Genomic DNA, 44782 nt, shown 5'->3' with positions numbered 1-44782 from the left:
GCGCCTCGGTGAAGCGGCTTTTCCTCATGTCGTCTGCTCCTTCGGGATGAAGCAAACTCTACATTGAACCGAGGGACGTTCCGGGGGGCAGGTCATGACCAAGGATGCAGAGGCGATGGACCGCGTGACCGAGCTCGGCTACCGCCAGGCTCCCGTCGTCGTTGCCGGCGATCGGCACTGGTGCGGCTTTCGCCCGGAACTCATTAACGAAATCACCGAAAAGGAGATCTGAAATGAAAGATCGTGTTGAAATCGTCTCCATTCTTACCGGTATCGATGCGAACGAGATCCGGGCGGGCATCAGCGAATACAGCGCTCGCCGCGAAGCGGTGGACGAGAAGCAGGCGAAGTCTTTTCGCAAGGGCATGCGCAATCGCATGGGGTTTTACAGCATCGACAAGGAGGTGCCGATCATCATCGCCGACGAGATCTGCAATTTCGAAGACAGAAGGCAGATCAAGCTCGACAATGAAGTCAACGCTATTGCCGCAGTGCTTCACGCCGCAAGGCGCCTGGCGGCGCTGCGCCGGGCCGCGGGTTCGGTTGTCACGGCCTGATACTGAAATCTTCAGCCGCCGGGCAGGCGGGCTTACATGAAGAGGAGATCGGCATGGACGGCAGCATCACGACGGCGGCGGCGGCGATGGTCTACGAGGACCGGAGCCTCATCGTCCCGCCCGGCCGGCGGATCGTCACCGGCTACGCGCCGATCGACCGCGTCCGGATCGCGAACCGGTCTAGGATGGCTATCGGAGATGTTGACGCCGCCATGCGGCAGCAGCTTGCGCTCGGCGCTGCGCAGAAGTGGCCCTGCCCGAACGGGCGGTGGGAGGGCGAAGACTTCGTGGTCCACGACGGCCGGCACGCATTCGTTGCCGCACTGATGCTCGGGCTCGAGCACCTCCTCGTTGCCTGGCTCGAGTAGCGCCGCAGGCCGCGCGCCGCGGCCTGCTACAGAATTCTCATACCCACGCCGAGGGGTCCGGCCGAGGCCGGTGGATTCGGCGAGCGGATAAGCAGTGAGTGCCGCTTCACATGAAAACCGCTGCAGCGTCGGGGCCGGCCAATTCTCCACTGGCATGACGACGCATAAAGCCCGCCCGGCTTTGCCGAGGCGGGCTTTTTCGTGCCCTAGGTAGCGCCGCAGGATCAGCCGGTAAGTGCCGTATTTTAATGGAGTAGCAGCACCGACAAGTAAGGGCGGGTGGAGAATGAAAACGGTTATTGAAGCGGGGGCGGTGATGGGTAGGTCGGGCGGGGATCCGTGCCGGCACTTCGTCGATCGGGTGAGCGAGCGTATTCCGGGCTTTGATCCCTCTGCATTGCGGGATGGGATCAGGTGGGCGCTAAAGCAGGACCGATGGGACCTCGTACACTTCGTCGGCCGCGTCGGAAAAGGGGGGCGCCGCTTCTTCGAGTTCGACGTGCCGGGGCGCGGCACATTCCTCGCGCTAGTCGACACGGACAATCTCGAGCCGATCACTGTCTACGCGCCTGGGATGCATGCGAACAGGATCGACGGGCCGATCCTATACTGCCCCGCCGACCACCGCTGGAAGCCTCAGCGGCGCCTCTGAATCGGCCTTGGCCGGCTGGCGATCGTTCATTTGAACGCTGGAGCACTCCCCAGATCGAGCCTGCCGATAAAGAAAATTTAGCGATTTCAGGAGGTTAACTGGTGCTGCTGGAGAGAATCGAACTCTCGACCTCTCCCTTACCAAGGGAGTGCTCTACCTCTGAGCTACAGCAGCGCCGTGGCCGGGCTTTTACCTTGGCGAGCGCCGAGTGCAAGCCATTTTCGGCGCCCGCCGTTACGGCACCCGGCCCGGGCCCTCCCCCGGCCCCGGGCCTTGTGGCGGCAAGCCATGCATGAGACAGACTCCTACCCCGCCCGAGATTGACGAGCTCCCCGTGCACATCGAGTTCCGCCACCTGCGCACGATCAAGGCGATCCACGACACCGGCGGGCTCGCGCGCGCGGCGGACCGGCTGAACATCACCCAAAGCGCGCTGAGCCACCAGATCAAGGGGATCGAGGAACAGGCCGGGGTCGAGCTCTTCGTGCGCCGCTCCAAGCCGCTGAAGCTCTCCGCCGCCGGGCACAAGCTGCTCGCCGCCGCGGAAGAGATCCTGCCCCGCGTCGCCGCGCTCGAGGCGGAATTCGCCGGCCTCGTCTCTGGCAAGGCCGGGCGGCTGCATATCGCGATCGAATGCCACGCCTGCTTCGAATGGCTCTTCCCGGTGCTCGAGCAGTTCCGCAAGGCCTGGCCCGAGGTCGATGTCGACATCCGCCCCGGCCTCGCCTTCGACGCCATGTCCGCCCTGCGCCGCGAGGAGGTCGACGTGGTGATCTCCTCCGACCCCGAGGATCTGCCCGAGACCGACTTCACCCCCCTCTTCGATTACGAGCCGGTCTTCGTCGCCGCCGCCGCCCATCCGCTGGCCGCCAAACCCTTCATCGAGGCCGAGGATTTCCGCGGCGAGACGCTGATCACCTATCCCGTCGACCGCGCCCGCCTCGATGTCTTCAGCCAGCTGCTGACGCCGGCGCGGGTCGAGCCGGGGACGATCCGCCAGGTAGAGCTGACGGCCGTGATCCTGCTGCTCGTCGCTTCCAACCGGGGCGTCGCGGTGCTGCCGGACTGGGTGGTGCGGCAGGTGCGCTACAATGCCGATTACGTCACGCGCCCGCTGACCGAGGCCGGCCTCAGCCGCCGCCTCTACGCCGCCACCCGCGCCGAGGACACCGCCCGCCCCTTCGTCGCCCACCTCATGCGCCTCGCCCGTCAGGAGGCGGTGAAACTGCAAAGGGGCTGACCCGCCCCTTCATGTTTCTCCAAATACTCCGGGGGGTGCGGGGGGCTGGCCCCCCGCCGAGGTTTCGGCCCGCGCGCCCGATTGCCCTTGCCGCGCCGCGCGCCTAGATAGCGCCCATGTCCAATCGCCCCGCGCTCCCCCCCGAAATCGCCCGCCGCCGGACCTTCGCGATCATCTCGCACCCCGACGCCGGCAAGACCACGCTGACCGAGAAGTTCCTGCTCTTCGGCGGGGCGATCCAGATGGCCGGCCAGGTCCGCGCCAAGGGCGAAGCGCGGCGCACCCGTTCCGACTTCATGCAGATGGAAAAGGACCGGGGCATCTCGGTCTCCGCCAGCGCCATGTCCTTCGATTTCGACCGCTTCCGCTTCAACCTCGTCGACACCCCCGGCCACTCGGACTTCTCCGAGGATACCTACCGCACGCTGACGGCGGTGGATGCCGCCGTCATGGTGATCGACGGCGCCAAGGGCGTCGAGAGCCAGACCCGCAAGCTCTTCGAGGTCTGCCGCCTGCGCGACCTGCCGATCCTGACCTTCTGCAACAAGATGGACCGCGAAAGCCGCGACACCTTCGAGATCATCGACGAGATCCAGGACAACCTCGCCATCGACGTCACCCCCGCCTCCTGGCCGATCGGCGTCGGGCGAGAGTTTCTTGGCTGCTACGACCTGATCTACGACCGGCTCGAGCTGATGGACCGCGCCGACCGCAACCGCGTCGCCGAGACGGTGAAGATCGACGGCCTCGACGATCCGAAGATGGCCGAGCATATCCCCGCCCATCAGCTCGCGCAGCTGCGCGAGGAGGTCGAGATGGCGCGCGCGCTTCTGCCCGCGCTCGACCCGCAGGCGGTGCAGGACGGGACGATGACGCCGATCTGGTTCGGCAGCGCGATCAACTCCTTCGGCGTGAAAGAGCTGATGGAAGGCATCGGCGCCTATGCCCCCGAGCCGCAGCCGCAAAAGGCCGAGCCGCGGCAGATCGCGCCGGAAGAGACCAAGGTCTCGGGCTTCGTCTTCAAGGTGCAGGCCAACATGGACCCCAAGCACCGCGACCGCGTCGCCTTCGTGCGCCTTGCCTCGGGGCATTTCCAGCGCGGCATGAAGCTGACGCATGTCCGCACGAAGAAACCGATGGCGATCTCGAACCCGGTGCTCTTCCTCGCCTCGGACCGCGAGCTGGCCGAGGAAGGCTGGGCCGGCGACATCATCGGCATCCCTAACCACGGCCAGCTGCGCATCGGCGACACGCTGACGGAAGGCGAGGCGATCCGCGTCAGCGGCATCCCCTCCTTCGCGCCCGAGCTCTTGCAGAACTGCCGTGCGGGCGATCCGATGAAGGCCAAGCACCTCGACAAGGCGCTCAGCCAGTTCGCCGAGGAAGGCGCGGCCAAGGTCTTCAAGCCCGCCATTGGCTCGGGCTTCGTCGTGGGCGTGGTCGGCCAGCTTCAGTTCGAGGTGCTCGCCAGCCGGATCGAGATGGAATACGGCCTGCCCGTCCGCTTCGAGCCCTCGCAGTTCACCTCCGCCCGCTGGGTGGCCGGCGCCAAGCCGGCTGTCGAGGCCTTCGCCGCGAAGAACAAGCAGCACATGGCCACCGACAACGACGGCGACATGGTCTATCTCACGCGGATGCAGTGGGACATCGACCGGGTCGAGCGCGATCACCCCGAGGTTCGGCTGACCGCCACCAAGGAGATGATGGTCGGCGGCTGACGGATCGGCCTCGCCGCGTGGCCCCGGCGCACCAGATCCGATGGACGTCTCCCCCAGGGTCTCTTCGCTATTGGGGCACGCACGTAAAGCGTGCATAGGGCATCGAATACGGCTCAAGCCGTTCGTACCCAGGGAGAGGCCAGCATGACCGCCAAATATTTCAGTCCCATTGCCACCTCGATGCTGCTGGCCCTCTCGGCCTGCAACTCCGGCGGGGGCAGCGACACGGATGGCCCCCTCGCCCCCCGCGTCTTCGACACCAGGCTCGAGTCCTTTCTGGAGGATGAGGCATTGGTCGATACGGCGGAGGGGATCAGCGGCGCCGATCTGCCGGTTTCGGGTTCTGCGCGCTACGACGGCTCCATCCTTCTTACGCAGGACGAGCTTTCGCCGGAGTTCCGGCCCGGCGCCCTGATCGGCAGGGCCAGCATGACCGCCGACTTCGCCGCCTCGCGCATCGGTGGCCGCGCCGACAGTTTCGTGGACGAGGCCGACCGCGCTTACGACGGGTCGCTGACGATCGCGCCCACGGACATTGACCGCCAGCGCCATCCGGAGGACGATTTCTCCTTCGAGGGGCCGATCGCGGGCACGCTGACGCATGGCACGACCCGCCTCGAGATCGAGGGAACCCATCGCGGCGGCTTCGCGACGGCTGAGGACGGCACCGAGACAGCGATTTCTATCGTGGACGGTACGATGACCTCTGGCGGCAACACCGCGTCGATGGGCGGCGTCATCCTCACGAAAGACTAGAGCAGCGTTCTGCCATGCCGTGGGGCTTCCACGGCAGGTTCCGGGCGACCCTCGCCGCGCTCTTGGCACGCGCGAGACCACGAACGGCAAAGGCCGGGCGCTTTGGCCCGGCCTCATCGTCCTCGTCGCAGGCTTCGGCTGTCAGCCCAGCAGCTGCGCGTCCATCGTGACTTCGCAGCTCAGCAGCTTGCTGATCGGGCAGCCGGTCTTGGTGCTCTCAGCGGCCTTCGCGAAATCGTCCTGGCTGGCGCCCGGCACCCGCGCCTTGACGTCGAGATGCGCGCGCTTGACGGCGAAGCCGCCGCCCTCTTGGTCGAGATAGATGGTCGAGCGCGCCTCGATCTCCTCGGGCGGGAAGCCGGCATCGCCGAGTTCCTTGGACAGCGCCATGGCGAAGCATGCCGCATGGGCGCTGCCGATCAGCTCCTCAGGGTTGGTGCCATCCTTGCCACCTTCAAAGCGCGTCGCGAAGCCGTAGGGCGCGCTTTGCAGCGTATCCGTCTGGGTCGAGATCTTGCCAGACCCGTCCTTGATGCCACCGTTCCAGATCGCGGTTCCAAATTTCTCGATCATTCCAACCGTTCCCAAAGTTATTGCGTGCCAATCAACGCAGAAGGACCTTAGCCGTTCCCGAGCGGAAATATTGACCATTCTCGACATTTCCCCTATGGGAACTCGAAACGAACGCTCCGGCAATCCGGCCGGGCCGGGCCGCGCCGATGCCAGCGGCCATCAGCCGCACCATCGAAAGGGCGCGCATGACCCAATTTTCCGACCTCAATCTAGATCCCAAGGTCCTCAAGGCCATCCTCGAAGCGGGCTACGAGACGCCGACGCCGATCCAGGCCGGCGCGATTCCCCCCGCGCTCGAAGGGCGCGACGTGCTGGGCATCGCCCAGACCGGCACCGGCAAGACCGCCAGCTTCACCCTGCCGATGATCCACATGCTGGGCCGCGGCAGGGCCCGGGCGCGGATGCCGCGCAGTCTGGTGCTGGCGCCGACGCGCGAGCTGGCCGCACAGGTCGCCGCGAACTTCGACACCTATGCCAAGCACACCAAGCTGACCAAGGCGCTGCTGATCGGCGGCGTCTCCTTCAAGGAGCAGGACGCCCTGATCGACAAGGGCGTCGACGTGCTGATCGCCACCCCCGGCCGCCTGCTGGATCATTTCGAGCGTGGCAAGCTGCTGCTGACCGGCGTGCAGGTCATGGTCGTGGACGAGGCCGACCGCATGCTCGACATGGGCTTCATCCCGGATATCGAGCGCATCTTCTCGCTGACGCCCTTCACCCGGCAGACGCTGTTCTTCAGCGCCACCATGGCCCCGGAGATCGAGCGGATCACCAATACCTTCCTGTCGAATCCCGCCCGGATCGAGGTGGCCCGCGCCGCCACCACCGGCGAGAACATCAAGCAGGGCGTGATCATGTTCAAGCCCAGCCGCAAGGACCGCGAAGGCTCCGAGAAGCGCGCCCTTCTGCGCCGCGTGATCGAGGGCGAGACCGAGCTGACGAACGCGATCATCTTCTGCAACCGCAAGATGGACGTCGATGTCGTCGCGAAAAGCCTGAAGAAGGCCGGCCTGAACGCCGAGCCGATCCACGGCGATCTCGACCAGGCGCAGCGCACGCGCACCCTCGACGGCTTCCGCGAGGGACGAGTGACCTTCCTCGTCGCCTCCGACGTCGCCGCCCGCGGCCTCGACATCCCGGCGGTCAGCCATGTCATCAACTACGACGTGCCCAGCCATGCCGAGGATTACGTGCACCGCATCGGCCGCACGGGCCGCGCCGGGCGCAAGGGCACGACGGTGATGATCTGCGCTGCCAAAGACGAGAAGAACCTCGCCGCCATCGAATCGCTGGTGCAGTCCGAGATCCCGCGCCTCGAAGGCAGCGCGCAGCCGGCCGAGACGGCCCCCGCCGCCGAGCCCGCGCATGCCGATGCCGCCCCCGCCCCCGCCGCAGAGCAGGCCGAGGACAAGCCCAAGCGCAGCCGCACCCGCCGCCGCACTCGCAGCACCGAGGCGGAGACGGCAGAGGCCGCCCCGCAAACCGCGCCCGAGGCCCAGGCGCAGCCGGAGCCGGCCAAGCAGGCGGAGCCCGAGCCCGCCGCCGAGGCGACCGCCAAGGCGGAGCCGGCCCCTGCGCAGGCCGAAGAGCCTGCCGCCGAGCCGCGCAAGCCCGCCTCGCGCGGGCGCGGCCGCGGCTCTCGCGGTCAGAAGGCGCAGGAAACGGCAGCCCCGGCCGCCGAAGAAGCCCCGGCGCCCGAGGCCCCGGCTGCTGCCCCTGCCCCTGCTGCCACGCAGGACCCCGAGGACAAGCCGCGCCAGCGCGGGCGCGGCAAGGGGGGGCGCGAGCCCTCTGTCGTCGGCCTCGGCGAGGACGTGCCCAGCTTCATCGCCCTAAGCTTCGCCGAGCGCCGCGCGAGCTGAGCCTCGACCACAGCACCCAAGCGGCCTTGATGCGCCGCGATACCGGGCGGGGGATTTCCCCCGCCCGTTTGCGTTCACGGCCCGACAAAGCGTGAATTGACGGCAGCGCGAAAGCCGCTGTAGCTCGTGCCATGCGCATCCTTATCCTTGCCCTATCCATGTTCTTCACCCTCGTCTCGGCCGCCGCGGCCGATACCGCGCGCTGCCGGGCCAGCGTGAACGGGCAGGAGCGGCTGATCGAATACGACACCGACATCGACTTCGGCACCCAGCGCTCGCTGAGAGAGCGTCTGACCGCCCTGCCCGGCCGCAGCTGGAGCCGCGCCTGGGGCGAGCCGGTGGCCTGCGACAGCCGCGTCCTCTTCGCCTTCCTCGCGGTCGAGCTGCCGCCAGAGGAGGTCGAGGGCTGGTGCCTTGCCACCGATCCCGACGACGCGGGCTGGCTGCTGGTCCCGGGCGAGCGTGGCGCCTCCTCGCGCTGCTCCGTCGCGGTCTGCGACCGCATCACCGCCGCGGCCTCGGAGGCCGCGGGCGCGGCGGCGCATATCGGCGCCATGGCCCTTGGCGCGCAGCCGCAGGAGGACCCCGAGGAAGGCCGCTCTCTGATGCACAGCACGGGCGCGGCGGTCATGCGCGGCTCGGCGCGCTACCTCGCCGCGAATATCGTTCAGGGCAGCGGCACGCTGGCCAGCGGCCTCGGCACCGCCATGGCCGCCCCCGCCGCGATCGGCGCGGCCGCGGCCTCTGTCGTCGTCGTGGGCGGCGCGGTCTACTACTGCTCGGGCTGAACGCACGAAGGGCGCCCCGAGGGGCGCCCTTCGCATCATCGGCAAGGTCCGCCGCGGTCAGTTGAGCCGGCTGACGATCACCTCGACCTCGGGCTTGCGCCCGACCTCGGACTGGGCGGTGCGGCGCGCGGCGTTGCGCAGTTCCTTGTCGAGGCCCTCCTCGTCGCGCAGCAGCGACTTCTTGGCCCGCGCCATGACCTTGGCGAGGTCGGCCTCGACCACCTCGACCAGCGGCTTTTTCGAGCGGCCTGTCTCGGGCAGGCCCATGACCTCGACCCAGGGATCGCCAAGCGCCTCGTCGTTCTCGTCGATGATCAGCGTGATCGTCAGGTGCCCGTTCAGCGCCATGCGGATACGGTCGCGCACCACGCCGTCCATCGCGCCGATCATCACCGACCCGTCAAGGTAGCTGCGCCCGGTCTCGATGTACTCGGCCACGGTGGGGCGGTTGCCGCTGAGGTCGATCATCATGCCGTTGACCGCGACCATGGAGGTGAGGCCCCCGGCCTCGCCCAGCTTGGCATGCTCGCGCAGGTGCCGGTGCTCGCCGTGCATCGGGACCAGCATCTGCGGACGCGTGATAAAATGCATCATCTGCAGGTCAGGCCGGTTGGCGTGGCCCGAGACGTGGTAGCGCCCGCCCTCGTCGTCGAGGATGTCGACACCCTTCTCCGAGAGCTGGTTCATGATCTTGATCACGCCGCGCTCGTTGCCCGGGATCGTGCGCGAGGAGAAGAGGAAGGTATCCCCTTCCTGCAGCTTCAGCCCGAGGTAGCCGTTCTGCGCCAGCTGCGCGCTGGCGGCCCGCCGCTCGCCCTGGCTGCCGGTGACCAGCAGCATCAGGTTGTCGCGCGGGATGCCGGTCGCCTCCTCGGGGCCGACGGTCTTGGGAAAGCCGGTCAGCAGGCCGGTCTCCGTTGCCGTCTCGACCATGCGGCGCATGGCGCGGCCCAGAAGGCAGATCGTCCGCCCCGACCGCTGCGCCGCGATGGCCAGCGTCTTGAGGCGCGCGACGTTCGAGGCGAAGGTCGTCGCCACGACGAGGCCCGTCGACTTGGACATCATCTCCTCGAGCGCCGGCTGAAGCGTGGCCTCCGAACGGCCCGGCTCGGGCGAGAAGACGTTCGTCGAATCGCAGATCAGCGCCTTCACACCGGGCTTCGAGACCTCTTCCCAGAGGCCGCGATCGAAGGCCTCGCCCACGACCGGCGAGGCGTCGATCTTGAAATCGCCGGTGTGCAGGACGCGGCCCGCGGGCGTGTCGATGCACAGGCCCGAGCTTTCGGGGATCGAGTGGCTGATCGGCAGGAAGCCGATCTTGAAGGGGCCGAACTCCAGCTGCTGGGGCCAGGCCTGCACCTCGACCAGCGCGCTCTCCGGCGCGCCATGCTCGTCCAGCTTGTGGCGGGCGATGGCGGCGGTGAACTTGCGCGCGTAGATCGGCGTGCGCAGGCGGTCGTAGAGGTGGCCGACGGCGCCGACATGGTCCTCGTGAGCGTGGGTCACGAAGATCGCCTCGAGGCGATCCTTGCGCTCTTCGAGCCAGCTGATGTCCGGCATGATGAGGTCGACGCCGGGCGTCGTGTCCATGTCCGGGAAGGTCACGCCCAGGTCCACCAGGATCAGGCGTTCCTGCCCCGGCTTGCCGTAGCCGTAGACATAGGCGTTCATGCCGATTTCGCCGGCGCCCCCGAGGGGGAGGTAGATCAATCTTTCGCCGCTCATGCGGTCTCCTTGTTCGCTTGGTGTATCACGGTCAGCCCGTGGATTGTCAGATCGTCTTCGATTGTGTCGAACAGCACGTCGCCCTGTGCGAAGAGGGGGGCGAGTCCTCCGGTCCCGATGATGCGCATGGGCTGGCCGTATTCGCCCTTGATGCGGTCGCAGATGCCGCGGACGAGGCCGATGTAGCCCCAGAAGATGCCGGACTGCATGCAAGCGAGGGTATTGGTCCCCACCACCTGCTGCGGCTTGGTCACGTCGACATGCGGCAGCGCCGCCGCCGCCTGGTGCAGGGCCTCGAGGCTGAGGTTCACGCCCGGTGCGATCACCCCGCCGACATAGGCGCCGTCCTGCGCCACCACGTCGAAGGTGGTGGCCGTGCCGAAGTCCACGACGATCAGGTCGCCGCCGTGCCGGTCATGCGCGCCGGCGCTGTTGACCAGCCGGTCGGGGCCGACCTGCGTACCGGGATCGACCCGCGGCGGCACCGGCAGCTGCACCTCCGGCTTGCCGACCACCATGGGCCGCGTGCCGTAGTAGCGATCCGCAAGGACGCGCAGGTTGAACACGACCCGCGGCACGGTCGAGGAGATGATGACCTCCTCGATCCGCCCCTCGACCCCCTGCGCCGCCATCAGCGTCGACAGCCAGACGTAGTACTGGTCCGCCGTCCGGCGCCAGTCGGTCGAGGTGCGCCATGTGCCCCTGATCCGGGCACCGTCCCAGAGGGCAAAGACCGTGTTGGTATTGCCGCAATCGATGCAGAGAAGCACGGCGTCAGCCCCAGAACACGTCGGCGGCGGCGATCAGGCGCGGACCCTCGGCCGTTTCCAGCATCAGGTTGCCGTCCATGTCCACCGTGTCGAAGCGGCCCGTGACCTCTTCGTCAGGCAGGCGCGCGGTGATGACCTCGCCGATGCGGGCGGCATGGCGCAGCCATTCCTCGCGCAGGTACGGAAAGCCGAAGGCGCCGAGCTTGCCCTCTTCGGTGGCGAACATCTCGGCGATTAGGGTCAGGACCTCTTCCGCCGTGACCTCGGCGCCCGCCTCGGCCAGCGAGATCGGGGGAAAGGCCTCTGCCTCGAGCCCCTCCGGAACACCGGCGACATTGACGCCGATCCCGATGGAGAGCCAGTCGACATAGGCCCCTGCCCCGGCGCTTTCCAGCAGGATGCCGGCGACCTTGCGGTCGTCCAGAAGCACGTCGTTCGGCCATTTCAGCGACAGCCGGGTCCGGTCGACATGGATCGCCAGCGCCTCGAACAGCGCAAGACCAGCGAGAAAGCTGCGCTTCGCGGCCTCGTGCGGCGTGGCCTCGGGGCGGTAGATCAGCGTTGCCGCCAGATTGCCCTCGGGCATCTGCCAGCTACGCCCGCGCCGACCGCGCCCACCGCTCTGGCGGTGCGCCATGACCCATGTCGGACGCTCGAGATCGGGAAGAAGGCGGCGTGCCTCGTCCATCGTGCTGACGGCCTCGTCCAGCTGGACGAGGCCGAAGCCCTCGGGCCAGAGCCCGCCGCGCGGGCCGAGATCGGGACCCTCAGGGGACAAGGGTTGCCGCCGCGGCTGCGGCGACCCCCTCGATGCCGAAAAGGTTCACGACCCCCAGCACCATGATCGCGGCAGAGGCCATCATGAAGCCCCAGAGCATCGGCTGCGAGGTCTTGTCGAGGCCCTCGCGCTCCTGCCCGAAGTACATCAGGTAGACGATGCGGATGTAGTAGAAGGCGCCGATGACACTCGCGACGGCACCCGCCACGGCCAGCCAGATCAGCCCGCCGTCGATGGCGGCGCGGAAGACGTAGAGCTTGCCGAAGAAGCCGACGAAGGGCGGCACCCCGCCAAGGCTGAACATCAGCACCAGAAGCGCCAGCGCCTTGAGCGGCTCGGACCGGGCCAGAAGGTTCAGCGATCCGATGTCGGTCACCGGGCGGCCGTCCCGCTCCATCGACAGGATGAAGGCGAAGGCGCCGATGTTCATGGTGACGTAGATCGCCATGTAGATCAGCATCGCCTGCACGCCGAAGGCGGTCGCCGAGGCGAGGCCCATCAGCGCAAAGCCCATGTGGTTGATGGAGCTGTAGGCCATCAGGCGCTTGATGTTGGTCTGGCCGATGGCCGCCACGGCGCCCCAGAACATCGAGACCACCGAAAGGAAGGCCAGGATCTGCTGCCAGTCCTCGGCAACGCCGCCGAAGCCCTGGTAGACGACCCGCGCAAACAGCGCCATGGCCGCGACCTTGGGCGCGGTGGCCATGAAGGCAGTGATCGGCGTCGGCGCCCCTTCGTAGACATCGGGCGTCCACATGTGGAAGGGCGCGGCAGAGACCTTGAAGGCGAAGCCGGCGATCAGGAACACCAGACCGAAGAGCAGGCCAAGGCTGACCTCGCCGCCCGCGGCGACGATGATGCCGGCGAAATGCGTGGTGCCTGCAAAGCCGTAGACCAGCGATGCGCCATACAGCAGCAGGCCCGAGCTGAGCGCGCCGAGGACGAAGTACTTCAGGCCCGCCTCGGTCGATTTCACGCTGTCGCGGCGGATCGCGGCGAGGACGTAGATCGCCAGCGACTGAAGCTCGAGCCCCATGTAGAGCGTCATCAGGTCAGCAGCCGAGACCATGACCATCATGCCGACGGTGCAGAGCGAGATCAGGATCGGGATCTCGAACTTCATCAGGTCGCGGCGGCGCAGGTACTCGCGGCTCATCAGCAGGACGACCGCGCCGCAAAGCAGGATCGTGACCTTGGCGAAGCGGGCGAAGCCGTCGTCGATGAAGGTCGCGCCGAAGGCGGGGTGAACCCCCTCCCCCGTGCCGATGAAGAAGGCGATCACCACGAAGACCGCGGCGGTGATCCATGTCAGCGCCGGGGCGATCTTGTCCTTGCCGCCGTAGGCCCCGGCAAGCAGCGCCAGCATCGCGTAAACCGCGATCAGGATCTCGGGCAGGAGGGTCTGGATGTCGTTCGAGATCATGTCAGTTCTCTGCCATCTGTGTCGTCGCGGTGTAATCGGCGTTCGCCGTCTCGACCCGCTCCACCAGCTGCGCGGCGGCGGGGCCGGTCACGTCGGTGACGAGGCTGGGATAGAAGCCCAGCAGCAGCGTCATCACCGCCAGCGGGGCGAAGATCCATTTCTCGCGCGGGGTCAGGTCGGTGATCGTCTTCAGGCTTTCCTTGATCAGGTCGCCTAGCACGATCCGGCGGTAGAGCCACAGCGCGTAGCCCGCCGAGAGGATCATGCCGATGGCGGCGACGAAGGCGATCCAGGTGTTCGCCTGGAACATCCCCATCAGCGTCAGGAATTCACCGACGAAGCCCGAGGTGCCGGGCAGGCCGATGTTGCCCAGCGTGAAGAGCATGAAGACCGTCGCATAGGCCGGCATCCGGTTCGCGAGCCCGCCGTAGGCGGCGATGTCGCGGGTATGGATGCGGTCGTAGACCACGCCGACGCAAAGGAACAACGCGCCCGAGATGAAGCCGTGGCTGATCATCTGGAAGATGCCGCCATCGAGGCCCTGCTGGTTCAGCGAGAAGATGCCCGCCGTCACGAAGCCCATGTGCGCGACAGAGCTATAGGCGATCAGCTTCTTCATGTCCTCCTGCACCAGCGCCACGAGCGAGGTGTAGACGACCGCGATCGCCGAGAGCCAGAGGATCAGCTCGCCCCAAAGCTCTGAGGCGACGGGGAACATCGGCAGCGAGAACCGCAGGAAGCCGTAGCCGCCCATCTTCAGAAGGATCGCAGCCAGCACGACAGACCCGGCCGTCGGCGCCTGCACGTGGGCATCGGGCAGCCAGGTGTGCACCGGCCACATCGGCATCTTGACCGCGAAGCTGGCGAGGAAGGCGAACCACATCAGCGTCTGCGCGCCGCCGACGATCGACAGGCCCCAGACCGACATGGTCTGGCTGGGGAAGTCGAAGGCCATCAGCGTCGGGATGTCGGTGGTGCCCGCCTGCGCGAACATCGCCATCATCGCCACCAGCATCAGCACCGAGCCGAGGAAGGTGTAGAGGAAGAACTTGAAGGCCGCGTAGATCCGGTTCGCGCCGCCCCAGATCCCGATGATCAGGAACATCGGGATCAGCGAGGCTTCGAAGAACAGGTAGAACAGCACTAGGTCCAGGCTGACAAAAACGCCGATCATCAGCGTCTCGAGCACCAGGAAGGCGATCATGTATTCCTTGACCCGCGTGGTCACGTCCCAGGTCGAGGCGATGACGAGCGGCATCAGGAAGGTCGTGAGCAGCACGAAGAGCACCGAGATGCCGTCGACGCCCATCTTGTAGGTCAGGCCCAGCAGCCACTGCCGCTCTTCCACAAACTGGAAGCCCGGGTTCGAGCTGTCGAAGCCGAAGAGGATGAAAAGCGACACCACGAAGGTGAAGGCGGTGGTCGCCAGCGCGACCCACTTGGCATTGCGCTGCGCCGCGACGTCATCGCCGCGCAGGAACAGCGCAAGGATCACCGCGCCCAGAAGCGGGATGAAGGTGGTGAGTGACAGCAGGTTACCCATCATTCCGCTCCCGTACCGATCGAGACCCAGGTCAGGATCAGCGCGAGGCCGATCACCATCGTCAGCGCATAGCTGAACACGTAGCCGCTTTGCGCTCGCCCCGCGAGGCGCGTGAACCAGGGCACGATGCCCATCGCGATGCCGTTGATCGACCCGTCGATGGCATTGCCGTCACCGCGCTTCCAGAGGAAGCCGCCTATGCCCTGCGCCGGCCGGACGAAGACCGTGTTGTAGAGCTCGTCGAAGTACCAGCGGTTCATCAGGAAGGTATGCAGCGGGCGCTGGTTGCGCGCGATGGCATCGGCCGTGCCGGGGCGGAAGATATAGACCGCCCAGGCCAGGATCAGGCCCAGCAGCATGGCGACGAAGGGGCTGACCTTGACCCAGGTGGGGGCATGGTGCGCCTCGTCCAGCACGTGGTTCGACGGGGCCATGTAGATCGCCCCCTCGCCCGGAACGGCCAGACGCGTTGCGGCATGGCTTTCCTCGCCGCCCTCGACCAGCGCCTCGCCGGCATGATCGAGGTCGCCCTCGGCCAGCTCATGCGTGGCGGCCACGACACCCTCGCCGTGCTCTTCGCTCGCCTCGGCATGGGCCGAGGGGATGCCGAAGAACTGCTCGACGCGGGCATGGTCACCGAAGAAGGGCGCGTACCACAGCATCCCGGCGAAGATCGCGCCAAGGCTCAGGACGTAAAGCGGGATACGCATCACCAGCGGGCTCTCGTGCGCGTGGTCATGGGCATGATGATCGCCCCGCGCCTCGCCGAAGAAGGTCAGGAAGATCAGCCGCCAGCTGTAGAAGCTGGTGAAGGCCGCCGCGATGACCAGCATCCAGAAGGCATAGGCCCCGGCACCGGCATAGGCGCTTTCGACGATCGCGTCCTTCGACAGGAAGCCGGCAAAGCCGATGTGGGTCAGCGGGATGCCGACGCCGGTGATGGCGAGCGTGCCGATCACCATGGCCCAGAAGGTATGCGGGATCTTCTTCCGCAGCCCGCCGTAGTTCCGCATGTCCTGCTCGTGATGCATCGCGTGGATGACCGAACCGGCGCAGAGGAACAGCAGCGCCTTGAAGAAGGCATGCGTCAGCAGGTGGAACATCGCGGCCGAATAGACGCCCGCGCCGGCGGCGACGAACATGTAGCCCAGCTGCGAGCAGGTCGAATAGGCGATCACGCGCTTGATGTCGGTCTGCACGAGGCCGATCGTCGCGGCGAAGAAGGCCGAGGTGGCGCCGATCACGACGATGATCATCTGCGCATCGGGCGCGAATTCGTAAAGCGGCGACATGCGGCAGACGAGGAAGACACCCGCCGTGACCATGGTAGCGGCGTGGATCAGGGCCGAGACCGGGGTCGGGCCCTCCATCGCGTCGGGCAGCCAGGTGTGCAGAAGGAACTGCGCCGACTTGCCCATCGCGCCGATGAACAGCAGCACGCCGATCACCTCGAGCGCCTGGAAGTTCAGGCCCAGGAATTCCATCCGCTGGCCGGCGAGGCCGGGGATCGCGGCGAAGACGGTGTCGAAGTCGATGCTGTCGGTCAGAAGGAACAGGCCGAAGATGCCGAGGACGAAGCCGAAGTCGCCGACCCGGTTGACGATCATCGCCTTCATCGCCGCCGCGCCCGCGCTGGGTTTGCGGAAGTAGAAGCCGATCAGCAGGTAGGAGGCGACGCCCACGCCTTCCCAGCCGAAGAACATCTGCACGAGGTTGTCTGCGGTGACGAGCGTCAGCATCGCGAAGGTGAAGAACGACAGGTAGGCGAAGAAGCGCGCCTTGTAGTGCTCGCCTTCGCGGAAGTTCTCGTCATGGGCCATGTAGCCGATGGAGTAGAGGTGCACGAGCGCCGAGACGGTGTTGATCACGATCAGCATGATCGAGGTCAGCCGGTCGAGGCGGATCGACCAGTAGGTGTCGAGCGTGCCCGAGCTGATCCAGCGGAAGATCTCGACGTGGCGCGCCTCGTCGGGGGTGTTGAGGAACACGATCCAGGACAGCAGGCAGACGAGCGCCATCAGGCCGGTGGTGATCCACTGCGCGCCCTGCTCGGTCACGATGCGCCAGCCGAAGCCCGCGATGAGGGCGCCGACGAGCGGGGCGAAAAGAATGATCGTCAGCATCGTCTCAGCCCTTCATCACGTTGACGTCTTCGACGTCGATGGTGCCGCGGTTCCGGAAGAAGCAGACGAGGATCGCAAGGCCGATCGCCGCCTCGGCCGCGGCGACCGTCAGCACGAAGAGCGTGAAGACCTGCCCGACGAGATCGCCGAGAAAGCTCGAGAAGGCGACGAAGTTGATGTTCACCGCGAGCAGGATCAGCTCGATCGACATCAGGATGATGATGACGTTCTTGCGGTTCAGGAACAGCCCGAAGATGCCGATGACGAACAGCGTCGCCGCGACGATCAGGTAGCTCTCCAGGCCCACGGGCGCCTGCGCGACCACTGCCACTGGTTCCATCGTTTCGTCCCTCCGGGGCGCGCGCCCCTTTTTCTTGCCTCGAGCGAGGGCCTTACAGGCCCTGCCCCGGTTTCACGTCGCGCATTTCCAGCGCCTTCTTGGGGTCGCGGTACATCTGCTGCAGCACGTTCTGCCGCTTGACGTCCACGCGGTGGCGCAGGGTCAGGACGATCGCGCCGATCATCGCGACCAGCAGGATCAGGCCGGCCAGCTGGAACAGCAGGATGTAGTTGTCGTAGATCAGCAGGCCGAGCGCGGCGGTGTTCTGCACCTCGACCACGGCCGGGGCGGCGAGCCGCTCCTGGTAGCCCTCGGAATAGCCCCAGACGCCGAAGGCGAGGCCCAGCTGCATCAGGATGACCACGCCGATCAGCAGCGCCAGCGGCATGTACTTCGCCATCTCGGCCCGAAGCTCGGCGAAGTCGACGTCCAGCATCATCACGACGAAGAGGAACAGCACCGCAACCGCGCCGACATAGACGATGACCAGCAGCAGGGCGACGAATTCCGCGCCCAGCAGCACGAAGAGGCCCGCAGAGCTGAGGAACGACAGGATCAGCCACAGCACCGAATGCACGGGGTTGCGCGCGATCACCGTGAACAGCCCGCCGGCGACGGTCGCCAGCGCGAAGAGGTAGAAGGTGAAGGTGATGACGCTCATGGGCTCTCGTCCGCTTCCTAGGTTCCGCAGGCGGCGTGCCGCCCGCTCATCGCCGCCTTACCGGTACGGCGCGTCGAGTTCGAGGTTCTTCGCGATCTCGGCCTCCCAGCGGTCGCCGTTGGCGAGCAGCTTGGCCTTGTCGTAGTACAGCTCTTCGCGCGTCTCGGTCGCGAACTCGAAGTTCGGGCCCTCGACGATGGCATCGACCGGGCAGGCTTCCTGGCAGAAGCCGCAGTAGATGCACTTGGTCATGTCGATGTCGTAGCGCGTGGTGCGGCGGCTGCCGTCCTCGCGCGGTTCGGCGTCGATGGTGATCGCCTGCGCGGGGCAGATCGCCTCGCACAGCTTGCAGGCGATGCAGCGTTCCTCGCCCGAGGGGTAGCGGCGCAGCGCATGCTCGCCGCGGAACCGCGGGCTCAGGTGGCCCTTCTCGTGCGGGTAGTTCACCGTGTGCTTCGGCTTGGCCCAGTAGCGGAAGCCAAGGCCGAACCCCTTGATGAAGTCCCACAGCAGGAAATACTTCGCTGCGCGGGTCCAGTCCATTTGCGTGGCGGCCATCACGAGCCCTCCGTCATCGGTTTCGCGGCGCCGCTCACGGCTGCACCACGGGCTCTGCAACCGCATCGATCGGGGCGGCAGAGGCAATCGTCGTCTCCTGCTCGGGCGTCAGCTGCGCCTCGATGACAGGGGCGGTCCGGTCCCAGCGGGCCCAGAAGTGGTCGAGCACCTCGTAGCGGGCGAGGAAGCTGATCAGCACGACCCAGCCGAGCGACAGCGGCAGGAAGACCTTCCAGCCGATCCGCATCAGCTGGTCGTAGCGGTAGCGCGGCACGACCGACTTAGTCATCGCGAAGACGATGAAGACGAGGATGATCTTGAGGATCATCCACAGCGCGCCGTCGGGCAGGCCGGGGATCGGCGACAGCCAGCCGCCCAGGAAGAGCAGCGCGACGAGGGCGCACATCAGCGTCATCGCGACGTATTCGCCGATCATGAACAGCAGGAAGGGCGTCGAGGAGTATTCCACCTGATAGCCGGCAACCAGCTCCGATTCCGCCTCTGGCAGGTCGAAGGGCGGCCGGTTGGTTTCAGCCATGGCCGAGATCAGGAAGAGGAACATCATCGGGAAGTGCGGCAGCCAGTACCAGCCGAGCATGCCGTAGCCGGTATCCTGCGCGTAGACGATCGACGACAGGTTCATCGAGCCGGTGGAGATCACGATGCCGATGATGATCAGGCCCAGCGAAACCTCGTAGGAAATCATCTGCGCAGCCGAGCGCAGGCTGCCGAGGAAGGGATACTTCGAGTTCGAGGCCCAGCCGCCCATGATCACGCCGTAGACCTCGAGGCTCGAGACGGCGAAGATGTAGAGGATGGCGATGTTGATGTTCGACAGCACCCAGCCGTCCGACAGCGGAACCACCGACCAGGCGATGATCGGAAAGACGAAGGCCAGCAGCGGCGCGAGGAAGAAGACCGTGCGGTCGGCGCCGGCCGGCACGATGACCTCCTTCAGCAGGTACTTCGCGAAGTCCGCGAAGCTCTGCATCAGGCCGAAGGGGCCGACGACGTTGGGGCCGCGGCGCAGCTGGACGGCAGCCCAGATCTTGCGGTCGGCGTAAAGCAGGAAGGCCAGCGCCACCAGAAGCGGCACCAGAACCAGAAGGCACTGCCCGATGACCATCAGGAAGATGCCAAGTCCGGTTTCGGTGAAGAAATGCGCCATGATGTCCTCAGACCGTGGGGATGCCGCTCTGGCCGCAGCTTGCGACCGTCACTTCGGCGTCGATGGTACGCAGGCCGCGAGGCAGCGCCGGCGAGATTGTATAGACCGCGTCCGCGTCCCAGCGCCCGCCCTCTTCGGCGACCTGGGTACGGATGTGGCGGGCGAAGCCGTAGCCACGGATCAGCGTGTATTGCGCCGCGGCGCATTCGGCATAGCGGATCACCGCCTCGGGCCCCTCGGCACCGCGCAGCGCGACGTCGAAGGCGACGAGATCGCCGTCCAGCAGGCGCGTCTCGACGCCCTCGTAGGTCACGCCCTCGGCAGCGGCCGAGGCCGCACTCTCACCGCAGCCGGCAAGCCCGAGCATCGGCGCGGTCAGCGCGAGGGTGGCTGATACGGCTGCCCTCATGCCTTATTCCGCGGCCATGGCGGGTTGGTTCAGCGTCGCGGCCTGTGCCGTCAGCTCGCCCATCAGCACGCTGGCGCGGGCGATGGGGTTCGTCAGGTAGTGGCTCTGGACGCCAAGGGGGAAGTCCCCCTGCCCCAGATCGCCGGCCTCGAGCGGCGCGAGCCGGTTTTCCGGCACGGTGTCGATCTGCGAGACCACCGGGTGATCGCTGACCAGCGCCTGGCGCAGTTGCGCCATGCTGTCCCAGGGCAGTTGCTGCCCCAGCTCGGCCGAGAGGGCGCGCAGGATGGCCCAGTTCTCCTTGGCCTCGCCGGGGGCGAAGCCGGCGCGCAGGGCAAGCTGCGGACGGCCTTCGGTGTTCACGAAGAGACCGTTCTCCTCGGTATAGGCGGCACCCGGCAGGATGATGTCGGCGCGGTGGGCACCGCGGTCACCGTGGCTGCCCTGATAGATCACGAACTTGCCCTCGGGCAGGTCGATCTCGTCGGCGCCGAGGTTGTAGATCACCTCCGCGTCCAGCGCCTGGGCGATCCCGCCCTCGGCCACCGCGCCCACGTCGAGCGCGCCGACACGGGAGGCGGCGCCATGCAGCACCAGCACCTTGGATGCGGAGTTCTCGGCCAGCTTCATCACATGGGCCAGCACCGCCGCGCCGTCCTCGCCGGTCAGGGCGGCCTGCCCGACGATCACGAGCGTGCGCTTGGCCTTCGTCTCTTCCGAGACCTCGGTGCCGGAGAGCTTGGCCAGCGCCTCGCGGCCCGGGCCGACATCGGCAAAGTCGTAGGTCGCGCCGCGCGCGCCGCCGACGACGCCGATCTGGGCGCCCTTCAGCCAGGCCTTGCGGATGCGGGCGTTCAGCACCGGCGCCTCGAGCGCGGGCTCGCAGCCGATCAACTGGATCATCTCGGCATCGTCGATATCGGCGATGGTCGCGGTGCCGACATAGGCGCCGCGGTTGCCGGCGGGCAGCTTGGCGCCGTCGGTGCGCGATTCGACCACGCCGCCCAGACCCTCGATCATCCGCTTGAGCGAATAGGTCGCCTCGACGGAGGCAAGGTCACCGACGAGGCCGGAGACGGTCTTGCCCTTCATCGCGGCGGCGGCGGCGGTCAGCGCCTCGGCCCAAGTGGCGGGGCGCAGCTTGCCGTCCTTGCGGACATAGGGCTTGTCGAGGCGCTGGCGCCGCAGGCCGTCCCAGACGAAGCGCGTCTTGTCCGAGATCCATTCCTCGTTCACGCCGTCATGGTTGCGCGGCAGGATGCGCATGACTTCGCGGCCCTTGGTATCGACCCGGATGTTGCTGCCGAGCGCGTCCATCACGTCGATGGTCTCGGTCTTCGTCAGCTCCCAGGGGCGGGCGGTGAAGGCATAGGGCTTCGACACCAGCGCACCGACGGGGCAGAGGTCGATGATGTTGCCCTGCATGTTCGAGGACAGCGTCTGCGCGAGATAGGTGGTGATCTCGGCGTCTTCGCCGCGGCCGGTCTGGCCCATCTCGGAAACGCCCGCGACCTCGGTCGTGAAGCGCACGCAGCGGGTGCAGGAGATGCAGCGCGTCATATGCGTCTCGACCAGCGGGCCGAGGTTCAGGTCCTCGGTGGCGCGCTTGGGCTCGCGGTAACGCGAGAAGTCGACGCCATAGGCCATAGCCTGGTCCTGCAGGTCGCACTCGCCGCCCTGGTCGCAGATCGGGCAATCCAGCGGGTGGTTGATGAGCAGGAACTCCATCACCCCCTCGCGGGCCTTCTTGACCATCGGGGAATTCGTCTTGATCTCGGGCGGCTCGCCGTTCTTGCCGGGACGCATGTCCTTGACCTGCATCGCGCAGGAGGCAGCGGGCTTGGGCGGGCCGCCGACGACCTCGACGAGGCACATACGGCAGTTTCCGGCGATCGAGAGCCGCTCGTGGTAGCAAAAGCGCGGGATTTCCACGCCGACGGCCTCGCAGGCCTGGATCAGCGTCATCGCCTGCGGGACTTCGACTTCCTGGCCGTCGATGATGATCTTGCGCAGATCCGACATGGCTGGGCCCCCTTCTGGTATCGCCGCCCGCCCGCGCCCGGGTCGGCGCTGGGGCGGGAGGAGTGGGGGCCTTCTAGCGCGCTCCGCCGGACGATGCCAGCCGGATCGGCGGGCAAAATCTGCAAATTATCCCCGGTGCAGCGACGTTACGTCGCAGCAGCGTGCCGAAGGTGGCGCTACGGGCCTAGCGCAGCAGGCGGCCGATCTGGCTGCCGCGCGCGATCTCGGCCCGGCCGACGGCGCAGTAGCTCGCCTCGTCGCCCTCGGTTCCGCCGAGGCGGGTGAAGCGCTGGCGGGCCAGTTCCTCGAGCCGGTCCTTCTCGGCGTCGTTGTCGATGAAGGCATCGACCTGCGCCCGGCTGTAGCCCAGATCCAGCGCGTGGTTGCGCAGCCCGTTCAGGAAGAACAGCCCGTCGAAGAGGCGCGCGCTGAGCGTGCCGCAGTTGTCGCCGATCTCGTAGGCGATGGCGGCGTCGATCAGCCCCTCGCGGATGCGATCATTCTCGCGCAGGGCGGGCAGCGCGGCGGTGGCGCCGGCGACGATCGCGAAGCCGAAGATCAGGCCAAGGGTACGGGCGGCTCGGGGGAGCGGCATGGCGGTTCTCCTGTCGGCCGGTCGGTCACTGCTCTGCCGCCGGTCCTGTGATTTGTGCCGTCACTGTGCCGCAGAGAGGTTGCCATTCAATATCACCGCTGCTTGAGCCCGGTTTTCTCGGCGCCGCGTTGCCCAGACGCGCCGGAAACGGGGCCGAAACGCGGCTGCGCCGGTAACATTCGGAAACATGACCCGATCCGGCTTGCTGGGGTGCAGGACATGGGCGCGAATCGCTGCCCGCGATGCAAGAGGCCCCGGCCGCCAGCTCGTGGCGGCCGGGGCCTCCGGCGGGGATATTTTCAAAGAGAAGATTGGGGAAGGGCGCGGCGGCCCCTGCCCCTATTCGGCGGCGATGAAGCTTGCCGGGCGGCTGGACTTGATCCGATCCTCGATCTCGTCGCGGAAGTTGCGGATCAGGCCCTGGATCGGCCAGGCGGCGGCATCGCCCAGGGCGCAGATCGTGTGCCCCTCGACCTGCTTGGTCACGTCGAGCAGCATGTCGATTTCCTCGGGCCGGGCCTCGCCCTTCACCAGACGCTCCATCACCCGCATCATCCAGCCGGTGCCTTCCCGGCAGGGGGTGCACTGGCCGCAGCTTTCGTGCTTGTAGAACTTGGACAGGCGCCAGATCGCTTTGATGATATCGGTCGACTGGTCCATCACGATGACCGCGGCGGTGCCGAGGCCCGAGCGGTTCTCGCGCAGCCAGTCGAAGTCCATGATCGCGTCTTCCATGGTCTCACCGCGCAGGACGGGCACGGACGAGCCGCCGGGAATCACCGCCTTGAGGTTCTTCCAGCCGCCGCGGATGCCGCCGCAATGCTTGTCGATCAGCTCCTTAAAGGAGATCGACATCGCCTCTTCGACGACGCAGGGGCGGTTCACATGGCCCGAAATGGCGAAAAGCTTGGTGCCCGCGTTGTTCTCGCGCCCGAAGCTCGAGAACCAGGAGGCGCCGCGCCGCAGGATGGTCGGCACCACGGCGATCGATTCGACGTTGTTCACGGTGGTCGGGCAGCCGTAGAGGCCGGCGCCGGCCGGGAACGGCGGCTTGAGCCGCGGCATGCCCTTGCGCCCCTCGAGGCTTTCGAGAAGGGCCGTCTCCTCGCCGCAGATATAGGCGCCGGCGCCATGCGTCAGGTAAAGATCGAAGTCCCAGCCAGAGCCGCAGGCATCGCGGCCCAGCAGACCGGCCTCATAGGCCTCGTCGATGGCGGTTTGCAGGGCCTCGCGCTCGCGGATGTATTCGCCGCGGATGTAGATGTAGCAGGCATGGGCCTGCATCGCGAAGCTGGCGATCAGGCAGCCCTCGATCAGCGTATGCGGATCGTGCCGCATGATCTCGCGGTCCTTGCAGGTGCCGGGCTCGGATTCGTCGGCGTTCACCACGAGGTAGGAGGGGCGGCCGTCGCTTTCCTTGGGCATGAAGGACCACTTGAGGCCGGTCGGGAAGCCGGCGCCGCCGCGGCCGCGCAGGCCGGAGGCCTTCATCTCGTCGATGATCCAGTCGCGGCCCTTGCCGAGGATGCCGGCGGTGCCGTCCCAGTGCCCGCGCGACTGCGCGCCCTTCAGCGTGCGGTCATGCATGCCGTAGATGTTGGTGAAGATACGGTCCTGGTCCTTGAGCATCGGCTCTCACCCTTCCTCGTCGCGGCGCTTCCGCGCGCGCCACGCGTCATATGTCATCCACAGCCCCAGGGCAAAGCCCCCCAGCGCCATAAGGTCGAACAGCCCACGGATCCGCTGCGACAGATCCAGCGCCTCTCCCAGCCAGAGGGCCAGAAGCCAAAGCACACCCGTCCCCGCGATCACCAGCGACGAGCGCCGGTCCTGCGCCCAGCGGCGCTTTTTCGGGGGGCGGGCCACGTCGCGTTACTCCGAGGCCAGGGTCTTGGCCTGGCCGACCCAGTCGTCGCGGCGGATGCGTCCGCGCGTCGACAGCTGCTCGTCCATGCGGTCGATCTCGGCATCGTCCCAGGCGGCGATCTGCGCGAAACGGGTCACGCCCAGCTCGTGCAGCCGCTCCTCGGCGCGCGGGCCAAGGCCCGTCAGCCGCTTGAGGTCGTCCTGACCGGCATCGGCGCCGGCCGGGGCGCTGTGGCGTCCGCCGGGCGCCGTGGCACCGGCGCCGCCCGCGGTCTCGGCCGGGGCCTGATCGTTCGGGACCTGCGGCTCGGGCGCGACGTCCTTGCCACCCGCGGGCTCGGGGTGGCCTTCGTGGGCGTTCTCGGGCGCCTCGGCGGGATCATCGGCAGAGACGGGCTTGGCGGCGCTGGTCGCCTCGGCCTCTTCGACGGTGCTGCCGCCCTCGTCCACGGGGGCGCCGGCGCCCGGCTTGGGCTGTGTGTCCTCCTGCGGGGGCTGGGCCTGCGCCGTCTCGGCCTGGCGCTTGCCGGGGTTCTCGGCGGCCATCCAGGGGGCGTTCAGCGCGACCTCGGTGCCGTCGATGCGCTTGATCGTGTCGCCGATCGACACGGCCAGCGCGACGCTGGCATTATGCGCGTCGCGGTCCTCGGCGCCCTCGGTGAGGCTGGTCAGCCCTGCGGCGGGCTCGGCGGCATAGCGGCCGTTCTGCGGGCCGGGCAGCGGCACCTCGCCGGCGCCGAGGCGGTCGATCAGGTCCGACAGGCTCTCGGCGGTCAGGTCCTCGTAGTAGTCCTTGCCGATCTGGGCCATCGGCGCATTGGCGCAGGCGCCAAGGCATTCGACCTCTTCCCAGGAGAAGCGGCCATCCTCGGAGAGCGCATGCGGCTGCGCGGCGATCTTTGTCTTGCAGACCTCCATCAGGTCCTCGGCGCCGCAGATCATGCACGACAGCGTGCCGCAGATCTGAACATGCGCGACCGAGCCGACGGGCTGCAGCTGGAACATGAAGTAGAAGGTCGCGACCTCGAGCGCACGGATATAGGCCATGTCCAGCATCCGGGCCACGGCCTCGATCGCCGGACGGGTCAGCCAACCCTCCTGCTCCTGGGCACGCCAGAGCAGGGGGATGATCGCGCTGGCCTGGCGCCCCTCGGGGTACTTGGCGATCTGCGTCTTCGCCCAGGCCTCGTTGGCGGGGGTGAAGGCGAAGCTTTCGGGTTGCTCGAGGTGCAGCCTACGCAGCATCACGCTCTCCTGTGGTCGTCGTCGTCATCAGTGGTCCGGGAGGAGGGCCCGCCTTCGGGCCCCCGCCTCAGATGCAGGTATCGGTCAGCACGCGGATCTGGCCCTGGCCGGCGATCTCGGCGCGACCGGCAGAGATCAGCTGCGGCGTCACCTCGCGCAGCTCCTGCTGCGTCAGGTTCGCGCGCAGCAGCACCGGCGCGAGGTTGTCCGAGGTCAGCACGCAGCCGTTCGCCTCGATCGAGGTGAGCAGCCGGTCGGCGGGGGCCTGCGGCACCGGGCGCGGCTGCGGCGTCACCGCCTCCGGCGCGGCGGGAGGCATCATCATGCCGCTGCAGCCGCTGACCAGCGCCAGCGCGGCCACCAGGGAGGCACCGCGCAGCATGCCGCCGGTCCGTTGCGTCTTCACGATAGCAGCCGTCATCCTGTTCTCTCCGGTCATGTGCCGCAGCCCTGAAGGGTCGCGGTCGTCGTGTCCATATCTATGTCGAAGCTGCCTGTCAGCGTCTCGAAGGCGGTATCGAGCCGGCGCACCATCGCCGCGGCCAGCGCGCCTTCCGGGCGAGCCTGCGGCTGGTCCATGACGGCCAGCACCTCGGCCATGATGCTTTGCTGCAGGGCCGCGTCGTCGGAATAGTCGAAGCTGCAACCCATCCGCTCGATCGCGCCGCGCAGCAGCACCACGACTTCCTCGTCCGAGAGCGCCTCGAAGGCCTCGGTCGCGGCCTGGTCGGGGGCGCTTTCGGCGAAGGGATCGGGCTGCGGCGGCTCTGCCGGCGCGGCCTCGCCGCTCTCGGGCAGGGCCGCTGGTGCAGCGCCCGTCGCGGCCGCCGGCGAGAGGAAGGGCCGGCAATCGGCCACCGTCATCGCCTGCGGCAGCGCCGCCATGCCGCAAAGGTACTGCTGGCCCTGGCTGTCGACGATCAGCCCGCCATCGGTCGTCACGGCGGTGACGATATAGGGCGCGGCGGAATCGAAGACCGGCACATCCGCCTGCGCGGCAGCCAGCCCGGGAAGCGCGGCGAGGGCGAGGCAGGCGAGCAGGCGCGCGGGCGCCAGCGCCCCCGCCCGGTGCGATGCACCACCCTGCCCCGCCGCGCCGCCCGTGATCACCGATCGACCTCTCCGAAGACGATGTCGAGCGTGCCGACAATGGCCGCCACATCGGCCAGCTGGTGGCCCTTGGCGACGTGGTCCATGGCCTGCAAGTGCGCGTATCCCGGCGCCCGCAGCTTGGCCCGGTAGGGTTTGTTGGTGCCGTCGGCGACCATGTAGACGCCGAACTCGCCCTTGGGCGCCTCGACGGCGGCATAGACCTCGCCCGCGGGGACGTGGAAGCCCTCGGTATAGAGCTTGAAGTGATGGATCAGCGCCTCCATCGAGGTCTTCATCTCGCCCCGGCCCGGAGGCGTGACCTTGCCGCGGGCCAGCACGTCGCCCTGCCCCTCGGGCTGGCGCAGCTTCTCGCAGGCCTGAAGGATGATCTTCGTCGATTCGCGCATCTCGGCCATGCGGCAGAGGTAGCGGTCGAAGCAGTCGCCGTTGGTGCCGACCGGCACCTGGAAGTCGAACTCGTCGTAGCACTCGTAGGGCTGCGCGCGGCGCAGGTCCCAGGCGAGGCCCGAGCCGCGGACCATGACGCCGGAAAAGCCCCAGGCCTGTGCCTCTTCCTGGCTGACGACGGCGATGTCGACGTTGCGCTGCTTGAAGATGCGGCTCTCGCTCAGCAGGCCGTCAAGGTCGTCGATCAGCTGCGGGAAGGTCCGGCACCAGGCCTCGATGTCGTCGATCAGGTCGGGCGGCAGGTCCTGATGGACGCCGCCGGGCCGGAAGTAGGCCGCGTGCAGGCGGGCGCCGGTGGCGCGCTCGCAGAAGACCATCAGCTCCTCGCGGGCGGTAAAGCCCCAGAGCGGCGGCGTCAGCGCGCCGACGTCCATCGCCTGCGTGGTGACGTTCAGCAGGTGGTTCAGGATGCGCCCGACCTCGCAGAACAGCACGCGGATCAGGCTGGCGCGGCGCGGCACCTCGATGTTGCACAGCTTCTCGATGGCCAGGCACCAGGCGTGCTCCTGGTTCATCGGCGCGCAGTAATCCAGACGGTCGAGATAGGGCAGGTTCTGCAGGTAGGTGCGGCTTTCCATCAGCTTCTCGGTGCCGCGGTGCAGCAGGCCGATATGCGGATCGCAGCGTTCCACGATCTCGCCGTCAAGCTCGAGCACGAGGCGCAGCACCCCGTGCGCCGCCGGGTGCTGCGGGCCGAAGTTGATGTTGAAGTTGCGGATCTGCTGCTCGCCGGTCTCGACGTCGTTGAACCGCGAATCGTCGAAGCGTGTGACGTCCTGTCCGTCCATTCCTCAGCCCTCCTTCAGGGGGTGGCCGGCCCGCCTTGGGGCCCGCCGCGCGTCTCAACCGGCCTTGGTGGCCTTGTCGTCTCCGGGCAGCACGTATTCCGCGCCCTCCCAGGGGGACATGAAATCGAACTGGCGGTATTCCTGCACCAGCTTGACCGGCTCGTAGACCACGCGCTTCTCGACCTCGTCGTAGCGGACCTCGGTGTAGCCGGTGGTCGGAAAGTCCTTGCGCAGCGGATGGCCGCGAAAGCCGTAGTCGGTGAGGATCCGGCGCAGGTCCGGGTGGCCCGAGAACAGCAGCCCGAACATGTCGAAGACCTCGCGCTCGTACCAGCCGGCGGCGGGGAAGACCTCGGTCAGCGTCGGGACCATCTCCTGCTCGCCCACGGCGACCTTCACGCGGATGCGCTGGTTCTGCCACATCGACAGGAAATGGTAGACCACGTCAAAACGCTTCTCGCGGCCCGGGTGGTCGACGGCGGTGATGTCGATCAGCGAGGTGAAGCGGCAGGTCGGGTCGGTCTTCAGCATCTCCGCCAGCGAGATCAGCTCGGACAGCGGGGAGGCGACGGTCAGCTCGCCATAGGCGATGGACCAGCCGTCGATCGCGCCGCTGCGCTTCATCTCGATGTGGCTGCCCAGATCGTTCAGCGCCTCGAGAGGCTGCTCGACCGGAAGCTGGGACGGCGTCTTCGTCTCTTCGGCCATGACCTACCTCTTGATGGTGCCGGTGCGGCGGATCTTCCGCTGCAGCTGAAGCATGCCGTAAAGCAGCGCCTCGGCGGTCGGCGGGCAGCCGGGGATGTAGATATCCACCGGCACGATGCGGTCGCAGCCGCGCACCACGGAATAGCTGTAGTGATAGTAGCCGCCGCCATTGGCGCAGCTGCCCATCGAGATGACATAGCGCGGCTCGGGCATCTGGTCGTAGACCTTGCGCAGCGCCGGGGCCATCTTGTTGGTCAGCGTGCCGGCGACGATCATCAGGTCGGACTGGCGCGGGCTGGCGCGCGGCGCCATGCCGAAACGCTCCACGTCGTAGCGCGGCATGGAGACCTGAAGCTGCTCGATCGCGCAGCAGGCCAGACCGAAGGTCATCCAGTGCAGGCTGCCGGTACGGGCCCAGTTGATCACCTGCTCGGTCGAGGTCAGAAGAAAGCCCTTGTCCGTCAGGTGCTGGTTCAGCGCCTTGGTCGCGACTTCCGGATCGGGGCCGGCATCGTAACGGCCGGAGCCGACGTTGCCCTGACCCGCATTGGCGGTCAGGCGGTTGCCCTGATCGACGGTCGTGGTCTCCTTCACTCCCATTCCAGGGCCCCCTTCTTCCATTCGTAGGCAAAGCCGATGGTCAGCACGCCGAGGAACGCCATCATCGACCAGAACGCCACTTCGCTCAGCCCGCCGAAGGCCACCGCCCAGGGAAAGAGGAACGCCACTTCGAGGTCGAAGATGATGAACAGGATCGACACGAGGTAAAACCGGACGTCGAACTTCATCCGCGCATCGTCGAAGGCGTTGAAGCCGCATTCGTAGGCGCTGACCTTCTCGGGGTCGGGATTGCGCACGGCCAGCACGACGGCGGCGAGGATGAGGATCAGGCCGATCGCCGCGGCAAGGCCGAGGAAGACGATGATCGGCAGATATTCCCTGAGGAGAAGTTCCAAGGGGCTGTCCTTTCGCGGATGGCGAGCCTTTGGCGGGTTCAATAGACCCGGCCCGCAACCGGGTCAACCGAAGGCGCCGCCCCGCGCGCCAACGTGACGCAGCGGGCGGCACCCCGGCGCGGCCCCGCGTTGCCATGACCGCCGCCCGGCGCTAGGGGCGGGCCATGCCCCGCTACGCCCTTCGCATCGAATACCACGGCGCCCCCTTCTCGGGCTGGCAGCGCCAGGACGGCCCCGCCACCGTGCAGGGCGCGCTCGAGGCCGCGCTGGCGCGCCTCGACCCCGGCCCGCATGCCGTCGCCGCCGCCGGGCGCACCGATGCCGGCGTGCATGCGCTGGGACAGGTCGCCCAGGCCGAGATGCGCAAGCGCTGGGATCCCTTCCGCCTCGCCGAGGCGCTGAACTTTCACCTCAAGCCCGCGCCCGTCGCGGTGACCGCCTGCGCCGAGGTGCCCGAGGATTGGCATGCCCGCTTCTCGGCGCGCGAGCGGCGCTACATGTTCCGCATCCTCGCCCGCCGGGCGCCGCCCGTCCTCTCGGCGGGGCTGGTCTGGCGCGTGCCCGGCCCGCTCGACGCGGCGGCGATGCAGGCCGGGGCGGACAGGCTGGTCGGGCTGCACGACTTCACCACCTTCCGCTCGACCATGTGCCAGGCGAAAAGCCCGGTGAAATCGCTGGACCTGCTGCGGATCGAGCCGCTCGAGACGCCCGAGGGGCAGGAGATCCGCGTCCATGCCCGGGCCCGCAGCTTCCTGCACAACCAGGTCCGCAGCCTCGTTGGCACGCTCGAACGGGTCGGCAGCGGCGCCTGGAGCCCCGATGACGTCACCGCGGCGCTCGAGGCCCGCGACCGCGCCGCCTGCGGGCCGGTCAGCCCGCCGCAGGGCCTGTGCTTCATGGAGGTGCGCTACGACAGCGACCCCTTCGAGAACGGCTGGCGCGGCTAGGCTGCGTTCTTCCTGCACTGGTTTTGTCAAATTGGCATCGTTCACGAGATGATGCGTTTGCCGCTGCGCATCAATCGGCTAGCAATTCCACGTCGCCCCGGCCGCAAGCCGGTTCAGAGGCAAGTGAAAGGTTTCCCGTTGCGTCCTGCCCCGATCCTCCGCGCCGTCTTTCGATCCACCGCCCTGCCGCTCCGCACCGGCAGCTTGCGGGCCACGCGCCTCGGCGCGCTGATGCTCTCGGCCGCGGTGCTGGTCTTGCCGGCCTCGGCGCAGGAGACCCGGCTGACGCTGGCTGCCGGGACGCTTGACGACGAGGCCGAGGGCGATCTCGGCCAGGCGCTGGAGAATGCCAGCCTCGTCCTGTCGCTCGCCGACGAAGAGGCCCCGACCACGCAGGACTACGTCGCCGCCGCCCGCGCCGACTATCGCCGCCTGCTGACCGCGCTTTATGCCGAAGGCTACTACTCGGGCACCATCTCGATCCTCGTCGACGGGCGCGAGGCGGCGCAGCTGGCCCCCTTCGACGCGCCGGACAGCATTGGTAGCATCGTGCTGGCCGTCGATCCGGGGCCGCGCTTCACCTTCGGCCAGACGCAGATCACGCCGCTCGCCCCCGGCACCGAGCTTCCCGAAAGCTTCGCCAGCGGCCGGATCGCCCGCGGCGACGAGGCCCGCGCCGCCGCCAGTGCCGCCGTCTCTGCCTGGCAGGACATCGGTTTTGCCAAAGCCGAGGTTTCGGGACAGCAGATCACGGCCGACCATCCCGCCCGCCAGCTCGACGTCAGCGCCAGCATCGCCACCGGCCCGCAGCTGACCTTCGGCGCCCTGACGGTCGAGGGCAACGAGGACGTGCGCGAGGGGCGCATCCGCGCCATCGCCGGCCTGCCGCAGGGCCAGATCTACGACCCGGACGAGGTCGCGGATGCGCTGACGCGCCTGCGCCGCACCGGGGCCTTCCGCTCTGTCGCGCTCGTCGAAAGCGAGGAGATCGGGCCCGGCGACACGCTGCCCTTCACGCTTCAGGTCACCGAGGAACTGCCGCGCCGGATCGGTGCCGGGGCCGAGATCTCCTCGACCGAGGGGCTGGCCCTCTCGACCTACTTCATCCACCGCAACCTCTTGGGCGGGGCCGAGCGGCTGCGCGTCGATGCTGCCGTCTCGGGCATCGAGGGGCAGCTTGGCGGCGATACCGGCGGCGTGGACTACAGCCTCGGTGCCACGCTGACCCGGCCCGCGACCCCGCGGCGCGATACCGACCTGACCTTCTCGACCGAGGTCAGCCGCGAGGACGAGGAGGATTACCTCCTCGACCAGTTCGAGGTGGGCGCGAGCTTCACCCGCTATGCCGGCGATCACCTGACGCTGGAAGGCGGCGTCGCCGCGCTGATCGCCCGCGAAGAGCGCGAGGAGCGGACGCGCGACTACACGCTGCTGACGCTGCCCCTGACGGCGACCTACGAGGGGCGCGACAATGCGCTCGACCCCGACAGCGGTCTTTACGCGCAGCTCGCGATCACGCCCTTCTACGGGGTCACCGGCATCGACAGCGGCGCCCGCCTCTATGCCGACAGCCGCTACTACCTCAGCTTCGGCGAGAGGCTGACCTTCGCGGCGCGCGGTCAGCTGGGCTCCGTCCTCGGCGCGGATATCGAGGATGCGCCGGCGGATTACCTTTTCTATTCCGGCGGCGGCGGCACGGTGCGCGGGCAGGACTACCAGTCGCTCGGCGTCACCTATACCGCAGATTTCGGCGAGGGCCCGGTCGAGATCCGCTCGGGCGGGCGCAGCTTCGTCGGCGCCCAGCTCGAGGCGCGGGTCGGCGTGACGGACAGCATCGGCCTCGTCGGTTTCTACGACGCCGGCTACGTCGATGCGGAAAGCTACCCCACCTCGGACGGCGAATATCAGGCCGGCGCCGGCCTCGGGCTGCGCTACGGCACCCCCATCGGGCCAATCCGGCTCGACATCGGAACTCCTGTCACCGGCGACGACAAGTACGGAAAAGTCGCGGTCTACATCGGTATAGGTCAGTCATTTTGAGACATCTCCTCGCGCTGCTGTTCTGCCTTCTCCCGCTCGCCGCCGTGGCGCAAAGCGAGGAGGAGGATCGCGGTTTCCTGCAGGGGCTGATCGAGGACAACCTGTCCACGGCCGGCCGGCAGGTGCAGATCTCGGGCTTTCAGGGCGCGCTCTCCAGCCGCGCGACGATCGACGTGCTGACCATCGCCGATGCCGAGGGCGTCTGGCTGCGGGCCGAGGACCTCGTCCTCGACTGGAACCGTTCAGCCCTGCTGCGCCGCCGCCTCGAGGTGACGGAGCTTTCGGCCGGGCTGATCGAGCTGTCGCGCCCGCCGCAGGGCGAGGAACAGGCCAATGCCCCCTCCCCCGAGGCGACGCCCTTCTCGCTGCCGGAACTGCCGCTGTCGATCCGGCTGGACGAGCTGGACATCGCCCGCCTCGTGCTGGGCGAGCCCTTCCTCGACGAGGAGATCGCGCTTTCCGTCACCGGCTCCGCCCAGCTGGCGGGCGGCGAGGGCACGGTCACTGTCGCCGCCGACCGCCTCGACGGGCAGGAGGGGCATTTCGAGATCGCCGGCAGCTATTCCAACGAGACGCGGGATCTGTCGCTGAACCTCGACCTCTCCGAGGCCGAGGACGGCATCGTCGCCCGCGTGCTGGACCTGCCGGGCCGGCCCTCCGTCTCTCTGCAGCTTCAGGGCGAGGGCCCGCTCGATGCCTTCGACGCCACGCTCGCCCTCGCCACCGACGGCGAAGAGCGGCTGTCGGGCACCTTCGCCCTCGAGGCCGAGGGCGAGGAGGCGGCCGTCACCCGCAGCTTCAGCGCCGATCTTTCGGGCGATCTGACGCCGCTGCTGGCGCCGGACTACGCCGGTTTCTTCGGCCGCGAGGTCTCGCTTCAGGTTGCCGGCACGCAGCCCGCGGGCGGCGGCTTCGACCTCACCGATCTCAGCCTGATGGCGCAGGCGATCCAGCTCGAAGGCTCGGCACAGATCGGCGCCGACGGCTGGCCCGAGGCCTTCGCCCTGACCGGCGAGATCGGCACCGGCGGGAGCGACCCCGTCACCCTGCCCTTCGCCGGCGGCGCCACGCTGACCGGCGCCGACCTCTCGCTCGACTTCGATGCCAGCCGGGGCGATCAGTGGACGCTCGATCTGACGGCGCAGGACTTCGCGCAGCCCGGCCTGACCATCCCGCAGCTGGAACTCTCGGGCGGCGGCGTCATCGACCGCGGCAGCGACACGGACCCCTCGGCCTTCAGTGCCGACCTGTCCTACGTCGCGCGGGGCATCCGCTTCGACGATGCCGCGCTGGCCGATGCCCTTGGCGCCGAGATCACCGGCGATATCGAGGTCGCGCGCCAGGGCGAGGGCCCCTTCGAGATCGGCGCCCTCACGCTGAACGGCCCCGGGCTCGAGCTGTCGGGCACCGGCAGCATCGACGGCCCCGGCAATGGCTTCGAGGCCGAGACCAGTATCGACCTTTCGGCCCAGGCGCTTGAGCGCTTCGCCACGCTCACCGGCCTCGACCTTGCCGGCGCGGCGGATGTGACCATCGAGTCGACCGTCCGGCCGCTGGACGGAATCTTCGACGTCAGCATCGACGGGCAGACGCAGGATCTGGCCGTCGGCATCGGGGAGGTCGATCCCTACCTCGAAGGCACCGGCACCGTCGCGCTGCGCGCGGTCCGGGACGAGACCGGCACCCGCCTGCCGCAGCTGGACATCGAGACGCCGCAGATCACCGCCACGGCGGGCCTCGACCTGACCTCCGGCGTCAGCGACGCGACCTTCGACATCTCGGTCGCCGATGTCTCCTACGCGCTGAATGGTCTGACCGGCCCCGCCACGCTGACCGGCACCGCCAATCGCGACGCCGCGGGCGTGATCGTGGCTGATATCGACGCCGAACTGCCCAACGGCACCGCCAGCGTCACCGCCCGGCAGGAGGCGCCGGACGAGGAGGGCGAGCCGGGGCAGATCACTTTCGACCTCAGTGCCGACCTCTCGGATATCGCCCCCTTCTCGGACCTCGCCGAGCGCGAGCTTGCGGGCGCCGCCCGCCTCACCGCGCAGGGCACCACCTATCAGGACGCGCGCCTCTTCGACGTGACGCTGGACGCGCGCACGCAGGACCTCGTCCTGTCGGTGCCGCAGGCTGATCCGCTGCTGGCGGGGACGGTCACCCTCTCGGGCGAGGTTCTGCGCGAGGGGCCGGAAAGCTTCCGCGTCGAGGCGCTGGATCTCGAGGCCCCTGCCCTTTCGGCAGAGGGGCGCGCCGCGCTGGCCGGGCAGGTGCTGTCCTTCGACCTGATCGCCAATTCGCCCGACCTCTCCCCCGTCGGCGCGGCGCTGGATCGCCCGATCGCGGGCGAGGTGGCGCTGGACGCCGATGGCACGCTGGTGCTGGACCTCTCCTCGGCGGATATCACCTTCGACGCCACCGGCACCGGGATCACCACCGGCATCGAAGCCGCCGATCCGCTGCTTCAGGGCAGCGTGACGGCCAGCGGCCATGCCGTCCGCTCCGGTCCCATGGCGGGCCGCGTCGAGGATCTGCGCCTCGCGACCGAAACGCTCCGGGCCAGCGGCTCTGCCGTCGTGGACGAAGAGGGTATCGCCACGCTGGATCTCAGCTTCGACGCAGACGACCTCGCGCCCCTCTCGGCCGCCGCAGGCCGCGACCTTTCCGGCAGCGCCGGCGGGCGGATCGAGGGCACCCTCGCCATCGACGCCTCCACCGCCGATCTGACCGTCGATGTGGCCGGGCAGGACATCGTCACCGGCCTGCCCCAGGCTGATCCGCTTCTCGCGGGCACCGTCAGCCTCTCGGGCCGCGCGACCCGCTCCGGCCCCCGCAGCTTCGCGGTCGAGGGGCTGGATCTGCGCACGCCGGACCTGACCGCGTCGGGCGACGCTTCCCTCGAAGGAGAGAGCGCCAACTTCGATCTGACAGCGGCCTCCGGCGATCTGTCGGTTCTCTCGGCAGCCGTGGGACAGGACCTCTCGGGCTCGATCAACATCGACGCCGAAGGCACGGCGCAGACCGACGCCAGCCTCTTCGACGTCACGCTCTACGCCAGCGGCAACGACGTGCAGACCGGCATCGCGCAGGTCGACCCGCTGCTCGCGGGCCCGCTGCGCCTGACCGCGCAGGCCACCCGTACCGGCGAGGCGACGGGCGAAGTTCGCGACCTCGAGCTTTCGACCGGCGCCCTCACCGCCAGCGGCAATGCCGAACTGGCCCAGGGCGACTCTGGCCCCGTGGCCACCTTCGACATCGACCTCGACACCCCCGACCTCGCGCCGCTGGGCGATGCCATCGGCCGCGCGCTCGGCGGCAGCCTCACGGCCAGCGCCGAGGGGCGCGCCGCGCTCGACCTGACGGCCTTCGACGTCACGCTGAATGCCGAGGGGCAGGACGTGACGACCGGCATCAGCGAGGCCGACGCCCAGCTTCTCGGCCCCGTCACGCTGACCGCCCGCGCGGTGCGCGAGGGCGAGACGACGCGCCTCGAAAATCTCGACCTCACCTCCAGCGCTCTCAGCGCCAGCGGCACCGCCGCGCTGACCGGCGACGACGCGACCTTCGACCTGACGGCCGATGTCGGCGATCTGGCCCCCATCGGCGACCTGATCGGCCGTCCACTGACAGGCTCCGCCAGCCTCGACGCCGAAGGCTCGGCCCGCACCGACCTGTCGCAGTTCGACCTCTCGCTCGATGCCGCGGCGCAGGACGTGACCACCGGCATCGCCCAGCTCGACCAGCTTCTGGCGGGCGAAGCGCAGCTTTCGGCCGAGGCCAGCCGCAGCGGCCCCGAGACGATCCGGGTGCCCCGCTTCTCGCTGACCTCGCCGCAACTGACCGCCAGCGGCAGCGCGGATATCGAGGATGGCCAGGGCACGGCGCAGATCGATGCGCGGCTGGCCGAGATCGGCCTTTTCACGCCCGGCCTCAGCGGGCCTGCGACGGTGACCGGCACGCTCGGCTCCGGCACGGACGGCAGCTATACCTTCGATCTCGACGGCACGGCGCCGGGCACGGTCCTTTCGGCCAGCGGCAACATCGCCGACAGTGGCAATGGGCTGGTCATCACCACCGATGCCAGCGCCCGCGCCGACAACCTCGTGCCCTTCTCGCAGCTGGCGGGTCGGCCGCTCGCCGGCTCCGTCAGTGCCGATGTTTCGGGCAGTGTCGCGGCGGATCTGTCGCAACTCGACATGGCCATCGATGCCAGCGCCTCCGGCCTCGATGTCGGCATTCCCGCCGTCGCGCAGCTTCTGGCCGGCACCGGCACGGTCACCGGGCGCATCCTGCGCGAGGACGGCGGGCCCTTCCTTGCCGACGATCTCGCCGTGCGGTTCCCCAACATCGCGGCCGATGCCGACCTGACCAGCCTCGGCGGCGGTGCGGCCGAGGGGACCTTCGACGTCCGGCTCGCCGATATCGGCCTCTTCGTGCCGCAGCTTCCCGGCGCGGCCCGCGCGCAGGGCAGCTTTAGCCGCGACGCCTCGGGCACGATCAGCCTCGATGCCGATGCCACCGGCCCCGGCGGGACCAATGCCACGGCCAGCGGCACCATCGCGCCCTCGGGCGATCTGGACCTGGACGTCACCGGCTCCGCCCCCCTCGGCCTCGCCAATCCCTTCATCGAACCGAGGCTGCTGGACGGCACCGCCAGCTTCGATCTGGCCGTGAACGGCGCGCCCGGCCTCGACGCGGTCTCGGGCACGATCACGCTGAACTCGGCCAGCATCACCGACCCCGACCTCGGCACCTCGATCACCGGGATCGGCGGCACGGTGCGCCTTTCGGGCGGGCAGGCCAACCTCGCCATCGCGGGCGGCTTCAGCGAGGGCGGCAGCCTCGACGTGGACGGAACCATCGGCCTCTCGGCCCCCTTCCCCGGCGATATCACCATCAGCGCCGAGGACGTGGTGGTGCGCGACCCGCAGCTCTACGAGACCTCGGCGGACGGGCGCATCACGATCACCGGCCCGCTCACCGGCGGCGCGCTGATCGCCGGCACCATCGACATCGGCACGACCGAGGTGCAGGTCCCCTCCTCCTCCGTCGGCGCGCTCGGTGCCCTGCCCGAGGTGCGCCATGTCGGCGCCGGCCCCGCCGTGCGCCGGACGCTGGAGCGGGCGGGCCTGACCGTCGCCGGCACCGAGATCGGCAGCGAGGGCGGCGCAGGCTCCGGCGGTGCATCCTCGGGGGGCGGCGGCTTCGGCCTCGACATCCGCATCCGTGCCCCGCAGGAGATCTACATCCGGGGCCGCGGCCTCGATGCGGAACTTGGTGGTCAGCTCACCATCACCGGCACCACGAACAACGTGATCCCCGCCGGCGAATTCGAGCTGATCCGTGGCCGCCTCGACATCCTGCAGCAGCGCTTCGACCTGTCTGAGGGCGGTGCCTACCTGCAGGGCGACTTCACGCCCTACATCCGCCTCGTCGCCCAGACCGAGGCGGCGACGGGCACGGTGGTGACGATCACCATCGAGGGCCCGATCTCCGAGCCGGTCGTCACCTTCGGCTCCTCCCCCGACCTCCCCGAGGACGAGGTGCTGGCGCAGCTGATCTTCGGCCGCGACCTCTCCTCGATCACGCCCTTCCAGGCGGTCCAGCTTGCCGCGGCGGTGGGCACCCTCACCGGGCGCGGCGGCGGCGCGCTGAACGACCTGCGCCAGGGCTTGGGACTCGACGATCTCGACATCACCACAGATGACGAGGGCAATGCCGCGGTGCGCGCCGGGCGCTACATCTCGGACAACGTCTATACCGACGTCACCGTGGGCTCCGAGGAGACGGATGTGAACATCAACCTCGACCTCACCGATACCGTCCGCGCCACCGGCAGCGTCAGCTCCGAGGGGGACACCAGCCTCGGCCTCTTCTACGAGCGCGATTTCTGATCGTGGAGGCGCGCTCGCTCGGCACGCCGGTCCCGAACTGGACCCCGCCGCCGCGCCCCTTACCCGGGCCGGCGGGGACAGTCCTGACCGGGCGCTTCGTGCGGCTCGAGCCGCTGGATCCCGCTCGGCACGCTGTGGCCCTGCACGAGGGTTTCGCGGGCCGGCCGGACCTCTTCGATTACCTGCCGATCCTGCCGCCTGAAGATGCCGCGGCCTTCCGCGCCTGGGCCGAGGAGGCCGCGGGCGCCGCCGACCCGGTCTTCTACGCCCTCTGCGATCCGGCGACGGGACGGGCGCAGGGCCTCGCCGCCTGGCTGCACATCGCGCCCGAAGCTGGCAGCATCGAGGTCGGCGGGCTGGTCTTCTCCCCCGCGATCCAGCGCAGCCCCGCCACGACCGAGGCCATGGCCCTGATGATGCGCTGGGCTTTCGAGGCCGGCTACCGCCGCTACGAGTGGAAATGCAACGCGCTGAACCTGCCTTCGCGCCGGGCCGCGCAGCGCCTCGGCTTCAGCTACGAGGGCACCTTCCGCCAGGCCATGGTCCTGAAGGGCCACAACCGCGACACCGCCTGGTTCGCCGCCGTGGACGGCGACTGGCCGGCCCTGCGCGCGGCCCACGACGCCTGGCTCGCGCCCGGAAACTTCGACGCCGCTGGCCGGCAGAAACACGCGCTCTCGGCGCTCACCGCCCCGATCCTCGCCGCCCGCGATCCCGCCCTGGGGCCCTGAGCGCTCGGCCCCCGCGCCGTCTTTCTTCTCTTTGAAAATATCCCCGCCGGAGGCTCCCCCGCCCCGGGCCCGCGCCGCCCCCCGGCGCCGATCCTGCCTGCCCGCGACCCGCCCACCGGCGCGCATCCTGCGCCCCCTCAGCCCCGCGTGATCGCCTCGGCGAAGCGGCGGGCGTCGACATTGCCGCCGGAGGCGAGGCAGATCACCGCCTCGCCCGTCACCGCCTCGGGCCGGAACAGCGCGGCGGCCAGTGCGACGGCGCCGCCCGGCTCGAGCACGAGGCGCAGGTGGCGAAAGGCCGCGGCCATGGCGGCCATGGCTTCGGTGTCGCTGACCACCAGCCCCGGATGGCACAGCCGCTTGAGGATCGGGAAGGTCACCTGCCCGGGCTCGGGCGTGATGATCGCATCGCAGATCGACCCCGTGAGCCGCGCGTTGCGCTCGATCCGCCCCGAGGCGAGCGAGCGGGCGGCATCGTCGAAGCCCTCCGGCTCGACCGGGTGCACCCGCATCCCCGGCGCCTCCGCCTCGAGCGCGAGGGCCACGCCGCTGGTCAGCCCGCCGCCACCGCAGCAGACCAGCACATCGGCTTCGCGCACCCCCGCCTCGGCGGCCTGCTCCGCGATCTCGAGGCCGGCGGTCCCCTGCCCCGCGATCACCTGCGGATCGTCGAAGGGCCGGACCAGCGTCAGCCCGCGCTCCTGCGCCAGCGCCGCTCCCAGCGCATCGCGGTCGTCCGTCGCGCGGTCGAAGAGAACCACCTCGGCGCCCAGCGCGCGGGTGTTCTCGACCTTCGCCTCGGGTGCGTCGCGCGGCATCAGGATCACCGCCGGGATGCCATGCTCCCGCGCGGCATAGGCCACCCCCTGCGCGTGGTTCCCCGAGGAGAAGGCCAGAACCCCCGCCGCCCGCGCCTCGGGCGTCAGAGCCGAGATCGCGGACCAGCCGCCGCGCGCCTTGAAGCTGCCCGTCAACTGCAGCGATTCCGCCTTCACCAGCACGCGGCGCCCCGCGATCGCATCGAGGCCCGGCGACCAGAGCAGCGGCGTGCGGCGCAGCCGGCCACCGATGCGGGCCTGCGCGGCGCGGATCATCGCGATATCGGGGGCGGTCTGGGCGGTCATGCGGTCTCTCCTGCGCGGCGGGTCTCGGCCGCGAGAGTGGCATGCGGGCGGGGTGACCGAAAGGCGCGGAGGCACCGATTTGCCTGCGACCCGTTTGCAATTCGGATCCAAGCCCCTACATTGTGTCTCGAAGCAACGAGAAGGGCCGCAGTCAGCGGTCTTTTTAAATTCACCAAGACTGACACACACACGAGAGGAGCATCTCATGACGCAAGTCAAGCAGGGCGACACCGTGCGCATCCACTACACCGGCACCACCGAAGGCGAGACCTTCGATTCCAGCGAAGGCCGCGAGCCTCTGGAATTCCAGGTCGGCTCAGGCCAGATCATCCCCGGCCTCGACGCCGCCGTCTCCGGCATGGAAGTCGGCGAGAGCAAGACCGTGGATATCCCCAAGGATCAGGCCTACGGCGATGTCGATCCCTCCGCGCGCCAGTCCGTGCCGCGCGGCCAGGTGCCCGACAACATCCCGCTCGAGGCCGGCACCCGCCTGCAGATGCAGACGCCGCAGGGCCAGGTCATCCCGGTGACCGTCGTCGAAGTGACCGACGAAGAGGTCGTGCTCGACGCCAACCACCCCCTCGCGGGCAAGGACCTGACCTTCAAGGTCGAGGTTGTCGAGGTCGCCGAAGCCGGCTGATCGCGCCGGGCAGGCGCCCCGCGCCTGCCCCGACCGCAAGACACGAAAAAGGCGCGGCCTCGGCCGCGCCTTTTTTGCATGCAGGGCCCGTGCGGGCCGCAGGCCCGCGCGGCCGGATCAGAGGTTCTCGGCCTGCGGCATCCCGAGGACATGGTAGCCGCCGTCCACCTTCAGGACTTCACCCGTGGTGCAGGCGCCCGCGTCCGAGGCGAGGTAGACCGCCGTCCCGCCGATCGCCGGCAGCGTGGCGTTCGCCCGCAGCGGCGCATTGTCGGCCGTGTGCTTGAAGGTGCGGCGGGCGCCGCCGATGGCCGCGCCGGCCAGCGTCTTCATCGGGCCGGGGCTGATCGCGTTCACGCGGATGCCCTGCGGCCCAAGGTCGTTGGCGAGGTAACGCACCGTCGATTCCAGCGCCGCCTTGGCCACGCCCATGACGTTGTAGAAGGGCGTGACGCGGTTCGACCCCTGGTAGGTCAGCGTCAGGATGGTGCCGCCGTCGGTCATCAGCGGCATCGCCCGCCGCGCCACGTCTATCAGGCTGTAGCAGGAGATCGTCAGCGAATGGCGGAAGTTGTCGCGGCTGGTGTTGATGAACCGGCCCGTCAGCTCGTCCTTGTTGGAATAGGCGATGGCATGGACGACGAAGTCCAGCTTGCCCCAGCGCCGCTCGATCTCGGCGAAGGCGGCGTCAAGGCTCTCGTCGTTGGTAACGTCCACATCCAGCAGGAAGTCACTGCCCAGCTGCGCCACCAGCGGCTGCACCCGCTTGCCGAACTGCGCGCCCTGATAGGTGAAGGCCAGCTCGGCACCGGCCTCGTGCATGGCCTTGGCGATGCCCCATGCGATGGAATGGTCGTTGGCGACCCCCATCACCAGGCCACGTTTGCCCTCGAGAGAAATCGTCATCGCCGCATCCTACCCCTGGTAGCGGGAGAGCAGCATGGAGCCGTTCGTCCCTCCGAAGCCGAAGCTGTTGGTCATCACCGTGTCGAGGCCGGCTTTCTCGACGAGGCTGGTGGCGATCTCGCCTTCGTGCAGGCCCTCGGCCAGCGTCTCGACGTTGATCGAGGGGGCGATGTAGTCGCCCTTCAGCATCAGCAGGCTGAAGACGGCCTCCAGCGCGCCGGCGGCGCCCTGGGCATGGCCCGTCATCGACTTGGTCGAGCTGATCGGCGGGGTCTGCCCCTCGCCGAAGACGCGGCGCACGGCCTCGACCTCGCCGACATCGCCGACCGGGGTCGAGGTGCCATGCGCGTTGATGTAGCCGACCTGCCGGCCCTCGGGCAGCGTCTGCAGCGCCAGCTGCATCGCCCGCTCGCCGCCCTCGCCGCTCGGCGCGACCATGTCATGCCCGTCCGAGGTCGCGGCAAAGCCCGTCACCTCGGCGATGATGTTGGCGCCGCGCGCCTTGGCATGCTCCAGCTCCTCGAGCACGACCATGCCGCCGCCGCCCGCGATGACGAAGCCGTCGCGGCCCGCGTCGAAGGCGCGCGAGGCCGTCTGCGGCGTGTCGTTGTACTTGCTGCTCATCGCGCCCATCGCGTCGAAGAGGCAGGACAGCGTCCAGTCCAGCTCCTCGCCGCCGCCGGCGAACATCACGTCCTGCTTGCCCATCATGATCTGCTCAGAGGCAGAGCCGATGCAATGCAGCGAGGTCGAGCAGGCCGAGGTGATCGAGTAGTTGATCCCCTTGATCTTGAAGGCCGTGGCGAGGTTCGCGCTGACGGTCGAGGACATGCCCCGCGGCACCATGAGCGGGCCGATCCGCTTCGGGCTGCCGGTCTTCAGCACGGTCTGATGCGCGGCGAAGAGGTTCGAGGTCGAGGGCCCGCCCGAGCCGGCGATCAGACCGGTGCGCGGATCGCTGATCGCGGCCTCGTCGAGGCCGGCGTCGGCGATCGCCTCCTTCATCGCGAGATAGGCATAGGCGGCGCCCGGCCCCATGAAGCGCATGGTGCGCTTCTCGATGTGCTCGGCGGGGTCGATCTTCAGCGTGCCGGCGACTTGGCTGCGAAAGCCGTGCTCGGCCATTTCCTCGGACCGCTCGATGCCCGAGCGGCCGGCGCGCAGGGCGGCATCCACCTCTGCGGCATTGTTTCCGATGGGCGAGACGACTCCCAGCCCGGTGACGACGACGCGGCGCATGGCGTCCCCCTGTCCTGATGGTGTTACGGGTGGCCTCAGCTCTCGGCGGTGGCGAGGCCGACCTTCATGTCCTTGACTTCGCAGACAGTTTCGCCGTCAGCCTCGACCCGGCCATTGGCGACGCCCATCTTCAGCCGGCGGTCGATCACGCGGGTGAAGTCGATGTGGTAGGTCACCAGCTTGCGGTCGGGCCGGATCATCCCGGTCAGCTTCACCTCGCCGCAGCCAAGGGCAAAGCCCTGCCCCTGCCAGCCGCGCCAGCCGAGGTTGAAGCCGGTCAGCTGCCACAGCCCGTCCAGCATCAGGCAGCCCGGCATCACCGGGTTGCCTGGGAAGTGGCAGGGGAAGAACCAGAGGTCCGGATTGATGTCGAGCTCGGCCAGCACATGGCCCTTGCCGTTCTCGCCGCCGTCGCCGCTGATGTCGGTAATCCGGTCCATCATCAGCATCGGCGGCTCGGGAAGCTGCGCGTTGCCGGGGCCGAAGAGCTCTCCGCGGGCGCATTTCAGCAACGCGTCTTTGTCAAAACTTGTCGGATACTCTGCCATCGCGCGGATTGCCCCTGCATTGACGATTGTTCTGCGATGGTGGCTCCTATCATCCGCTCCCGCGGCAGGGCAAGCCCGGCGCCCGCTGCGGGCGCGGTCCGATCGCCTGTAGGCAGCCATTGAAATTCAACCCATTGGGGCCTTATATGGATGGCATGAGCATCGAAACGCCAGCCAGTCCCATGGCCAGCCAGACCGCAGATCCCAGCGACCGGGGCACGCAGTGGCTGCGCGATGCGGGCGTGCGCCCGACGCGCCAGCGCGTGACGCTGGCCGCGCTGCTCGTCGGCGACGGGCAGGATCGCCACGTCACCGCCGAAAGCCTGTTCGAGGCGGCGCGCGGTGCCGACGAGAAGGTCTCTCTCGCGACGGTCTACAACACGCTGCGCGCCTTTTGCGACGCCGGCCTGCTGCGCGAGATCACGGTCGACGGCTCCAAGAGCTACTTCGACACCAACATGACCGACCATCCGCATTTCTTCTGGGAAGGCGAGGCGCGCTTGTCGGACGCCCCGGCCGAGGAACTGCAGATCATGCGCCTGCCGCAGCCCCCCGCGGGCGCGGAGATCGCCAAGGTCGACGTCGTCATCCGCCTGCGCAAGCGCTGATCGCGAGGCGCGCAAGCGCCGCCTTGCACCCTCCCGCCCGCCGCCCTAGCCTCGCGCAGATTAGCGACGGAGGCGGGCTATGGACGATCTGGCGACACGCGGCGTGGTGCTGCTTGGCTGCGGCAAGATGGGCGGCGCGCTGCTCTCGGGCTGGCTCTCCGGCGGTCTGCCGCCCGAGGCCGTGACCGTGGTCGACCCCCGCCCCTCCGACTGGCTCTCTGCTCAGGGCATAAGGCTGAACGCGCCGCTGCCCGAGGCGCCCGCCGTGCTGATCCTTGCCGTGAAGCCGCAGCTGATGGGCGAGGCGCTGCCGCAGGTCACGCGCCTTGGCGGCGGCGGGACGCTGGTGA

At 68.5% G+C, this 44782-nt stretch carries 42 protein-coding genes, 1 tRNA gene and 1 pseudogene (1 of these 44 cut by a window edge); 16 read left to right on the top strand and 28 right to left on the bottom strand.

Annotated features, from left to right (window positions below):
• Positions 1–94 precede the first annotated feature (94 nt).
• The 4 genes and pseudogenes from DFP88_RS11920 to DFP88_RS11905 form a co-directional block, all read left to right on the top strand.
• A pseudogene (locus DFP88_RS11920) lies at positions 95–232 on the top strand (thioredoxin domain-containing protein); the annotation flags it as partial.
• 1 nt (position 233) lies between these two features.
• Positions 234–557 carry a hypothetical protein gene (locus DFP88_RS11915; RefSeq protein ID WP_110814762.1) on the top strand — a complete coding sequence of 108 codons (324 nt, stop codon included), beginning with the start codon at positions 234–236 and terminating at the stop codon, positions 555–557.
• Positions 558–610: 53 nt separating this feature from the next.
• Positions 611–925, top strand: a complete 315-nt coding sequence (locus tag DFP88_RS11910; protein ID WP_220032322.1) for a hypothetical protein — start codon at positions 611–613, stop codon at positions 923–925.
• Positions 926–1211: 286 nt separating this feature from the next.
• A complete protein-coding gene (locus DFP88_RS11905) occupies positions 1212–1577 on the top strand; it encodes a hypothetical protein (RefSeq protein ID WP_110814760.1) in 366 nt (121 codons plus the stop codon).
• A 99-nt stretch (positions 1578–1676) separates the two neighbouring features.
• Here the strand turns inward: DFP88_RS11905 and DFP88_RS11900 are convergent.
• Positions 1677–1751: transfer RNA gene (locus DFP88_RS11900), tRNA-Thr, on the bottom strand.
• Positions 1752–1911: 160 nt separating this feature from the next.
• Between DFP88_RS11900 and DFP88_RS11895 the strand changes: the two genes are divergently transcribed.
• From DFP88_RS11895 to DFP88_RS11885, 3 genes are all read left to right on the top strand, one after another.
• On the top strand, positions 1912–2817 hold the full coding sequence (locus tag DFP88_RS11895; protein WP_110814758.1) for a LysR family transcriptional regulator: 906 nt from the start codon (positions 1912–1914) through the stop codon (positions 2815–2817).
• Positions 2818–2933: 116 nt separating this feature from the next.
• Positions 2934–4535 carry a peptide chain release factor 3 gene (locus tag DFP88_RS11890; RefSeq protein WP_110814757.1) on the top strand — a complete coding sequence of 534 codons (1602 nt, stop codon included), beginning with the start codon at positions 2934–2936 and terminating at the stop codon, positions 4533–4535.
• A gap of 144 nt (positions 4536–4679) precedes the next feature.
• On the top strand, positions 4680–5291 hold the full coding sequence (locus DFP88_RS11885) for a hypothetical protein (protein WP_110814756.1): 612 nt from the start codon (positions 4680–4682) through the stop codon (positions 5289–5291).
• 141 nt (positions 5292–5432) lie between these two features.
• On the opposite strand, the gene DFP88_RS11880 is transcribed toward DFP88_RS11885, so the two are convergent.
• Entirely contained in the window at positions 5433–5864 is a 432-nt protein-coding gene (locus DFP88_RS11880; RefSeq protein WP_146227484.1) for an OsmC family protein, read from the bottom strand.
• 185 nt (positions 5865–6049) lie between these two features.
• Between DFP88_RS11880 and DFP88_RS11875 the strand changes: the two genes are divergently transcribed.
• Together DFP88_RS11875 and DFP88_RS11870 are read left to right on the top strand one after the other, a co-directional pair.
• Positions 6050–7726: a DEAD/DEAH box helicase gene (locus DFP88_RS11875; RefSeq protein WP_110814854.1), complete on the top strand. Its 1677-nt coding sequence runs from the start codon at positions 6050–6052 to the stop codon at positions 7724–7726.
• A 131-nt stretch (positions 7727–7857) separates the two neighbouring features.
• Positions 7858–8514 carry a hypothetical protein gene (locus DFP88_RS11870; RefSeq protein ID WP_110814754.1) on the top strand — a complete coding sequence of 219 codons (657 nt, stop codon included), beginning with the start codon at positions 7858–7860 and terminating at the stop codon, positions 8512–8514.
• Between the two features lie 57 nt (positions 8515–8571).
• Here DFP88_RS11870 and DFP88_RS11865 read toward each other — a convergent pair whose 3' ends face one another.
• The 22 genes from DFP88_RS11865 to DFP88_RS11760 form a co-directional block, all read right to left on the bottom strand.
• On the bottom strand, positions 8572–10239 hold the full coding sequence (locus DFP88_RS11865; RefSeq protein ID WP_110814752.1) for a ribonuclease J: 1668 nt from the start codon (positions 10237–10239) through the stop codon (positions 8572–8574).
• On the bottom strand, positions 10236–11009 hold the full coding sequence (locus DFP88_RS11860; RefSeq protein WP_110814750.1) for a type III pantothenate kinase: 774 nt from the start codon (positions 11007–11009) through the stop codon (positions 10236–10238). The genes DFP88_RS11865 and DFP88_RS11860 overlap by 4 nt, the downstream gene beginning before the upstream one ends.
• A 4-nt stretch (positions 11010–11013) precedes the next feature.
• Positions 11014–11787 carry a biotin--[acetyl-CoA-carboxylase] ligase gene (locus DFP88_RS11855; protein ID WP_110814748.1) on the bottom strand — a complete coding sequence of 258 codons (774 nt, stop codon included), beginning with the start codon at positions 11785–11787 and terminating at the stop codon, positions 11014–11016.
• Positions 11777–13210 carry an NADH-quinone oxidoreductase subunit NuoN gene (gene nuoN, locus DFP88_RS11850; RefSeq protein ID WP_181418626.1) on the bottom strand — a complete coding sequence of 478 codons (1434 nt, stop codon included), beginning with the start codon at positions 13208–13210 and terminating at the stop codon, positions 11777–11779. The genes DFP88_RS11855 and nuoN overlap by 11 nt, the downstream gene beginning before the upstream one ends.
• Position 13211: 1 nt before the next feature.
• Positions 13212–14753: an NADH-quinone oxidoreductase subunit M gene (locus tag DFP88_RS11845; RefSeq protein ID WP_110814746.1), complete on the bottom strand. Its 1542-nt coding sequence runs from the start codon at positions 14751–14753 to the stop codon at positions 13212–13214.
• Positions 14753–16876, bottom strand: a complete 2124-nt coding sequence (nuoL, locus tag DFP88_RS11840) for an NADH-quinone oxidoreductase subunit L (protein ID WP_110814745.1) — start codon at positions 16874–16876, stop codon at positions 14753–14755. Before nuoL ends, DFP88_RS11845 begins: the two co-directional genes overlap by 1 nt.
• A gap of 4 nt (positions 16877–16880) precedes the next feature.
• Positions 16881–17216 carry an NADH-quinone oxidoreductase subunit NuoK gene (gene nuoK / locus DFP88_RS11835; RefSeq protein WP_110814743.1) on the bottom strand — a complete coding sequence of 112 codons (336 nt, stop codon included), beginning with the start codon at positions 17214–17216 and terminating at the stop codon, positions 16881–16883.
• A 52-nt stretch (positions 17217–17268) separates the two neighbouring features.
• Positions 17269–17877, bottom strand: coding sequence for an NADH-quinone oxidoreductase subunit J (locus DFP88_RS11830; protein ID WP_110814741.1), 609 nt, complete (start codon positions 17875–17877; stop codon positions 17269–17271).
• Between the two features lie 57 nt (positions 17878–17934).
• Positions 17935–18435 (bottom strand): NADH-quinone oxidoreductase subunit NuoI, encoded by a 501-nt coding sequence (nuoI, locus tag DFP88_RS11825; RefSeq protein WP_110814740.1) that lies wholly within the window; start codon positions 18433–18435, stop codon positions 17935–17937.
• Positions 18436–18469: 34 nt separating this feature from the next.
• Positions 18470–19603 (bottom strand): NADH-quinone oxidoreductase subunit NuoH, encoded by a 1134-nt coding sequence (gene nuoH / locus DFP88_RS11820; RefSeq protein ID WP_110814738.1) that lies wholly within the window; start codon positions 19601–19603, stop codon positions 18470–18472.
• Between the two features lie 7 nt (positions 19604–19610).
• On the bottom strand, positions 19611–20012 hold the full coding sequence (locus DFP88_RS11815; protein WP_110814736.1) for a hypothetical protein: 402 nt from the start codon (positions 20010–20012) through the stop codon (positions 19611–19613).
• A 3-nt stretch (positions 20013–20015) separates the two neighbouring features.
• Positions 20016–22034: an NADH-quinone oxidoreductase subunit NuoG gene (gene nuoG / locus DFP88_RS11810; RefSeq protein ID WP_110814734.1), complete on the bottom strand. Its 2019-nt coding sequence runs from the start codon at positions 22032–22034 to the stop codon at positions 20016–20018.
• Between the two features lie 184 nt (positions 22035–22218).
• Positions 22219–22629: a DUF5333 domain-containing protein gene (locus tag DFP88_RS11805; RefSeq protein WP_110814732.1), complete on the bottom strand. Its 411-nt coding sequence runs from the start codon at positions 22627–22629 to the stop codon at positions 22219–22221.
• Between the two features lie 339 nt (positions 22630–22968).
• A complete protein-coding gene (gene nuoF, locus DFP88_RS11800) occupies positions 22969–24258 on the bottom strand; it encodes an NADH-quinone oxidoreductase subunit NuoF (RefSeq protein ID WP_110814730.1) in 1290 nt (429 codons plus the stop codon).
• Between the two features lie 6 nt (positions 24259–24264).
• The gene (locus DFP88_RS11795) at positions 24265–24495 is read right to left on the bottom strand and encodes a DUF5337 domain-containing protein (protein ID WP_110814728.1); all 231 of its coding nucleotides are present in this window, start codon (positions 24493–24495) and stop codon (positions 24265–24267) included.
• A 6-nt stretch (positions 24496–24501) separates the two neighbouring features.
• Positions 24502–25740, bottom strand: a complete 1239-nt coding sequence (locus DFP88_RS11790; protein WP_110814726.1) for an NADH-quinone oxidoreductase subunit E — start codon at positions 25738–25740, stop codon at positions 24502–24504.
• A 67-nt stretch (positions 25741–25807) separates the two neighbouring features.
• Positions 25808–26161 (bottom strand): hypothetical protein, encoded by a 354-nt coding sequence (locus DFP88_RS11785; RefSeq protein ID WP_146227482.1) that lies wholly within the window; start codon positions 26159–26161, stop codon positions 25808–25810.
• Between the two features lie 14 nt (positions 26162–26175).
• Positions 26176–26850: a hypothetical protein gene (locus DFP88_RS11780; protein ID WP_110814723.1), complete on the bottom strand. Its 675-nt coding sequence runs from the start codon at positions 26848–26850 to the stop codon at positions 26176–26178.
• Positions 26847–28088 carry an NADH-quinone oxidoreductase subunit D gene (locus tag DFP88_RS11775; protein ID WP_110814721.1) on the bottom strand — a complete coding sequence of 414 codons (1242 nt, stop codon included), beginning with the start codon at positions 28086–28088 and terminating at the stop codon, positions 26847–26849. Before DFP88_RS11775 ends, DFP88_RS11780 begins: the two co-directional genes overlap by 4 nt.
• 54 nt (positions 28089–28142) lie before the next feature.
• Positions 28143–28796: an NADH-quinone oxidoreductase subunit C gene (locus DFP88_RS11770; protein ID WP_110814719.1), complete on the bottom strand. Its 654-nt coding sequence runs from the start codon at positions 28794–28796 to the stop codon at positions 28143–28145.
• 3 nt (positions 28797–28799) lie between these two features.
• Positions 28800–29396 carry a NuoB/complex I 20 kDa subunit family protein gene (locus tag DFP88_RS11765; protein WP_110814717.1) on the bottom strand — a complete coding sequence of 199 codons (597 nt, stop codon included), beginning with the start codon at positions 29394–29396 and terminating at the stop codon, positions 28800–28802.
• Positions 29387–29752 (bottom strand): NADH-quinone oxidoreductase subunit A, encoded by a 366-nt coding sequence (locus tag DFP88_RS11760; protein WP_110814715.1) that lies wholly within the window; start codon positions 29750–29752, stop codon positions 29387–29389. Before DFP88_RS11760 ends, DFP88_RS11765 begins: the two co-directional genes overlap by 10 nt.
• A gap of 164 nt (positions 29753–29916) precedes the next feature.
• Here DFP88_RS11760 and truA point away from each other — a divergent pair, with 164 nt between their 5' ends.
• From truA to DFP88_RS11740, 4 genes are all read left to right on the top strand, one after another.
• Positions 29917–30699 (top strand): tRNA pseudouridine(38-40) synthase TruA, encoded by a 783-nt coding sequence (truA, locus tag DFP88_RS11755; protein ID WP_110814713.1) that lies wholly within the window; start codon positions 29917–29919, stop codon positions 30697–30699.
• A 138-nt stretch (positions 30700–30837) separates the two neighbouring features.
• The gene (locus tag DFP88_RS11750) at positions 30838–32739 is read left to right on the top strand and encodes an autotransporter assembly complex protein TamA (RefSeq protein WP_245904789.1); all 1902 of its coding nucleotides are present in this window, start codon (positions 30838–30840) and stop codon (positions 32737–32739) included.
• Positions 32736–38636: a translocation/assembly module TamB domain-containing protein gene (locus tag DFP88_RS11745; RefSeq protein ID WP_110814711.1), complete on the top strand. Its 5901-nt coding sequence runs from the start codon at positions 32736–32738 to the stop codon at positions 38634–38636. The genes DFP88_RS11750 and DFP88_RS11745 overlap by 4 nt, the downstream gene beginning before the upstream one ends.
• Positions 38636–39367 (top strand): GNAT family N-acetyltransferase, encoded by a 732-nt coding sequence (locus DFP88_RS11740; RefSeq protein WP_110814709.1) that lies wholly within the window; start codon positions 38636–38638, stop codon positions 39365–39367. Before DFP88_RS11745 ends, DFP88_RS11740 begins: the two co-directional genes overlap by 1 nt.
• A gap of 137 nt (positions 39368–39504) precedes the next feature.
• On the opposite strand, the gene DFP88_RS11735 is transcribed toward DFP88_RS11740, so the two are convergent.
• The gene (locus DFP88_RS11735; protein WP_110814707.1) at positions 39505–40491 is read right to left on the bottom strand and encodes a threonine ammonia-lyase; all 987 of its coding nucleotides are present in this window, start codon (positions 40489–40491) and stop codon (positions 39505–39507) included.
• 205 nt (positions 40492–40696) lie between these two features.
• Between DFP88_RS11735 and DFP88_RS11730 the strand changes: the two genes are divergently transcribed.
• Positions 40697–41131, top strand: a complete 435-nt coding sequence (locus DFP88_RS11730) for an FKBP-type peptidyl-prolyl cis-trans isomerase (protein ID WP_110814705.1) — start codon at positions 40697–40699, stop codon at positions 41129–41131.
• 117 nt (positions 41132–41248) lie between these two features.
• On the opposite strand, the gene DFP88_RS11725 is transcribed toward DFP88_RS11730, so the two are convergent.
• From DFP88_RS11725 to fabA, 3 genes are read right to left on the bottom strand one after another with little or no spacing between them, the layout of a single operon-like run.
• Entirely contained in the window at positions 41249–42037 is a 789-nt protein-coding gene (locus DFP88_RS11725; protein WP_110814703.1) for an enoyl-ACP reductase FabI, read from the bottom strand.
• 9 nt (positions 42038–42046) lie between these two features.
• Positions 42047–43276 carry a beta-ketoacyl synthase N-terminal-like domain-containing protein gene (locus DFP88_RS11720; RefSeq protein WP_110814701.1) on the bottom strand — a complete coding sequence of 410 codons (1230 nt, stop codon included), beginning with the start codon at positions 43274–43276 and terminating at the stop codon, positions 42047–42049.
• A gap of 35 nt (positions 43277–43311) precedes the next feature.
• Positions 43312–43824 carry a bifunctional 3-hydroxydecanoyl-ACP dehydratase/trans-2-decenoyl-ACP isomerase gene (gene fabA, locus DFP88_RS11715; RefSeq protein ID WP_110814699.1) on the bottom strand — a complete coding sequence of 171 codons (513 nt, stop codon included), beginning with the start codon at positions 43822–43824 and terminating at the stop codon, positions 43312–43314.
• 182 nt (positions 43825–44006) lie between these two features.
• On the opposite strand from fabA, the gene irrA reads away from it, so the two are divergent.
• Together irrA and proC are read left to right on the top strand one after the other, a co-directional pair.
• Entirely contained in the window at positions 44007–44432 is a 426-nt protein-coding gene (irrA, locus tag DFP88_RS11710) for an iron response transcriptional regulator IrrA (RefSeq protein WP_110814697.1), read from the top strand.
• Between the two features lie 79 nt (positions 44433–44511).
• Positions 44512–44782: the 5' portion of a pyrroline-5-carboxylate reductase gene (proC, locus tag DFP88_RS11705; RefSeq protein WP_110814695.1), read on the top strand. Its footprint extends 539 nt past the window's final position; the window shows 271 of its 810 coding nt (coding positions 1–271); its start codon is at positions 44512–44514; its stop codon lies beyond the right edge, outside the window.

Source organism: Pseudoroseicyclus aestuarii, assembly GCF_003217255.1.
Classification (GTDB): domain Bacteria; phylum Pseudomonadota; class Alphaproteobacteria; order Rhodobacterales; family Rhodobacteraceae; genus Pseudoroseicyclus; species Pseudoroseicyclus aestuarii.
This window is presented reverse-complemented; position numbering and strand designations above follow the sequence as displayed.

Excerpts from the sequence above, each read along its gene's own strand:
- DFP88_RS11885 (WP_110814756.1), top strand. The coding sequence starts at position 4,680 with ATGACCGCCAAATATTTCAGTCCCATTGCCACCTCGATGCTGCTGGCC.
- DFP88_RS11815 (WP_110814736.1), bottom strand. The coding sequence starts at position 20,012 with ATGAGGGCAGCCGTATCAGCCACCCTCGCGCTGACCGCGCCGATGCTC.
- nuoN (WP_181418626.1), bottom strand. The coding sequence starts at position 13,210 with ATGATCTCGAACGACATCCAGACCCTCCTGCCCGAGATCCTGATCGCG.
- DFP88_RS11890 (WP_110814757.1), top strand. The coding sequence starts at position 2,934 with ATGTCCAATCGCCCCGCGCTCCCCCCCGAAATCGCCCGCCGCCGGACC.
- DFP88_RS11915 (WP_110814762.1), top strand. The coding sequence starts at position 234 with ATGAAAGATCGTGTTGAAATCGTCTCCATTCTTACCGGTATCGATGCG.
- truA (WP_110814713.1), top strand. The coding sequence starts at position 29,917 with ATGCCCCGCTACGCCCTTCGCATCGAATACCACGGCGCCCCCTTCTCG.
- nuoG (WP_110814734.1), bottom strand. The coding sequence starts at position 22,034 with ATGTCGGATCTGCGCAAGATCATCATCGACGGCCAGGAAGTCGAAGTC.
- DFP88_RS11905 (WP_110814760.1), top strand. The coding sequence starts at position 1,212 with ATGAAAACGGTTATTGAAGCGGGGGCGGTGATGGGTAGGTCGGGCGGG.
- DFP88_RS11805 (WP_110814732.1), bottom strand. The coding sequence starts at position 22,629 with ATGCCGCTCCCCCGAGCCGCCCGTACCCTTGGCCTGATCTTCGGCTTC.
- DFP88_RS11880 (WP_146227484.1), bottom strand. The coding sequence starts at position 5,864 with ATGATCGAGAAATTTGGAACCGCGATCTGGAACGGTGGCATCAAGGAC.
- DFP88_RS11720 (WP_110814701.1), bottom strand. The coding sequence starts at position 43,276 with ATGCGCCGCGTCGTCGTCACCGGGCTGGGAGTCGTCTCGCCCATCGGA.
- DFP88_RS11775 (WP_110814721.1), bottom strand. The coding sequence starts at position 28,088 with ATGGACGGACAGGACGTCACACGCTTCGACGATTCGCGGTTCAACGAC.
- DFP88_RS11765 (WP_110814717.1), bottom strand. The coding sequence starts at position 29,396 with ATGGGAGTGAAGGAGACCACGACCGTCGATCAGGGCAACCGCCTGACC.
- DFP88_RS11725 (WP_110814703.1), bottom strand. The coding sequence starts at position 42,037 with ATGACGATTTCTCTCGAGGGCAAACGTGGCCTGGTGATGGGGGTCGCC.
- DFP88_RS11865 (WP_110814752.1), bottom strand. The coding sequence starts at position 10,239 with ATGAGCGGCGAAAGATTGATCTACCTCCCCCTCGGGGGCGCCGGCGAA.
- irrA (WP_110814697.1), top strand. The coding sequence starts at position 44,007 with ATGGCCAGCCAGACCGCAGATCCCAGCGACCGGGGCACGCAGTGGCTG.
- DFP88_RS11830 (WP_110814741.1), bottom strand. The coding sequence starts at position 17,877 with ATGAGCGTCATCACCTTCACCTTCTACCTCTTCGCGCTGGCGACCGTC.
- DFP88_RS11785 (WP_146227482.1), bottom strand. The coding sequence starts at position 26,161 with ATGACGGCTGCTATCGTGAAGACGCAACGGACCGGCGGCATGCTGCGC.
- nuoL (WP_110814745.1), bottom strand. The coding sequence starts at position 16,876 with ATGCTGACGATCATTCTTTTCGCCCCGCTCGTCGGCGCCCTCATCGCG.
- DFP88_RS11870 (WP_110814754.1), top strand. The coding sequence starts at position 7,858 with ATGCGCATCCTTATCCTTGCCCTATCCATGTTCTTCACCCTCGTCTCG.
- nuoF (WP_110814730.1), bottom strand. The coding sequence starts at position 24,258 with ATGCTCAAGGACCAGGACCGTATCTTCACCAACATCTACGGCATGCAT.
- DFP88_RS11845 (WP_110814746.1), bottom strand. The coding sequence starts at position 14,753 with ATGGGTAACCTGCTGTCACTCACCACCTTCATCCCGCTTCTGGGCGCG.
- nuoI (WP_110814740.1), bottom strand. The coding sequence starts at position 18,435 with ATGGCCGCCACGCAAATGGACTGGACCCGCGCAGCGAAGTATTTCCTG.
- DFP88_RS11770 (WP_110814719.1), bottom strand. The coding sequence starts at position 28,796 with ATGGCCGAAGAGACGAAGACGCCGTCCCAGCTTCCGGTCGAGCAGCCT.
- DFP88_RS11790 (WP_110814726.1), bottom strand. The coding sequence starts at position 25,740 with ATGCTGCGTAGGCTGCACCTCGAGCAACCCGAAAGCTTCGCCTTCACC.
- fabA (WP_110814699.1), bottom strand. The coding sequence starts at position 43,824 with ATGGCAGAGTATCCGACAAGTTTTGACAAAGACGCGTTGCTGAAATGC.
- DFP88_RS11910 (WP_220032322.1), top strand. The coding sequence starts at position 611 with ATGGACGGCAGCATCACGACGGCGGCGGCGGCGATGGTCTACGAGGAC.
- DFP88_RS11875 (WP_110814854.1), top strand. The coding sequence starts at position 6,050 with ATGACCCAATTTTCCGACCTCAATCTAGATCCCAAGGTCCTCAAGGCC.
- DFP88_RS11730 (WP_110814705.1), top strand. The coding sequence starts at position 40,697 with ATGACGCAAGTCAAGCAGGGCGACACCGTGCGCATCCACTACACCGGC.
- nuoH (WP_110814738.1), bottom strand. The coding sequence starts at position 19,603 with ATGGCGCATTTCTTCACCGAAACCGGACTTGGCATCTTCCTGATGGTC.
- nuoK (WP_110814743.1), bottom strand. The coding sequence starts at position 17,216 with ATGGAACCAGTGGCAGTGGTCGCGCAGGCGCCCGTGGGCCTGGAGAGC.
- DFP88_RS11735 (WP_110814707.1), bottom strand. The coding sequence starts at position 40,491 with ATGACCGCCCAGACCGCCCCCGATATCGCGATGATCCGCGCCGCGCAG.